Annotated in this window: 46 protein-coding genes, 1 tRNA gene and 1 riboswitch; of the genes, 33 read left to right on the forward strand and 14 right to left on the reverse strand. The window is 63.7% G+C overall.

The window, feature by feature from the left end:
* Positions 1-82: 82 nt before the first annotated feature.
* The 7 genes from BN1120_RS02385 to cbl all read left to right on the forward strand — a co-directional run bounded on the left by BN1120_RS02385 (position 83) and on the right by cbl (position 6,297).
* A tRNA-Asp gene (locus BN1120_RS02385) sits at positions 83-159 on the forward strand.
* Positions 160-519: 360 nt separating this feature from the next.
* The gene (locus BN1120_RS02390) at positions 520-1,521 is read left to right on the forward strand and encodes a sulfate ABC transporter substrate-binding protein (RefSeq protein ID WP_042014565.1); all 1,002 of its coding nucleotides are present in this window, start codon (positions 520-522) and stop codon (positions 1,519-1,521) included.
* Between the two features lie 39 nt (positions 1,522-1,560).
* The gene (locus tag BN1120_RS02395; RefSeq protein ID WP_039039453.1) at positions 1,561-2,136 is read left to right on the forward strand and encodes an RBBP9/YdeN family alpha/beta hydrolase; all 576 of its coding nucleotides are present in this window, start codon (positions 1,561-1,563) and stop codon (positions 2,134-2,136) included.
* 268 nt (positions 2,137-2,404) lie between these two features.
* A complete protein-coding gene (cysT, locus tag BN1120_RS02400) occupies positions 2,405-3,244 on the forward strand; it encodes a sulfate ABC transporter permease subunit CysT (protein ID WP_042014567.1) in 840 nt (279 codons plus the stop codon).
* Positions 3,241-4,134, forward strand: a complete 894-nt coding sequence (gene cysW, locus BN1120_RS02405) for a sulfate ABC transporter permease subunit CysW (RefSeq protein WP_010672826.1) — start codon at positions 3,241-3,243, stop codon at positions 4,132-4,134. The genes cysT and cysW overlap by 4 nt, the downstream gene beginning before the upstream one ends.
* A gap of 31 nt (positions 4,135-4,165) precedes the next feature.
* Positions 4,166-5,233: a sulfate/molybdate ABC transporter ATP-binding protein gene (locus BN1120_RS02410; protein WP_010672827.1), complete on the forward strand. Its 1,068-nt coding sequence runs from the start codon at positions 4,166-4,168 to the stop codon at positions 5,231-5,233.
* A gap of 116 nt (positions 5,234-5,349) precedes the next feature.
* Positions 5,350-6,297: an HTH-type transcriptional regulator Cbl gene (cbl, locus tag BN1120_RS02415; protein ID WP_010672828.1), complete on the forward strand. Its 948-nt coding sequence runs from the start codon at positions 5,350-5,352 to the stop codon at positions 6,295-6,297.
* 111 nt (positions 6,298-6,408) lie between these two features.
* Here cbl and gbpA read toward each other — a convergent pair whose 3' ends face one another.
* Positions 6,409-7,830, reverse strand: coding sequence for an N-acetylglucosamine-binding protein GbpA (gbpA, locus tag BN1120_RS02420; RefSeq protein ID WP_042014569.1), 1,422 nt, complete (start codon positions 7,828-7,830; stop codon positions 6,409-6,411).
* Positions 7,831-7,890: 60 nt separating this feature from the next.
* Positions 7,891-7,976, reverse strand: a riboswitch (cyclic di-GMP riboswitch).
* Positions 7,977-8,204: 228 nt separating this feature from the next.
* Positions 8,205-9,884 (reverse strand): methyl-accepting chemotaxis protein, encoded by a 1,680-nt coding sequence (locus tag BN1120_RS02425; protein WP_042014570.1) that lies wholly within the window; start codon positions 9,882-9,884, stop codon positions 8,205-8,207.
* Between the two features lie 295 nt (positions 9,885-10,179).
* Here BN1120_RS02425 and BN1120_RS02430 point away from each other — a divergent pair, with 295 nt between their 5' ends.
* The 7 genes from BN1120_RS02430 to BN1120_RS02460 all read left to right on the forward strand — a co-directional run bounded on the left by BN1120_RS02430 (position 10,180) and on the right by BN1120_RS02460 (position 17,057).
* On the forward strand, positions 10,180-12,030 hold the full coding sequence (locus BN1120_RS02430; RefSeq protein WP_042014572.1) for a M3 family metallopeptidase: 1,851 nt from the start codon (positions 10,180-10,182) through the stop codon (positions 12,028-12,030).
* 401 nt (positions 12,031-12,431) lie between these two features.
* Positions 12,432-12,908, forward strand: coding sequence for a L,D-transpeptidase family protein (locus BN1120_RS02435; protein ID WP_029313677.1), 477 nt, complete (start codon positions 12,432-12,434; stop codon positions 12,906-12,908).
* A 121-nt stretch (positions 12,909-13,029) separates the two neighbouring features.
* Positions 13,030-13,743, forward strand: a complete 714-nt coding sequence (locus BN1120_RS02440) for an AzlC family ABC transporter permease (RefSeq protein ID WP_042014575.1) — start codon at positions 13,030-13,032, stop codon at positions 13,741-13,743.
* Between the two features lie 2 nt (positions 13,744-13,745).
* The gene (locus BN1120_RS02445) at positions 13,746-14,081 is read left to right on the forward strand and encodes an AzlD domain-containing protein (protein ID WP_042014576.1); all 336 of its coding nucleotides are present in this window, start codon (positions 13,746-13,748) and stop codon (positions 14,079-14,081) included.
* Positions 14,082-14,203: 122 nt separating this feature from the next.
* A complete protein-coding gene (locus tag BN1120_RS02450) occupies positions 14,204-15,730 on the forward strand; it encodes a YjjI family glycine radical enzyme (RefSeq protein WP_042014578.1) in 1,527 nt (508 codons plus the stop codon).
* Between the two features lie 37 nt (positions 15,731-15,767).
* Positions 15,768-16,616, forward strand: coding sequence for a YjjW family glycine radical enzyme activase (locus BN1120_RS02455; RefSeq protein ID WP_042014609.1), 849 nt, complete (start codon positions 15,768-15,770; stop codon positions 16,614-16,616).
* A 117-nt stretch (positions 16,617-16,733) separates the two neighbouring features.
* Positions 16,734-17,057, forward strand: coding sequence for a DUF1820 family protein (locus BN1120_RS02460; protein ID WP_039039461.1), 324 nt, complete (start codon positions 16,734-16,736; stop codon positions 17,055-17,057).
* 16 nt (positions 17,058-17,073) lie between these two features.
* Here BN1120_RS02460 and BN1120_RS02465 read toward each other — a convergent pair whose 3' ends face one another.
* Together BN1120_RS02465 and BN1120_RS02470 are read right to left on the reverse strand one after the other, a co-directional pair.
* Positions 17,074-18,006 (reverse strand): LysR family transcriptional regulator, encoded by a 933-nt coding sequence (locus tag BN1120_RS02465; protein ID WP_042014579.1) that lies wholly within the window; start codon positions 18,004-18,006, stop codon positions 17,074-17,076.
* 58 nt (positions 18,007-18,064) lie between these two features.
* Complete coding sequence (locus tag BN1120_RS02470; protein WP_042014581.1) at positions 18,065-19,261, reverse strand: amino acid aminotransferase; 1,197 nt, start codon at positions 19,259-19,261, stop codon at positions 18,065-18,067.
* Between the two features lie 393 nt (positions 19,262-19,654).
* Between BN1120_RS02470 and bcsG the strand changes: the two genes are divergently transcribed.
* Genes bcsG through bcsC form a run of 7 tightly spaced genes read left to right on the forward strand, consistent with a single transcriptional unit; the run spans position 19,655 to position 31,523 of the window.
* Positions 19,655-21,301 (forward strand): cellulose biosynthesis protein BcsG, encoded by a 1,647-nt coding sequence (bcsG, locus tag BN1120_RS02475; protein ID WP_042014583.1) that lies wholly within the window; start codon positions 19,655-19,657, stop codon positions 21,299-21,301.
* A gap of 14 nt (positions 21,302-21,315) precedes the next feature.
* Positions 21,316-21,540, forward strand: a complete 225-nt coding sequence (bcsR, locus tag BN1120_RS02480) for a cellulose biosynthesis protein BcsR (protein WP_042014611.1) — start codon at positions 21,316-21,318, stop codon at positions 21,538-21,540.
* Positions 21,537-22,199: a cellulose biosynthesis protein BcsQ gene (bcsQ, locus tag BN1120_RS02485; protein ID WP_010672843.1), complete on the forward strand. Its 663-nt coding sequence runs from the start codon at positions 21,537-21,539 to the stop codon at positions 22,197-22,199. Before bcsR ends, bcsQ begins: the two co-directional genes overlap by 4 nt.
* Positions 22,196-24,763, forward strand: a complete 2,568-nt coding sequence (gene bcsA / locus BN1120_RS02490; protein ID WP_042014584.1) for a UDP-forming cellulose synthase catalytic subunit — start codon at positions 22,196-22,198, stop codon at positions 24,761-24,763. Before bcsQ ends, bcsA begins: the two co-directional genes overlap by 4 nt.
* Positions 24,760-26,985, forward strand: coding sequence for a cellulose biosynthesis cyclic di-GMP-binding regulatory protein BcsB (bcsB, locus tag BN1120_RS02495; protein ID WP_080767855.1), 2,226 nt, complete (start codon positions 24,760-24,762; stop codon positions 26,983-26,985). Before bcsA ends, bcsB begins: the two co-directional genes overlap by 4 nt.
* A gap of 3 nt (positions 26,986-26,988) precedes the next feature.
* Positions 26,989-28,098 carry a cellulose synthase complex periplasmic endoglucanase BcsZ gene (gene bcsZ, locus BN1120_RS02500; RefSeq protein WP_231959400.1) on the forward strand — a complete coding sequence of 370 codons (1,110 nt, stop codon included), beginning with the start codon at positions 26,989-26,991 and terminating at the stop codon, positions 28,096-28,098.
* Positions 28,083-31,523 (forward strand): cellulose synthase complex outer membrane protein BcsC, encoded by a 3,441-nt coding sequence (gene bcsC / locus BN1120_RS02505; protein WP_080767856.1) that lies wholly within the window; start codon positions 28,083-28,085, stop codon positions 31,521-31,523. The genes bcsZ and bcsC overlap by 16 nt, the downstream gene beginning before the upstream one ends.
* A 28-nt stretch (positions 31,524-31,551) precedes the next feature.
* On the opposite strand, the gene BN1120_RS02510 is transcribed toward bcsC, so the two are convergent.
* A complete protein-coding gene (locus BN1120_RS02510) occupies positions 31,552-31,827 on the reverse strand; it encodes a metal/formaldehyde-sensitive transcriptional repressor (RefSeq protein ID WP_041214512.1) in 276 nt (91 codons plus the stop codon).
* Positions 31,828-31,898: 71 nt separating this feature from the next.
* On the opposite strand from BN1120_RS02510, the gene dmeF reads away from it, so the two are divergent.
* Complete coding sequence (gene dmeF, locus BN1120_RS02515; RefSeq protein ID WP_042014588.1) at positions 31,899-32,828, forward strand: CDF family Co(II)/Ni(II) efflux transporter DmeF; 930 nt, start codon at positions 31,899-31,901, stop codon at positions 32,826-32,828.
* A 15-nt stretch (positions 32,829-32,843) separates the two neighbouring features.
* On the opposite strand, the gene BN1120_RS02520 is transcribed toward dmeF, so the two are convergent.
* The gene (locus BN1120_RS02520) at positions 32,844-33,245 is read right to left on the reverse strand and encodes a hypothetical protein (protein WP_042014589.1); all 402 of its coding nucleotides are present in this window, start codon (positions 33,243-33,245) and stop codon (positions 32,844-32,846) included.
* A 261-nt stretch (positions 33,246-33,506) separates the two neighbouring features.
* Between BN1120_RS02520 and pulA the strand changes: the two genes are divergently transcribed.
* A complete protein-coding gene (gene pulA, locus BN1120_RS02525; protein ID WP_111736087.1) occupies positions 33,507-37,559 on the forward strand; it encodes a pullulanase-type alpha-1,6-glucosidase in 4,053 nt (1,350 codons plus the stop codon).
* Between the two features lie 194 nt (positions 37,560-37,753).
* Here pulA and BN1120_RS02530 read toward each other — a convergent pair whose 3' ends face one another.
* Positions 37,754-40,183, reverse strand: coding sequence for a zinc/cadmium/mercury/lead-transporting ATPase (locus BN1120_RS02530; protein WP_042014592.1), 2,430 nt, complete (start codon positions 40,181-40,183; stop codon positions 37,754-37,756).
* Between the two features lie 254 nt (positions 40,184-40,437).
* Between BN1120_RS02530 and tpx the strand changes: the two genes are divergently transcribed.
* Positions 40,438-40,938 (forward strand): thiol peroxidase, encoded by a 501-nt coding sequence (tpx, locus tag BN1120_RS02535; RefSeq protein ID WP_010672853.1) that lies wholly within the window; start codon positions 40,438-40,440, stop codon positions 40,936-40,938.
* Between the two features lie 146 nt (positions 40,939-41,084).
* Positions 41,085-42,305 carry a DEAD/DEAH box helicase gene (locus BN1120_RS02540; protein WP_042014594.1) on the forward strand — a complete coding sequence of 407 codons (1,221 nt, stop codon included), beginning with the start codon at positions 41,085-41,087 and terminating at the stop codon, positions 42,303-42,305.
* Positions 42,306-42,401: 96 nt separating this feature from the next.
* Here BN1120_RS02540 and BN1120_RS02545 read toward each other — a convergent pair whose 3' ends face one another.
* The 3 genes from BN1120_RS02545 to BN1120_RS02555 all read right to left on the reverse strand — a co-directional run bounded on the left by BN1120_RS02545 (position 42,402) and on the right by BN1120_RS02555 (position 46,128).
* Positions 42,402-43,961 carry a methyl-accepting chemotaxis protein gene (locus BN1120_RS02545; RefSeq protein ID WP_042014595.1) on the reverse strand — a complete coding sequence of 520 codons (1,560 nt, stop codon included), beginning with the start codon at positions 43,959-43,961 and terminating at the stop codon, positions 42,402-42,404.
* Between the two features lie 152 nt (positions 43,962-44,113).
* Entirely contained in the window at positions 44,114-44,413 is a 300-nt protein-coding gene (locus BN1120_RS02550) for a hypothetical protein (protein ID WP_010672856.1), read from the reverse strand.
* A 110-nt stretch (positions 44,414-44,523) separates the two neighbouring features.
* A complete protein-coding gene (locus tag BN1120_RS02555) occupies positions 44,524-46,128 on the reverse strand; it encodes a peptide ABC transporter substrate-binding protein (RefSeq protein WP_042014596.1) in 1,605 nt (534 codons plus the stop codon).
* Between the two features lie 174 nt (positions 46,129-46,302).
* Between BN1120_RS02555 and BN1120_RS02560 the strand changes: the two genes are divergently transcribed.
* Complete coding sequence (locus BN1120_RS02560; protein ID WP_042014597.1) at positions 46,303-47,010, forward strand: ParB-like protein; 708 nt, start codon at positions 46,303-46,305, stop codon at positions 47,008-47,010.
* An 85-nt stretch (positions 47,011-47,095) separates the two neighbouring features.
* Positions 47,096-47,524: a DUF2753 family protein gene (locus tag BN1120_RS02565; protein ID WP_010672859.1), complete on the forward strand. Its 429-nt coding sequence runs from the start codon at positions 47,096-47,098 to the stop codon at positions 47,522-47,524.
* Positions 47,525-47,526: 2 nt separating this feature from the next.
* Here the strand turns inward: BN1120_RS02565 and BN1120_RS02570 are convergent, their stop codons facing one another.
* Positions 47,527-48,276 (reverse strand): enoyl-CoA hydratase-related protein, encoded by a 750-nt coding sequence (locus BN1120_RS02570; protein WP_042014598.1) that lies wholly within the window; start codon positions 48,274-48,276, stop codon positions 47,527-47,529.
* 88 nt (positions 48,277-48,364) lie between these two features.
* On the opposite strand from BN1120_RS02570, the gene BN1120_RS02575 reads away from it, so the two are divergent.
* From BN1120_RS02575 to BN1120_RS02585, 3 genes are all read left to right on the forward strand, one after another.
* Positions 48,365-48,805 (forward strand): copper chaperone PCu(A)C, encoded by a 441-nt coding sequence (locus BN1120_RS02575; protein WP_039039478.1) that lies wholly within the window; start codon positions 48,365-48,367, stop codon positions 48,803-48,805.
* 92 nt (positions 48,806-48,897) lie between these two features.
* Positions 48,898-49,527: a TIGR04219 family outer membrane beta-barrel protein gene (locus BN1120_RS02580; RefSeq protein WP_010672862.1), complete on the forward strand. Its 630-nt coding sequence runs from the start codon at positions 48,898-48,900 to the stop codon at positions 49,525-49,527.
* Between the two features lie 18 nt (positions 49,528-49,545).
* On the forward strand, positions 49,546-50,226 hold the full coding sequence (locus tag BN1120_RS02585; protein ID WP_010672863.1) for an SDR family oxidoreductase: 681 nt from the start codon (positions 49,546-49,548) through the stop codon (positions 50,224-50,226).
* Between the two features lie 195 nt (positions 50,227-50,421).
* On the opposite strand, the gene BN1120_RS02590 is transcribed toward BN1120_RS02585, so the two are convergent.
* The 3 genes from BN1120_RS02590 to BN1120_RS02600 all read right to left on the reverse strand — a co-directional run bounded on the left by BN1120_RS02590 (position 50,422) and on the right by BN1120_RS02600 (position 55,117).
* Complete coding sequence (locus BN1120_RS02590; protein WP_010672864.1) at positions 50,422-51,051, reverse strand: 3'-5' exonuclease; 630 nt, start codon at positions 51,049-51,051, stop codon at positions 50,422-50,424.
* Between the two features lie 195 nt (positions 51,052-51,246).
* Positions 51,247-52,971, reverse strand: a complete 1,725-nt coding sequence (locus BN1120_RS02595; RefSeq protein ID WP_042014599.1) for a proline--tRNA ligase — start codon at positions 52,969-52,971, stop codon at positions 51,247-51,249.
* Positions 52,972-53,107: 136 nt separating this feature from the next.
* Positions 53,108-55,117 (reverse strand): methyl-accepting chemotaxis protein, encoded by a 2,010-nt coding sequence (locus BN1120_RS02600; RefSeq protein WP_042014601.1) that lies wholly within the window; start codon positions 55,115-55,117, stop codon positions 53,108-53,110.
* Between the two features lie 232 nt (positions 55,118-55,349).
* Between BN1120_RS02600 and ruvA the strand changes: the two genes are divergently transcribed.
* Genes ruvA through BN1120_RS21170 form a run of 3 tightly spaced genes read left to right on the forward strand, consistent with a single transcriptional unit; the run spans position 55,350 to position 57,236 of the window.
* Positions 55,350-55,964, forward strand: coding sequence for a Holliday junction branch migration protein RuvA (gene ruvA / locus BN1120_RS02605; RefSeq protein ID WP_010672867.1), 615 nt, complete (start codon positions 55,350-55,352; stop codon positions 55,962-55,964).
* Positions 55,965-55,972: 8 nt separating this feature from the next.
* Positions 55,973-56,983 (forward strand): Holliday junction branch migration DNA helicase RuvB, encoded by a 1,011-nt coding sequence (ruvB, locus tag BN1120_RS02610; RefSeq protein ID WP_041211014.1) that lies wholly within the window; start codon positions 55,973-55,975, stop codon positions 56,981-56,983.
* A 10-nt stretch (positions 56,984-56,993) separates the two neighbouring features.
* Complete coding sequence (locus BN1120_RS21170; RefSeq protein ID WP_145983766.1) at positions 56,994-57,236, forward strand: hypothetical protein; 243 nt, start codon at positions 56,994-56,996, stop codon at positions 57,234-57,236.
* Positions 57,237-57,431: the final 195 nt, after the last annotated feature.

The raw sequence follows: 57,431 nt of genomic DNA on the forward strand, positions 1-57,431 counted from the left end.
GATGTGAAGAATCACATGACTGGCTGCGAGGATGACACCTCATAAGAAGCGGCAAATGATTTAGCGAAAGCTAACCGAATGCGGAGCGGTAGTTCAGTCGGTTAGAATACCGGCCTGTCACGCCGGGGGTCGCGGGTTCGAGTCCCGTCCGCTCCGCCACTAAATTGAAAGGCCTTCCCTGACGGGAAGGCCTTTTTGCTTTCTGGCGTCTGGATAAGAGCTCTGGGAACAAGAGGCAACCGACGGGTCTGCCGCCTGTTACTGACAACACGCCTCTTCCCCCCTGTGGTGCCTACGTGCCTGGCATTGTCCCTTTACCCAGGGCTTACCCTTCGCTCTGGTTTGCCTTTGCTCCTCCATCTTTTCCCAACCTGGCCAATCGGCCGGGCTTTGTCGTGTCTGGAGAGGACCATCGGGAGCTCATATGCGGATAAGAGATAAGCAAAGCGCTTTTTCTTTCTTCATGGAATATGCATAAGCGGGCATGCTGTACTCAACCCAACGATATGGAGTATCACCATGAAACTGCGAATGACCGCTCTCACCGCTCTCTCCCTGCTGGCTCTCGGTCAGGTCCAAGCCGCCGAGGTGCGGCTGCTGAATGTCTCCTATGACCCGACGCGGGAGCTGTTCCAGGAGTACAACAGTGCCTTTGCCAAGGAGTGGAAGGCCAAAACCGGCGACGATGTGGTGGTGAGCCAGTCACACGGTGGCTCAGGCAAACAGGCTCGTGCCGTGGTGGACGGACTGGAGGCTGACGTGGTCTCCCTGGCGCTGGCCTATGACGTGGATGCGGTGGCCAAGGCAGGTCTCACCGCCAGCGACTGGGAAGGGCGTTTGGCCAACAATGCCTCTCCCTATACCTCCACCATCGTCTTCCTGGTGCGCAAGGGGAATCCCAAGCAGATCAAGGATTGGGGCGACCTGGTGCGCAAGGATGTCGCCATCATCACCCCCAACCCAAAGACCTCCGGCGGTGCGCGCTGGAATTATCTGGCTGCCTGGGGCTATGCCCTGAAGAAAAGCGGCACTGAAGAGGGCGCCAAACAGTTTGTCAGCGATCTGTTCAAGAATGTGAAGGTGCTGGACTCCGGGGCACGTGGCGCCACCACCAGCTTCATCGAACGCGGGCTCGGGGATGTGTTGCTGGCCTGGGAAAATGAAGCGTTGCTGGTGCTCAATCAGCCGGGCACCAGCGACAAGTTCGAACTGGTGGTGCCCTCGGTCTCCATCCTGGCCGAGCCGCCGGTAGCCGTGGTGGACAAGGTAGCCAAGAAGCATGGTACCGAGGCCGTCTCCAAGGCTTACCTCGAGTATCTCTACTCTGACGAAGGGCAGCGCATCATCGCCAAATACCACTATCGTCCGAGCAATCCGGCGATCCTGAAGGAGACAGCGGCCCAGTTCCCCAACCTGACGCTCTTCACTGTCAAGGATCTGGAAGGAGATTGGGACAAGGCACAGAAGAAGCACTTCGCCCAGGGCGGATCGTTTGACCAGATTTACCAACCGGGCCGCTAAGAGACGCAGGCCCCTGTGACAACAGATAGGAGTACCACGATGAACAAGATCCTTCTGGTTCCCGGTCTGCACAACAGTGGGCCGGATCACTGGCAGAGCCGCTGGCACCAGCAATTTCCCCAGTGGCAGAGAATGATGGGTCTGCCCTGGGACAAGCCGGATCTCACGGTCTGGAGCGCCAAGCTGGCGAGCAAGCTCAGGAGCCGGCGCAGCCGGGTCCATCTGGTCGCCCACTCCTTCGGCGCTCTGACGGCCATCGCTGCCGCCAGACTGCAACCAGACAAGGTCTCCTCCATCTTCATCGTTGCCCCTGCCGATCCTGCCCGTTTCGGTATCCCGGATGAGGTGTTGGCGGGGTCCATCAAGGTCTCTGCCCAGTTGATCGCCAGCCGCAATGACCCCTGGATGAGTTTCGAGCGGGCAGAGTTCTGGAGCCGGCAGTGGCAGGTGCCCTTGTTCGATGCGGGGGAGGTGGGCCATATCAATGCCCAGTCCGGCCATGGGGAGTGGCACCAGGGGCTCGCTTTGCTCGGCACCCTATACCGCCGTGCCGAAATGGTGGTGGAGCCTGCTCCTGCCGAGTGGGGCAAGCAGGCTGCACTCAGTTTTCGATGAGGGCGCCTCGGATTGTCTCGGCACGATTTCCAGACAGGCTGGCAACTTGGCCAGCGTGACTGACTTTGCATGTTCCGGTTTTACCGCTCCGTCTTTTAGGTCTTTTATTTATATAAAAGACCTTTTTTTATGCTTATCGCTCTAAAAGCCTTGTTCCACCATTGTTAGATAAAAAAGTGCTTAGCAAAGGCGTTATTGGTGTTTGTTGTCCCTGGCCGCCGTGAGCAAAATCGTCACATCCAAAGTATTTATAACAAACGGATGTGTTATGCGATTAAGTTCTTATTCCGTCCTGCCAGGCCTGGGGACAACGCTGGGCTTCAGTCTGCTCTATCTGGGCATACTGGTGCTGCTGCCGCTCTCGGCACTGGTGCTGTTTGCGGTGAACAACCTGAGCGCCGCCGAGTTCTGGCAGGTGATCGGCTCCCCCCGGGTGCTCGCCTCCTTTCGCCTGAGCTTTGGCGCCGCCTTCATTGCCGCCCTGCTCAACAGTCTGTTCGGTCTGATACTGGCCTGGGTACTGGTGCGCTATACCTTCCCCGGCCGCAGACTGGTGGATACACTGATCGACCTGCCCTTTGCCATGCCGACTGCCGTCTCCGGCATCGCCCTGTGCGCCATCTTTGCCCCCAACGGCTGGATTGGCCAATGGGTCGCTCCGCTGGGCATCGAGCTTGCCTACAACCCCATAGGGGTAGTCATTGCCCTGACCTTTATCGGGCTGCCCTTTGTGGTGCGGACCCTGCAGCCGGTGCTGCGGGAAGCGGAGAGCGAGCAAGAGGAGGCGGCCGCGAGCCTGGGTGCCAACCGCTGGCAGACCTTCATCCGGGTACTGTGGCCGACCCTGGTACCTGCGCTGCTCACCGGTTTTGCCCTGGCGTTTGCTCGCGGCGTGGGGGAGTACGGCTCTGTCATCTTCATTGCCGGCAACCTCCCCATGGTGTCCGAGATTGCCCCCCTGATGATCATGAGTCACCTGGAGGAGTATGACTACGCCGGTGCATCGGCCATTGCGTCCGTCATGTTGCTCATTTCCTTTGTGCTGCTGTTGCTCATCAACAAGTTGCAAGCCTGGAGCTGGGCTCGCATCGGAGGAAGCCGTATATGAACGCCTCTACTGCACATCTCGATCAGGCCCAGGAGTCCGCTCCGGCCACCCCGGCGCGTCATCCCCCGGTGACCCATGAACCGGTCTGGGTCAAATGGCTGCTGGTCACCGTCGGTCTGGGCTGGTTTGCCGCCTTGCTGCTGTTGCCGCTGGCCACCGTCTTCATCCAGGCGCTGAGCCCGGGTCTGGCCTTCTTCTGGCACGCCATCAGCGAGCCGGATGCCCTGAGCGCCCTGGGGCTGACCGCCCTGGTGACGCTCTGCTCGGTGCCCCTGAACCTGCTGTTCGGGCTGGCCGCCGCCTGGGCCATCGCCCGGTTCCGCTTCCCTGGCCGGCAACTGCTTATCACCCTCATCGATCTGCCGTTCTCGGTCTCGCCGGTCATCGCGGGCTTGATGTTCGTGCTGCTGTTCGGCAGTCGCGGCTGGTTCGGCGAGTGGCTCAGCGAGCACGACATCAAGATCATTTTCGCTACCCCGGGGATCATCCTGGCGACCACCTTCATCACTGTGCCCTTCGTGGTACGCGAGCTGCTGCCCCAGATGGAGGCGCGGGGCCCGGAGGAAGAGGAGGCCGCCATCATGCTGGGGGCGAGCGGGTTGCAGATGTTCTGGCGGGTGACCCTGCCCGGCATTCGCTGGAGCCTGATGTATGGCCTGCTGCTCTGTACCGCCCGGGCGGTGGGGGAGTTTGGCGCTGTCTCCGTGGTTTCCGGCCACATTCGCGGCCAGACCAACACGCTGCCGCTGCACATCGAGATCCTTTACAACGAGTACCAGACCGGTGCCGCCTTCGCGGTGGCCAGCCTGCTGGCGCTGTTCGGGATCTTCACCCTGCTGGGTGAGACCCTGCTGGCCAGGCTGCGCGGCCAACCGACCCAGTCCCATTGATCCCGAATTAACGGTTATAGGAGAGGCATTCATGAGCATTCAGGTTCAAGGGCTCAACAAGCATTTCAATCAGTACGCGGCGCTGGCCGACATCAACCTCGATTTTCACGACGGTGAGCTGGTCGCCCTGCTCGGCCCCTCCGGCTGCGGCAAGACCACCTTGCTGCGGATCATCGCCGGGCTGGAGCAGGCGGACAGTGGCAGCGTCATCATCCGCGGCGAGGATGCCTCGGATCTCCATGTGCGCGAGCGCAACGTTGGCTTCGTGTTCCAGCACTACGCCCTGTTTCGCCACATGACGGTATTCGAGAACGTGGCCTTTGGCCTGAGGGTCAAGCCGCGCAGCGAACGCCCGGACGAGGCGGCCATCCGCACCCGGGTCAAGGAGCTGCTGGATCTGGTGCAGCTCAGCCACGTCGCGGCACGCTACCCGACCCAGCTCTCCGGTGGTCAGCGCCAGCGGGTCGCCCTGGCCCGGGCCCTGGCGGTGCAGCCCAAGGTGCTGCTGCTGGACGAGCCTTTCGGCGCCCTCGATGCCCAGGTGCGCAAGGAGCTGCGCCGCTGGCTGCGTGAGCTTCACGACGAGCTGCATGTCACCAGTCTGTTCGTGACCCACGATCAGGAAGAGGCCCTGGAGGTGGCGGATCGGGTGGTGCTGATGAACGCCGGCAAGGTAGAGCAGATTGGCACCCCTGCCGAAGTGTATGATCAGCCCGCCAGTGCCTTCGTGCACAGCTTCCTTGGCAGCGTAAACCTGTTTCGTGGCAGGGTGGCCGGGCAGGGGCTCGGCATCGGTGAACAGCAACTGGGTGGCCCCATCCCCTCCCATCTGGCAGAAGGGAGTGCGGCCATTGCCTATGTGCGCCCCCACGAGCTGGAGATCCTGCCCTCGGATGCCCCCGGTGGCATTCGCGCCACCATTACCCGCCTGCTGCCCATGGGGCCGCGCATCCGGGTGGAATTGCGTGGCGATGGGGAGACGGGAGGCGCCCACTACGAGGCCGAACTGAGCAAGGAGGCCGCCCGGGCTTTTGCTCCCGGCCAGGGGGTACGCCTGGTGGCCAGGCAGGCACAGCTCTATCCCGACTACCAGATCTGAGGGCAAGCCGCGAGGTGCGGCCCTCTTTCAGGCTTGCTGCCGGGCTATGATCCCGGCAATCCATAACAAGAGGACGGTGGCACGAGCCACCGCCACTCAGCGCAGGAGGCGATGAGGTGAACTTTCAGCAATTGCGAATCATTCGGGAGGCGGCACGACGGGATTACAATCTGACCGACGTGGCCAATGCCCTCTTTACTTCCCAGTCCGGGGTCAGCCGCCACATTCGCGAGTTGGAGGAGGAGCTGGGGCTCGCCCTTTTCATTCGCTATGGCAAGCGTCTGCTCGGTATGACCGAGCCGGGCAAGGAGTTGCTGGTGATCGCCGAGCGTATCCTGGGGGATGCCGACAACATCCGCAAACTGGCGAGCACCTTTGCCAATCGCGACTCGGGCCGGCTGCTCATCGCGACCACTCATACCCAGGCCCGTTATGCCCTGCCGAGGGTAGTGAAGGCGTTTCGGGAGCAATTTCCCCTGGTACAGCTGGAGCTGCGTCAGGGGAGCCCGGAGGAGATAGTGCGGTTGGTGCAGACCGGCGAGGTGGACATCGGCATCAGCAGCGAGCAGCTCGACAAGAGCGAAGGGGTGGTGGCCTTTCCCTACTACCGCTGGCACCACAATATCGTCGTGCCGGAGCAGCACCCCCTCACCGCCGAGCGGGAGCTGACCCTGGCCGCTCTGGCCCACTGGCCCATCGTCACCTATCAGGCCGGCCTCACCGGTCGGGCACGGGTGGATGATGCCTTTGCCGAGGCGGGCATAGTGCCGCAGATCCTGCTGACCGCCCAGGACTCCGACGTCATCAAGACCTATGTCGAGTTGGAGATGGGGGTGGGCATACTGGCGGACATGGCGTTCGATTCCCAGCGGGACAAGGGACTGGTGCAACTGGACGGCAGTCGGTTGTTTGCGCCGCACACCGCCTGGATCGGCCTCAAGCAGGGGCAGTTCCAGCACAACTTTGCCTGGCAGTTCATCCAGCTCTGCAACCCCGAGCTGGCGCTGGCGGAGATCCAGGCCCGCGCCATGAGCAACGAGCCCCTGCTCGATTACCAGATTTGAACCGAGGGGTGGATGAAAAACGGGGAGCCATGGGCTCCCCGTTTGTTTGATGTTGACCTGATCTGGCACGGGAAACGCCGAGCGGGTTCTCGCCAGGTCGGAGACGTCCCATCACTGCGCTGTCCAGGCCTCCTGCCAGTGGGAGCCTACGCCCGGTTCATACTGGGTGGCCGTGCTCGCCCACTGGCTGCACCAGCCGCTGTAGGGGAAGGGTTTGCACTGATAGACCTTGCCGTTTTTCGGCTGCAGCACCCGGGTTCCGGCGGTGTAGGACTTGAGGCCGTCCGGGAAGGTGAACTGGTAATCGCCCCCGCTTGCCGGATCCTTGAACATGAGGTCCAGGGTCTGCTGCACCGCGTCACCACCGGCCTTGGGTTTGCCCTCGATCACCAGCTGATGGTGGCCCGCACTCAAGCCGGTCAGCGCCATGGAGAAACTCTGGCTGCCGTCCTTGATGTCGGCACTGCTCTGTCCCCTGGCGACACCGCCGTGGTCATAGAGGGTGTTGGTGATGGCGAGATCCCCCTGGGCCGTGACGGTGAAAGTCAGGGTGAGCTTGCCGTTGTCGAGGGGGTAGTCGCTCGCCAGACCGCTCACGCTGATCCCGTTCTCAACCGGGGGCTGCTGTTGCTCAAGCTGGATCTCGACCCGTTGCAGGTTGCTGCCAGCCTTGAGGTAGACCGGGTTCTGGCCATAGACGGGGTTGAACTGGCCGTCTGTACCTTGCTGGCCTGCACGGATCTGGCTCTGCTCGGCGTTGATCTTGCTCGCCAGGGCGTGGGCCCAGTTGTTCTTCTGGCCCTGCCCGGCGCTGGCGATAATCAGCTCGGTCTGGAGATCGGTGCGCTCGCCATTGGCATCGAACACCCGGGTTCTGGCTTTGTCACCCGCCACCAGGTCGATGGAGGGGTAGATGGTCCCTCCCTGGCTCCAGGTCAGCGGTGGCTGGGTGCCATCCTTGAACCGGGCGTCGATCAGGTTGTAGAAGCTGTTGGCGGTATCTCCTACCTCCCACACCCCGAGAATGACCTGATAACCTGTACGCGGGGGCAGGGTGCACTGATGGGTCACCTGTTTGGGGGGCTGCACCATGTTGCCCTCGATGACGCAGAAGGGATTGAGATCGAACGCATCCCGGGTGAGGGGCTGGTTCGGGTTCCAGTCCTGCTTGGTGAGGTAGTAGCGCCAGTTGCGGGTCACGTGGTTGGCAGTGAAGGTCCAGCTGATGGCGAAGGGACCGGCCTGCACCTCACGCTTGGTCCAGCGATCGAGGGTCTGGGTGTTGAGCTCGCCGAATTGGGGGTGACCGGCCGAGGCTATCTGGCCGTCGGCGGGGCCGCCATCGGGGAAGCCGGAGGGGGCTTCCAGGCTCTGGGGTTCCCACTGGATGGCGCCACACTGGCTGTTGCCCCCTGTCTTGCACAGGTAGTTGCGCCCTTCGGGCTGGCTGATGTAGCCGTGAGCGAGTACGCCGCCACTGGCCAGCAGCGCCAGCGCTGCCGCGAGATGGGTGAGTCGGATATTTGCTGCCATACATTCCTCTGTTCGGTGATGTGGGCAGTCACGTTGGCAGGGGAGTTCCCCGAAACACGGTGCTGCAACCCCGCTATCCTGGACAGCTTGTCTTTAGACCGGAGGCTTTGCGTCCTGGCCTTTCAACCAGTTTGCCAAATGACTACAGAAAGGATCATGGTGCCGCCTGTGGCGACCACTCATCATGACTATATTTTGTTAAAAAATTAAGTGTAAAAATTGACAGTGCCATCTCATCGGAGCAGCGCATCAGCGGCAGATCGCTCCCTCGGGATCTGCGCGCTGGTTCAGTGCGAGAGGGTGGCCCGGGAGAGGCTCCCGTGGCCATGACAGGAAGGGGCACCTGCAAGCCTGGCAGGGGCTCACGGGGCCACTCAGTGGCGGGGTTGCATGCCTGCTCGGGAAGAGGACGCCTGGGTCGGTCGCATCATCCTGTCCTGGGCTTGGGCGTTGTCCAGCTTGAACACCGCCAGTCGCTCGTCGAGGCTTCGGGAGAGACCGGCCAGCAGTTCGCTCTCCTGGGCCAGCTGGGAGGCCGCCTGGGACATCTCTAGCGCCGAGTCGTTGATGCCGCTGACGTTGCGGTTCATGTCTTCCGCCACCATGCTCTGCTGCTCCGCCGCCGTGGCGATCTGGGTCGCCATGTCACTCACGTGCTGGATGTGATTGACGATGAGGGAGAGATCCTGCCCCGCCTTCTCGGACTGGTTGACGCTGCTCTCCGCCAGCTTGCGGCTGGCGTCCATGGCGTTGGCGGCGGTGACAGCCCGTTGCTGCAACTGGGTGATGGTACTCTGGATCTCCTCGGTGGAGTGGCGGGTGCGACTGGCCAGCTGGCGCACCTCGTCGGCCACCACGGCGAAGCCACGGCCCTGCTCGCCGGCCCGGGCCGCCTCGATGGCGGCGTTGAGGGCCAGCAGGTTGGTCTGCTCCGAGATGGCGCTGATGACTGCAGTCACCTCGCTTATCTGCATCACTCCCTCCTTGAGCTGGTTGACCTGCGAGGTGGCCTGATCCACCTCGGTGGCCAGCGCCTGGATGCCGTGCACGCTGGCATGGACATCCTGGTTGCCGAGCCCGGCCTCGCTGGTGGCATCCTGGGTGTCGCGGGCCGTATTCTCTGCGTGACCCGCCACGTCGGCGATGGTGGCGCTCATCTCGTTCATGGCGGTGGCGAGCTGGGCGAGCTGATCCCGCTGACTGTTGACCGCCTGGTTGGTCTGTTCGGCGGAGGCGGCGATGCGCAGGGCGGCATCCGCCACGTTGCGGGCCCCCTGGCTCGCCTCCAGCAGGGCGCGGCGGATGGCATCCAGCCCCTGGTTGGTGGAGCTGGCGACGGCGCCGAGCTCATCCCTGCCCAGCACCGGGATGCTGACCACCAGATCGCCGGCCGCGACCCGGGCCATGGCCTTGTTGATCTCGGCCAGGGGATTGACGATGGAGCGGCTGATGGCGATTCCCAGCAGCCCCATCAACAGGATCACCAGCAAGGTGGCGCCACCCATCCACTCATATTGGGACCACATGGTGGCCTCAATGTCCTGCAACAACACACCGGAGCCCAGGATCCAGCCCCAGGGCTGGTAGCCCGTCACCAGCGACATCTTCTGGGCCGCCTCGCCGGACGGGGAGACCCACTGATACTCCAGCCTGCCCTGGTGGCCGCCCTTGCCGAGATCCACCATGTGCTGCCAGTGGGACTCGGCAGGGTTGTTGCCCATCTGCTGGCCGACCAGCTCGGGTTTGGCGGGATGCACCACCACCCGACGATCTTCATCCAGCACGAACAGGTAGTTGTCCCCGTCAAAGCGCATGCTGTCGAGCATGGCCTTGGCCTGTGCCTTGGCCTGCTCCGGGGGGAGGGTGGCGGCCAGGGCCTGGATCCGGCTCATGGCCAGGTCCAGCACCGCCTGCAGCCTGGCTTCCCGTTCACTCATCAGATTGCGGTGCAGGGCACTGGCCGAGATGAGCAGCAGTGCGATGAAGCCGACCAGGGCCAGTGAGAGCAGCAGCATCAGTTTGCGACTCACGGCAATATCACCGAGCTTGAACATAGTCTTATCCTTACTTTCCCATGCGGGTCTGATTGTGGCCGTTCTAGCGGCCGGACCTGATTATTGTTGTTTTTAACATTCCATTAACTTTCAATGGGTTGCGATGAAAAACAGCCAATTGAGCAGTTTGACAACCAGTATAGCCAGCAGACAGAAACCCTCGCTTTTGATAGCGTGATGGCGCGCATCCCGGCGCACAATTTGTCTGCTCCATTTGCAAGAAGTGTGAATGGGTTGGCATTTCACCAAAAAGGAGTGGGCGCCCCCGTGGTTGCCCCATAACAAGAGGGAAGTTATGAGTTCCATTGCCAGGAATTATCTCAACCAGCTCAATGCCGATTACCTGCAGGTGCACAGACGCAAGGAGGACCTGTTCTGGTCCACCTACATGGGCACCAGCGACGATCAGGCAGGCTTCACCGCGGCCGAACAGGCCTACAAGGCGTTCTGTGCCGATCCTGCCCGCCTGCCCGTGCTGCGGGAGATGCATGCCCAGGCCGAAGAGGCGGATCTCAGGCGCGGCCTGGGGGGCTGGATCGCCTTCTTCGAGTGCAACGTCATCGAAGATCCCGCTGCCTCCGCCCTGATGGACGAGCTGGTGGCCGCCGAGGCGGATCTCTTCGCCCGTCGCAAGGGGCTGAAGCTGACCTTGCTGGATGAGCAGGGCCGCCAGGTGCCCGGCAGTCTGCCCGCCGCCAGCACGGCGCTGGCCGCCAGCAGCGACGAGGCGGTGCGCCAGAGCGCGCTCGCCATGTTCCACACCCTGGAGCAGTGGGTGGTCGACAACGGCTATCTTGACATCGTCGCGCTGCGCAACCGCTTCGCCCGTGCCATGGGCTATCGCGACTACTTCGATTACAAGGTGCACAAGAACGAGCAGATGAGCCCGGAGCAGCTGTTTGCCATTCTTGACGACTTCATCGCCCGTACCGATGCCCGCTTGCACCAGAGTCTGGCGGAGCTGAAAGCGGCCAAGGGGGAAGCAGCCCTGCTGCCCCAGAACCTGCGCTACAGCGTGAGCGGTGACGTGACCCGCCAGCTCGACCCTTACGTGCCCTTCTCCCGGGCGCTGAAGGATTGGGTCGAGAGCTTCCGCCGCCTTGGCATCCAGTATCGCGGTGCCACCCTCACCCTGGATCTGCTGACCCGGGAGGGAAAATACGAGAACGGCTTCTGCCACGGCCCGGTGCCGAGCTTCTGGCAGGAGGGGGAGTGGGTGCCGGCGGTGGTCAACTTCACCAGCCTGGCCAATCCGGCTCAGGTGGGCAGCGGCTGGAGCGGGCTCAACACCCTGTTCCACGAGGGCGGCCACGCGGCGCACTTTGCCAACGTCACCGGCAACGCCCCCTGCTTCTCCCAGGAGTTCCCGCCCACCTCCATGGCCTATGCCGAGACCCAGTCCATGTTCTGCGACAGCCTGCTGGACGATGCGGACTGGCTCAAGCGCTATGCCAGAAACGCGGCGGGAGAACCCATCCCCGATGCGCTTATCCAGGCCATGATTGAAGCGCGCCAGCCATTTCGCGCCTTCAACGAGCGCCAGATTGCGCTGGTGGCCTACTTCGAGCGGGATCTCTACGCCATGGCAGAGAGCGAGCGCACCCCGGCCGCCGTGCTGGCCCTGGCCCGCAAGTGGGAGCGCAAGATCCTGGGGGTGGAGAGCCCGCGCCCGCTGCTGGCCATCCCGCACCTTCTGAACCAGGAGTCGGCCTGCGCCTATCACGGCTATCTGCTGGCGCTGATGGCAGTGGAGCAGACCCGCGCCTACTTCTTGAAACGCGACGGCTACCTCACCGACAACCCGCGCATCGGACCGGATCTGGCCGCCCACTACTGGGGACCGGGCAACGGCATGACCCATGACGAGACGCTGCAGAGCCTCACCGGCGAGGGTTTCAGTGCGGTGCCGCTGGCAGAGGCGTGCAACCGGAGTGCCGCCGAGGCGTGGCAACAGGCACAGACGTGCATGGCGGCGGCGCGGCAGCGCCCACCGGCAGGGGAGGGGACGCCCCTCGACGCCCATATCCGGGTGGTGCACGGGGCCGAGCTCATCGCCGACAACAGCGAGTCCGAGGCGCGCATGCTGGCAGAGTTCGAGGCCTGGATCCGGCGCCTTGAGGCCGCCGAACCAGTGACCCTGACCTGAGCCCGGTATCGCACCGTCAAAAGAGCCCCATAAGGGGCTCTTTTTTGTGCGTTGAGATGGGCTGACCCCATGGTGCCAGCCGGGGATTGGCGGGTGGACAGGCTTGAGTGTCCCTGGCGGCGGCGCTGCCCGCTGGTTTTTCTTCCTGCGCCATCTTCCAGGCCTTGATGACCTGCGTTGAGGTGCCTGGTTGCAGGCAAGAGACGACGCCCAGCCCTTGGCAGGGCCTCTGCATGGCGGGTTGACGGCCATTTCCCCCTGCTGGCCACAGATATGTTTTTCCCGATATATTGAGTATTCACGGCGATCCCATATCATGGCGCTCGCTCGCCACCAGAGAGTGGCGACATTCAGATGATTTGCTAACAAGAGAGCCCAGAAGGCTCGCAGAGGGATGGATAGTGAGAGCCGTATTGCTGTGTTTGCTGGGGCTGTGGCCCGCGTTGAGTTTTGCCACTCTGTCCGCCGATATGGTGGTGGTGAAGAAGTCGAGTTACAGCCTGACCCTGATGAAGGATGGCAAGGAAGTGAAGCGCTACTGGATTGCCCTGGGCCCGGCTCCCAAAGGACACAAGCAGCGTGAGGGGGATCAGCGTACCCCGGAAGGTCGCTATACCCTGGACTACAAGAAGAGCAACTCCGGTTTCTACAAGGCCATTCACATCAACTACCCGAATCTGGACGACATCAAGCGCGCCAACGAGCTGGGTGTGAACCCGGGCGGCATGATCATGATCCACGGCCAGCGCAACAGCCTGGGGGATCGCAGGGTGCAGCCGTCCAACTGGACCAATGGCTGCATTGCGGTGCTGAACCACGAGATGGACGAGATCTGGAACGCCATCGAGCCAGGCACCCCCATCATCATCGAGCCCTGATCCCGCCTGCCAACGCCCGCTCTCATGCGGGCGTTGCATTTGTCGCAGACCATGACGTGACACAGCCTCCTGCGCCGTGCTAGTTTTTCCGGTTCGCATTGGCTGTGACAAGGATGATCCCATGATGTTGGAAACCCGCCTCCCTGCGCCCGAGCGCACGGGGGCGCTCTGGTGGCGTGCCACCCTGGATATGCTCCCGCTCTCCATTTCCGTCATCCCTTGGGGAATACTGTGTGGCGCCCTGGCGCTTCAGGCGGGTATGAGCCCGCTCCAGGCACAGCTGATGTCGCTGCTGGTCTATGCGGGGGCGGCCCAGCTCTCGGCCACCACCCTGTTCGGGGCGGGGACGCCGCTGCTGCCCATCATGGGCTCCACCATAGTGATCACCTCCCAGCATCTGCTCTATGGCTTCACCTTCCGCCGAGACGTGCTGCCGCTCTCCCTGCGCTGGCGGGCCAGTCTCGCCTTCTTCCTGACCGACGAGATGTTTGCGGTGGCGCTGAAAGAGAGGGAGCGCAGCGGCGCCTTCAATCCCGCCTATGCGCTCATCGCGGGCTTTGTCTTCTATCTGTTCTGGAACCTGGCGACCCTGCTCGGCATCGCCGCCGGCCAGTACATTGACGGGCTGGACAAGATGGGGCTGGATTTTGCCATCGCCGCCACCTTTATCGCCATGACGCTCCCCGCCATGAAGAACCTGCCCATGGTGGCGGCCACCCTGGTGAGCGGCGGGACGGCGCTCGTCACCAAGCCGCTGCTGGCGGAGATCCACATCATCGTCTCGGCCCTGGCCGGCATGGTGGTGGGCTATGTGCTGCACCGGATGAGGAGGTGATCATGGGCTGGCTGATGATAGGGCTGCTGGCCCTGATCACTTTCTTCAACCGTTTTGCCTTCTTCTCGCGGTTGACCCGCTATCAGCCGGGGGCCGAGATGGGGGCTTTCCTCAGCTTCTCGGCCCAGTCGGTGCTGACCGCCATCTGGCTGCCCATCGTCTTCAGCTATGAGCCCGGCCACGGGCTGGACTGGGATCCGGACTACCTGGCCGCCACCCTGCTGGTGACGGTGTTGACCTTGCTGCGCCTGCCTACCCTGGTGGTGGTGGTCGTCGGCATGGGGGCCTTCTTCCTGCTGCGCTGGCTGGGGGGCGTGGCCCTGTTCTGGCCCTGGTGAAGGGCGTGCCGTGATCCGGCATGGCGGATGTCTTGATGGGATATCCGCCTTGTTGGGAATGTCACTTCAAAAAAGGCCTCTCAAGTGTGAGGATTTTGGCTCCACCCGCCACGGAGTGAACCATGTCCTTCACCGAAACCTGCCAGCGCATCGTGCGCGACCCTCTGCTCTCACCGGCCCAGAAGAATCGGGCCCTGGCGCTCGCCGCCGAAAACGCGTTGCCTTACCCCGAGTTGCCTGCCGCCGTGCAGGATGCAATGGCACAAGGGATGCTGTGCGACATGTTCGAGGGGCACGCCCCCTACAAGCCGCGCTATGTGCTGCCGGACTACGAGAAGTTCCTGACCCAGGGCTCAGCCTGGCTGGAGCTGGCAGCGCCGCGGGATTTCGATGAAGCGCTCGATGCCCTGCGCATCCTCTATCACCACGTTCCTTCCGTCACCGGCATGCCGGTCTGGCTGGGACGGCTCGATCACCTGCTGCTCCCCTTTGTCGACGAGCTGGATGACGAGACTCTCTACCGCAAGCTGAAAGGGTTCTGGATCTATCTGGACCGGGTGCTGCCGGACGCCTTCATGCACGTCAACATCGGCCCCGATGACAACCGGATCTGCCGCCTGATCCTGCGCATCGACAACGAGCTCAAGCAGGTGGCCCCCAACCTCACCTTCTTCCACGATCCGGAGCAGACTCCCGACGATCTGCTGCTGCTGGCGGTGAAGAATATCGCCGAGTGCAGCAAGCCGCACATCGCCAACTACCCGATCCATCGCGATACCTTCGACCAGCGTGGTTTTGGCATCGTCAGCTGCTACAACTCCCTGCCGCAGGCCGGTGGTGCCAACACCCTGGTGCGCATCTCCCTCAAGCGGGTCGCCGAGCAGGCACAGGGGATCGATGACTTCCTCGGTTGTCTGCTGCCCCACTACTGCCGCCTCACGTCCCAGCTGATCGCGGTGCGCGCCGCCTTCCTGCACGAGGAGTCCGGTTTCTTCGATAGCTTCCTGATCAAGGAGGGGCTGCTGGATGAGGAGCGCTTCGTCCCCATGTTCGGCATCTACGGCATGGCGGAAGCGGTCAACATCCTGATGGATAAAGAGAATCTGCCGGGCCGCTACGGTCACGACGAAGAGGCGAACCAGCTTGGCTATCGCATCTCGGCCCAGCTTTCGGAATATGTTACTGCGACGCCGCAGGCCCATGCCTGGGGTGGGCACGCTCTGCTGCACTCACAGGGCGGCCTCAGCATCGATGTGGCGGTGACCCCGGGGGTACGCATTCCCTACGGGCAGGAGCCGGATCCGGCCAGCCATGTGCTGGCGCTGGCGCCGCACCACGGCTACTACCACTCGGGGATCAGCGAGATCCTGACTCTGGAGCCCACCATCCGCCAGAATCCGCAGGCGCTGCTGCAGCTCTGCAAGGGGGCGCTCGCCATCGGCATGCGCGAGTTCACCGCCAACGTGGCCGACAGCGATCTGGTTCGGGTGACCGGCTACATGATCCGCAAGAGCGACGTGGCCCGCTTCGCGGCAGAAGGCTCGCGGCTGCAGACCACCAGCCTCGGCGCCGAGGCGAGCGAGCTGACCGGGATCCGCCAGCGGGCACCGCGGGTGGTGGCTATCGAGACCCTCTTGAATGAGCACTGAGAACGGCAGGCAGAAGGGGGCCGAGCTCAGGGCGACGGTGAGCCGCTGGCTGCCCTTCTCCTGCGTGGACGGCCCCGGCAACCGGCTGGTGCTGTTTTTACAGGGCTGCAACTTCCGCTGCCCCGGCTGCCACAACCCCCACGCCATGGGGTTGTGCGATCACTGCGGTGACTGCGTGCCCGGTTGCCCGGGCGGAGCCCTGGCGATGCAGGAGGGGCGGGTGAGCTGGCAAGCCGAGCTCTGTACCCACTGCGACCGTTGCCTCGATGTCTGCCCTCGCCACGCCAGCCCCAAGACGCGCCAGATGTCGGTGGCAGAGGTGCTGGCCCTGCTGCGTCGCTATGGCCCGCTGCTCACCGGCGTCACCGTCTCTGGCGGGGAAGCTACCATCCAGCTGCCCTTCGTGATCGCCCTGTTCACGGCCATCAAGGCTGCGCCGGATCTGGCCCGTCTCACCTGCCTGCTCGACAGCAATGGATCCCTGGGGGAAACGGGTTGGCAGCGGCTGCTGCCGGTGCTGGACGGCGCCATGATAGACCTCAAGGGGTGGCGCGAGCCTGTGCATCTGGCCCTGACCGGGCGGGGCCGCGAGCGGGTGCTGGCGTCGCTGCAACTGCTGGCGCAGGCGGGCAAGCTGGCGGAGGTGCGGCTGTTGCTGGTGCCGGGGCGGAGCGATTTTCTCGATGCCACCGGCGCGCTGCAGGAGGCGTTGACGACCTTCTTGCTGTCGCTGGGACCCGTACCCATCCGCCTCAACGGTTTTCGCCACCACGGGGTGCGAGGGGAGGCGCTGTCATGGCCAGAAGCCGGGTCGGCTGACCTGACAGTGCTTGCCAACGCATTGAAGGACAAGGGGTTTGGGGCCGTGATGCTGCCTGCGATCTGAGCTCTGCGGCACGTCGGGATGCTGAGACCCGATATGACGCAACTGTGAACTCTGTCTATAGGGGCTGTCCGAGGGGACGGCTAGAATGGGTAAACCGTCCATCACCAACAGATACCCATGAGTGAATCCAACGCCCTTTATCGAGTGCAGTTCATTTGTCACAGCGAGCGTTACGAAGTCTATGTAAGAGAGGTGAATCAGGGCCAGCTGTTCGGCTTCATCGAGATCGCCCACTTCGTGTGGGACACCCACACGGCGCTCATCGTCGACCCCAGCCACGAGAAGCTGAAGAGCGAATTTGCCGACGTCACCCGCACCCTTATTCCCATGCACCACGTGCTGCGGGTCGATCAGGTGCGCAAGCAGGGGGCCGCCCGCATCACCGAACTGGGCAACAACGTCACCTCTTTCCCAGGCCCCATCTACACCAAGAAGCCCTGAGTCCTGCCGCCAGGCATCATTGTGGGGCGTCCAGCTCCCGGGCCAGTTGCAGGATGCGCTGACGGAACCAGCGCAGGGCGGGATCTTCCCCCAGGGGGCCATACCACACCAGGCTGTGGGTCACGGCGCCGTAATCGAAGGGAACGGGGCGGCTCACCAGCCCCTGGGTACAAGCCCGGGTAGCCCAGCCCTTCACGGCCGTGAGAATGAGATCGCTCTGGCGCAGCAGGGCGGCGGCACTGCCAAAATCGGGCAGGGTGGCCCCCAGTCTGCGCCGTACCTGGCGCTGGGCCAGACTCTGCTCGAAGAAGGGGTCGGCCAGCTCCTGATCGCGAATGGCGATATGGCGCCAGCTCAGGTAGGCATCGAGATCCCAGGGGCGCGTCAACGCCGGATGATCCGCGCGCATCAGGCAGACCAGCTCGTCCTCCCGCAAGGTTTCCCAGACGAGGCCGGGCTGATTGACCCCGGGCTGGCTCTGATCGTGGGGCAGGATCACGAAGTCGAGCTTGCCCGCCGCCAGAGCAGCCAGTCCCTGCTCGTCCTTGTTACGCACGACGGGCATCAGCCCCGGCACCTCCTGCATCAACTGACCCAGTACGGCTCCCATGGGCCAGATCATGCTGCTCTCCCGCATCGCCAGGTTCAGCTCCCCCTGCCAGTTGGCAGGGGCAAATCCTTCCTGGCTGGTGAGGCCGTTGAGCTCCCCCAGCAGGCGGCGCAGCGTCGGGCCGAGGCGCTCGGCAAACGGGGTCAGCAGCAACTGGTTGCCCTGGCGGTAGAGCAGTTGATCCCCCAGCAGTTCGCGCAACTGGTTGAGGGTCTTGCTGACGGTGGAGGGGGTGGTGCAGAGGCGCTCGGCGCTGCGGGTGACACTGCGGGTGTCGAGCAGCAGATGCAGGGTCACCAGGTGGCGACCGCCGAGGCGGGAGAGGGCAATGAGATCCATCACGGTTCCACGGGCAAGGGGACAAACGAAAAGCCCCGCCTGAGCGGGGCTTGCGGGCTTAGCCCTGGAGCACAGCGGCCATGGCGTCGGCCACGTAGTCGACGTTGCGGCTGTTGAGGCCCGCCACGCACATGCGGCCGGAGCGCACCAGATAGACGGCGAACTCTTCGCGCAGTCTGTCCACCTGCTCCGGCGTGAAGCCGGTGTAGCTGAACATGCCGCGCTGGTTGATGAAGTAGCCAAAATCGCGGCCCGGCACCTTGGCACTCAGCACCTCGAACAGCTTCTGGCGCATGGCCTTGATGCGGGTGCGCATCTCGGTCACCTCACCGACCCACATGGCGTGCAGTTCGGGCTGGCTCATCACCGCCGCGGTGATCTGGCCACCGTGAGTGGGGGGGCTTGAGTAGTTGCGGCGCACGGTGGCCTTCATCTGGCCCAGCACCCGGCTCGCCTCTTCGGCATCCTGGCAGATGACCGACAGGCCGCCGCAGCGCTCGCCGTAGAAGGAGAGGTTCTTGGAGAAGGAGTTGCTGACGAAGAAGCTGACACCGGCGGCCACCATGGCGCGGATGGCATAGGCATCCTCTTCCAGCCCGTCACCGAAGCCCTGATAGGCGATGTCCATGAAGGGGATCAGGTTCTTCTCGACCACCAGGGAGATCACCTGGTCCCACTGGGCACGGGAGAGATCCACCCCGGTCGGGTTGTGGCAGCAGGGGTGCAGCAGCACGATGCTTTTCGCAGGCAGGCTGCTCAGGCAGTCGATCATGGCGTCGAACTGCACGCCGCCGGTGGCCGCATCGTAATAGGGGTAGTCGTGCACCTTGATGCCGGCCCCCTCGAACATCGCCTTGTGGTTGTCCCAGGTGGGATTGCTGACCCACACCTCGGAGGTCGGGAAGTAGCGCTTGAGCAGATCGGCACCGATCTTCAGGGCGCCGGAGCCACCGATGGTCTGGATGGTGGCGATGCGGCCCGCCTTGACCGCTTCGTGCTCGGCGCCAAACAGCAGGTGCTGCACCGCGGTGCGGTAGTTGGCGGCGCCTTCCATCGGCTGGTAGGGGCGCGGGGCCGGGGCGGCGGCGCGCTGCGCTTCGGCCTGCTGCACCGACGGCAGTAGCGGAATGCGGCCCTGCTCGTCGTAATAGAGGCCAATCCCCAGGTTCACCTTCTGCTCGCGGGTATCTTTGTGGAAGGTCTCGACTAGCGTCAGTATGGGGTCGCCAGCATAGGCATCGACGTGTTCAAACATGGGGGGTCCTTGAAGTTGACTGTCCAATTCGGCCGGCCATCAGCCGGGCCGATATGATGGCGCAATCCAGAGGTGGCCTCAAGTTGTTCGAGATGGCGACAGGGCTGACAAAGTCTGTCGCAGTGGTGAATGCGGGGCCCTTGCCAGGATCCTGCATCCCGTCTGCACGTTCCCCCCATTTTGTCAGAGAAGGCTGCCTTATCGGCATCGTTTGGATAATATATGGATGCATACGGCCCCTCTCATTCCCCTCCCACCCATCCGGGGGAGCCAGGTTCGGCGCCGCCTGAGACAAAAGAAATAGTTGCATAATAGTCAGGCTATTCTTTTGACAACCATTGCAGTGTGCCCGGCCCCTTCGGGGGGCCCACGATAACAGGTGACTCATCGCCGATGACCCGACATGTTTCTGATGCCGATTCCCCCTGGCTGGACTGGCACGGCCTGGGTGGCTGGAATGTCTATTTTCTTGCCAAGTTCGCCCTGCTCTGGGGGGGATATCTCAACTTCCACCCCCTGATCAACCTGGTGTTTGCCGCCTTCCTGATCTTTCCTCTGCCAAGGGCCGGGTGGCGCCGTGCGCGGCACTGGCTGGCGTTGCCGGTGGGGGCGGGGATCTTCTATCACGATACCTGGTTGCCGGGGATAGAGAGCATTCGTGCCCAGGGCAGCCAGGTCTTCTCCTTCACCCTGGATTACTGGGCTGAGCTACTCGGGCGTTTCATCAATTGGGAGATGGTCGGCGCGGGGTTCGTGCTGCTGACGCTCTATCTGTTCATCGCCCAGTGGTTGCGCTTCACCCCCTGGATCCTGCTGGCGCTGCTCTGGCTCTGGGTCTCTCCCCAGGTGAGCAATCCCTTCGCGAGCAGCAAGGGGGCGAGCGAGCACGCCCTGAACACGCCCCGGGAGGAGACCCGCCCCTCAGTGCTGCCCATGGAGGAGCAGCTTGACCAGAGTGCCCCGCCGACCAACGAGAACCTCAACGCCTATCTCGATGACTTCTATCGGGAGGAGCAGGAGAGGCTGGTGCACTTCCCGGAGAGCCTGCCAGCCCAGGCGACCCCCTTCGATGTGCTCATCATCAATGTCTGCTCCCTGGCCTGGCGTGACGTGGAGGCGAGCGGCCTGACCGGGCACCCGGTCTGGTCCCACTTCGACATTCGCTTCAACCGCTTCAACTCCGCCACCTCCTACAGCGGCCCGAGCTCCATTCGCCTGCTGCGGGCCAGTTGCGGGCAGACCAGCCACCAGGGGCTCTATGTGACGGCGCCGAAGCAGTGTCTGCTGTTCGAGAACCTGGCCCAGCTCGGCTTTGCCAAACAGGTGGCCATGGATCACTCGGGGGATTTTGGCAACTACCTGACCGGCCTGCAGCAGTATGCCGGGCTGGATGTGACCCCCATGGACAAGAAGGGGCTGGCCCATGACCTCGCCTCCTTCGATGGCGAACCCATCTATCGCGGGGATGCCCTGTTCGGCCGCTGGCTGAACGAGCGGACACAGAGTCAGGCGGCACGCAACGTCACCTTCTTCAACCTCATCGCCCTGCACGATGGCAACCGCTATGTGGCGAGCCGCCAGATAGCGCCCTACAAGGCGAGGCTCAAGACCCTGCTGGATCAGCTGGACGACTTCATGACGACGCTGGAGCAATCCGGCCGCAAGGTGGCCGTGGTGATGGTGCCTGAGCACGGCGCCGCTCTCACCGGCGACAAGATGCAGATGGCCGGGCTGCGGGACATTCCCAGCCCGAGCATCACCCAGGTGCCGGTGGGGGTTGCCCTGCTTGGTACCAAGGCGCCCCACGAGGCGACCCGCAACGTGGACACCCCCAGCAGTTTCCTGGCGGTATCAGAACTGGTCTCCAGGCTGGTGGGGAAGGATGTGTTCGGGAGCGAGACCATCGATTGGGATGCCCTGCTGGGCGACCTGCCGCAGACCCCGTCGGTGTCCGAGAACCAGGGCTCGGTGGTGATCGAATATCAGGGCAAGTACCACATCAAGCTGGGGCAGGGGGACTGGGTCCCCTATCCCCAATGAGACCGGAGGTGACGATGCGCAGCGAACGGCAATCAGACATGCAGACCCCCTTCGGCGTCCCGGTGGAGGGTTCGGTGATCAATGACGTGGCCATGGTCCAGCAGGCCTTTGGTGTCAGCCTCTCCTACCAGGATATTGCCGCCAGGGAGCGGCTCGCCGCCTTGTGCGCACGCTTCCCCCTGCTGGCGGAGGTGGCAGTGAAAGGGCCCGAGGGGACTGGCGAGGGGAGGTCTGCATGAAGGTGATCGCCCTGCAGGGGATCCGGGGAGGTGTGGGGACCACCGCCATCGTGGCGGGGCTTGCCCAGGCTGCCCATGAGCAGGGGGCAAGGGTGCTGGCGGTGGATCTCTGCCCGGACAACCAGCTTGGCATCCACCTTGGCCTGCCCCATGACGATCCAGGAGGCTGGAGCCGGCTGACCCAGCCGGCGCGGGAGTGGCGAGGTGCGCTTCACCGCCGGGAGGAGGGACTGGATCTGCTCTCCCATGGCGGGGGGGAGGGGGCGTCAGCCGAGTGGCTGGCGGGGATCGATGGTTATGATCTGGTGCTGCTGGATCTGCCCCTGGGCATGGCCCCCGTCATCCCCTGCAGGCGCTTGCTGGTGGTCAATGCGGATGCCAACTGCCATGTGCGGCTTCACCGCCACCCCTGGGCGGCCGATGAGCGTCTGCTGGTGACCCAGTTCTCCAGCCAGCGGGCCCTGCAGCAGGGGTTGCTGGATCTCTGGCTGGCAGGGGGGCTCCCTCTGCTCAATCTTCATCTGCACAGGGACGAAGCCATGGCGGAGGCCATGGCCGCCAAGCTGCCGGTCGGCCGCTATGCGCCCACCAGTCTGGTTGCCCACGAGCTGGCCGCCCTGGCGACCTGGTGTCTGGCAGAGGGGGAGGCCCCCCGATGAGAGTGCGGCTGCTGACGCCGGCTGCGGGCCTCTGGTGCTCGCAGCGCTATGGCGCACTGCGCGAGCGGGGGGCTTCCCGCCCGGGGGCGGCCGCATTGACACTGGGCTGGCTGCTGGCCTGGGCTCTCTTCCCCCTCGAGCGTCATGGCTGGCAATGGGTGCTGGGCCATGCCCGGGGACTCTATCCCCAGCTGACGCACCCCCGAGTGGGGGATCCCCTGCGCGTTCTGTTGCAGAGCCTCTGGATAATAGTGCGTCGCCCACAACCCATCCCTCTGCGCTGGCCTGCCTCCTGGCAGCGGCTCTGGCACCGGGGCACCCAGACTCTCGGGGCCTTCCTGGCCCGCCAGGAGGAGAAAGGGCTGGCCGCCGCCAGGGCCACGCCCCGCGAGGCACGCTGGAAGAGCGTGCTGCTCTGCGTGGTGGCCGGGAGCCTCTCCCTGCTCTGCGTCACCCAGCCGTTCACCCTGCAGGCGCAGCTGGTGTTCGTCCTCCTGCTGGCGGCCATGGCCTTTATCCTGCGCGCCGTGCCGGGCCGTTATCCCATGCTGATGATGATGGTGCTCTCCCTCACCATCTCCTGCCGCTACATCTGGTGGCGCTACACCTCGACCCTCGACTGGTTCGACCCCGTCAGCCTGACCTGCGGCCTGCTGCTGCTGGCCGCCGAGACCTATGCCTGGCTGGTGCTGCTGCTCGGCTACTGGCAGACCGCATGGCCCCTGCACCGCCCCCCGGCACAACTGCCGGCGGATCCGGCCCAGTGGCCCAGCGTGGATCTGATGATCCCCACCTACAACGAGGATCTCGCCATCGTGAAGGGGACTGTCTACGCCGCCATGGGGCTCGACTGGCCCGCCGACAAGCTGACCATCTGGCTACTTGACGACGGGGGGCGGGCGGCGTTTCGCGACTTCGCCGAGGAGGCCGGGATCCGCTATGTGGCCCGGTCGACCCATGAGCACGCCAAGGCGGGCAACATCAATCACGCCCTCAAGATGGCCACCGGGGATCTGGTCGCCATCTTCGACTGTGACCACCTGCCGACCCGCTCCTTCCTGCAGATGACGGTGGGCTGGTTCTACCGGGATCCCCGTCTGGGCGTGGTCCAGACCCCCCACCACTTCTTCTCCGCCGATCCGTTCGAGCACAACCTGCAACGGTTTCGCAAGATGCCGAACGAGGGGGCACTCTTCTACGGCCTGGTGCAGGATGGCAACGACATGTGGGATGCGAGCTTCTTCTGCGGCTCTTGCGCCGTCATCAAGCGCACCGCCCTTGACGAGATCGGCGGCATCGCGGTGGAGACGGTCACCGAGGATGCCCATACCTCCCTGCGGCTGCACCGCCTCGGCTACACCTCGGCCTATATCCGGATCCCGCTGGCGGCGGGGCTGGCCACCGAAAGCCTCTCTGCCCACATCGGTCAGCGCATCCGGTGGGCGCGCGGCATGGTGCAGATCCTGCGTCTGGACAACCCCCTCTTCGGCAAGGGGCTCAAGCTGGGGCAGCGGCTGTGCTACTTCAATGCCATGCTGCATTTCCTCTCGGGCATACCGAGGCTCATCTTCCTGACGGCGCCGCTCGCCTTCCTGATCCTGCACGCCTACATCATCTATGCCCCGGCGGCGGCCATCGCCCTCTACATGTTGCCGCACATCTTCCACAGCGCCCTGACCAACTCCCGGTTGCAGGGTAAGGTGCGCCACTCCTTCTGGGGCGAGGTCTATGAGACGGTGCTGGCCTGGTACATCGCCAGGCCGACCACGGTGGCGCTCTTTGCACCCCACAAGGGGACGTTCAACGTGACCGCCAAGGGGGGGATGACGGAGGAGGTGTTCCTCGATCTGTCGGTCTCCCGCCCCTATCTGCTGCTGATCTTGCTCAATCTGTGCGGGCTGGGGTTCGGCCTCTGGCGCATCGGCACCGGCCCTGCCGACGAGGTGCCGACCCTGATCCTCAGCATGATCTGGACCCTCTACAACATGACCATACTGGGCGGCGCCCTGGCGGTGGCCTTCGAGTCGCGGCAGGTCCGTGCCAACCCCAGGGTGGAGATGGTGATGCCGGCGGCCATCAGGCTGGCGAACGGTCACCTCTACCCCTGTACCGTCAGGGATTACTCCAACGGGGGGGTCGGGGTGCTGCTCGAGGCGCCCCTGCCCCTGGCCGACAAGGAGAGGGTCTGGTTGCTGCTGCGCCATGACCAGCGGGAGCAGGCGTTCGCCGCCAAGGTGCAGCGGGTGTTCGGCTGCAAGCTGGGACTGGAGCTGGAGCCCATGGCGCAGGCACAGCATGTCGAGTTCATCCAGTGCACCTTCGCCCGGGCCGATACCTGGTCCCTGTGGCAGCAGCGTCTGGGCAAGGATCGCCCCCTCCACAGCCTGATCGACATTACCCTGCTCGGCTGGGGGGCTTACTGGCGTCTGGCCCGTACCTCACCCATCGGCTTTGTTTGTATCCTCCTCGAGAAGCTGGCTCGCTGGCTCCTCTCCTTCGTTCCCCGTCGCGTCTCCCCAGATTTCCGGGCCGGGACTCCGACCTCACAGACAGTGAAAGGATGATGAAACCACAACGCTACCTTATTCCTCTCCTGCTGATGGCGCAGGGTGCGACCGCCGCCGAGGCCGTCGGCCCCCTGCCGCCCGTTCCCGCTCCGGTGCGCACCCAGGGGATGAGCTTCGAACAGATGGCGTCATCGCCAGGCACCCTCTCCCTGCGCGGCAATGCGCCAGACGGACTGGCCGACTTCACCGTGCGGCGGGACGAGGTGGTGACCCGGGCCACCCTGGATCTGAACTTCACGCCATCGCCCTCCCTGCTGCCGCTCATCTCCCAGGTCAAGGTCTATCTCAATGACGAGCTGATGGGGGTGACGGCCCTCAACCAGGATCAGATGGGGACGATGACCCATGCCAGCATCGAGCTGGATCCCCGCTATGCCAAGGATTTCAACCGCCTCAAGGTGAGCTTCGTCGGCCACTATCAGAAAGTGTGCGAGAACCCGGCGAGCGACACCCTCTGGCTCAACGTCAACCGGGACAGCAAGCTGACCCTGCAGTTGCAGACCCTGCCGGTGCGCAACGAGCTCTCCTTCTTCCCCATGCCGTTCCTCGACGTGCGGGACAATGGCAAGCTGACTCTGCCCATGGTGTTCACGGGCTCAGTACCCCCGGAGCAGCAGCAGGCGGCGGCGGTGCTGGCCTCCTGGTTCGGCACCAAGGCCCAGTGGCGGGGCCAGCATTTCCCGGTGCTCATCAACCAGTTGCCGGATCGCAACGCCGTGATCTTTGCCACCAATGACGCGCGCCCCGATTTCCTGGTGGACTATCCCGAGGTGAAGGGGCCCACCATCGACATGATCAGCTCCCCCGACAACCCCTATGTGAAGCTGCTGCTGATCCTGGGGCGGGATCAGCAGGATCTGCTGACGGCGGTGCAGGGGCTGGCGCGAGGCGATGTCATGCTGCGTGGCCAGAGCGTCATGGTGGACGAGGTGAAGCCGCTCTTGCCGCGTCAACCCTACGATGCCCCGAACTGGGTGCGACTGGATCGCAAGATGCGTTTTGATGAGCTCACGGAGTACCCGGGTCAGTTGCAGGCAACGGGACGCACGCTGTGGCCCATGAGCCTGACGCTGCGCCTGCCGCCGGATCTCTATCTGCTGGGGGAGAACGGCATCAGGACGGAGCTGAAGTATCACCACACCTCGCCCACCCTGCGCGACGGTTCCCGGCTGGATGTGGGGGTCAACGGCCAGCTCATGAAGTCGTTCACGCTCGAGCCCGGCGAGATCAAGAGTGAGCGGTTGCTGACTCTGCCGCTCTGGTTTGCCGACGACGGCGACACCATGGCGCTGCGCATGCCCGGGCTCAAGACCACCCAGGCCAACAGCCTGAGCTTCTCGTTCGAGTATGCCCAGCAATACATGGGAGGAACGGAGGATGGCCGTTGCGACCTGGTGATGCCGCCTGCCCATCAGGTGCGCATCGACGAGGGCTCCACCATCGACTTCACCGGTTATCGTCACTTCATCGAGATGCCCGACCTCAAGGCGTTCGCCTATGCCGGCTTCCCGTTCAGCCGGATGGCGGATCTCGCCGACACCCAGATTGTCATGCCGGCCAGACCCCATCCCGGGCAGATCACCACCTTGCTCGATGCCGTCGGTGCCATCGGGGCCGAGACCGGGTATCCGGCGCTCTCCCTGCAGGTTCTGGACGACTGGGAGCGAGCGCGCACCGCGGATCGGGATACCCTGCTCATCGGCACCCTGCCGGAGGAGTTTCGAGGGGATCTGGCTCCCGACGCCCTGCTGCAATCCACGCGCAGCTGGGTCAACGAGCCAACCCGCCAGCACAAGGGGGATCTGCTGCACACCATGGCCGATCGCCAGCCCCAGGCCCGGGTGGGCATGACGGGCAACCGGGCCATCGCCGTCATCCTGGGGCTGCAATCGCCGACCCATGATCAGCGCAGCCTGGTCGCACTGCTGGCGGATGGACCGGCGGGGGTCACATTGCTCAATGATGCCCTGCAGACCCGGACCCTGCGCGATCAGGTGGCAGGCTCGGTGGCCATCATCCGGGAATCCGGGGTGAAGAGCCTGGTGGTGGGGGATCGCTACGAGGTGGGCTACCTGCCGTGGTGGGAGCGTCTCTGGCAACTGTTTGCCCGTTATCCGGTGCGTCTTGCCGGGCTGACCCTGCTCTGCATGCTGGTACTGGGCTGGGGTCTGCGGGTGCTGCTTGCCAGTGCCAGTCGCCGCCGTCTGAAGGAAGATTAAGAGATGACTCAGATGAAAAATGTCTGTGGTGCCCTGCTCCTCTGGGCCCTTTGTTCCCTCCCGGCGCAGGCCGTCTGCCACTGGCCGGAGTGGGATCACTTTCGCCAGCACTACATCAGCGAAGAGGGCAGGGTCATCGACCCTGCCGAGGGGCGCCGCATCACCACCTCGGAAGGCCAGAGCTATGCCCTCTTCTTCGCCCTGGTCAACGATGACAGGGAGACCTTTGCCCGCCTGCTCGACTGGACGGAGCGGCAGCTCGCCCGCGGGGATCTGACCGGCTTCCTGCCATCCTGGCTCTGGGGCAGGCAGCAGGACGGCAGTTGGGGCGTGCTGGATGCGAACAGCGCGTCCGATTCGGATCTCTGGATAGCCTACAGCCTGCTGGAGGCGGGTCGCCTGTGGGAGAACCACAGCTACTCTGCCCTCGGCACCCTGTTGCTGCGCCGTATCGCCCGGGAGGAGGTCGCCACGCTGCCGGGTCTCGGCCCCGTGTTGCTGCCCGGGGCGAAAGGCTATGAGGGGGAGGGACGCTGGACCCTCAACCCCAGCTATCTGCCTCCACAACTGCTGGCCAGATTCGCCTCCTTCAAGGGGCCCTGGGGGGAGATGCGGACCCTCTTGCCCAAATTGTTGCAGGAGAGTGCGCCCCGTGGCTTTGCCCCGGACTGGGTGGACTGGCAGGCCGACAAGGGATGGCAGGTGACGACGGACAAGGGCGACACCGGTGGCTATGACGCCATCCGCGTCTATCTCTGGCTCGGCATGTTGAGCGAGGAGGATCCCGCCAGGGCTTCCCTGGTGGCCCACTTTGCCCCCATGCTGGCGCAGCTGACCGAATCGGGTCATCTTCCCGAGCGGGTCTCCAGCCAAAGTGGACAGGTTCAGGGCAAGGGGCCGAGCGGCTTTGCCGCCGCCCTCCTGCCCTTGTCACGGGGCTTGCCGGCGCAGGTCACCTTGCGCAAGCAGGTCTCCGATCACGGGCTGGATGCGGATGCCTACTACGGCAGCGTGCTGACCCTGTTCGGTGCAGGCTGGGATCAGGGGCGTTATCGCTTTGCCGCCGACGGTACCCTGCAGCCGGATTGGAGCGAGTCATGTCAGGCAGAGTGACCCTGGGGTGCCTGCTCGCCTGCCTGATGAGCGGAGCCCTGGCGCAAGGGACGGTACAGCCGGTGGCCTGGCTGCTGGAGCAGGTCAGGATTGGCGAGGCTCGTGGGCGGGAAGATCTCGTCAGCAACAGCCTCTATTCCCTCTCCCTGATGGAGCCCGATCATCCGGAGCTGCTGGCAGCCCAGGCCCGTCAGGCCCTGCGCCAGGGCAAGGTCAAGGAGGCCGGGGCACTGCTGGCCCGCCTTGGCAAGCAAGACCCCGACTCTGCGCTCTATCGTCAGGGCATGGCCAACCTGGCCCTGAACGAACCGGCCAGGCGCCAGCAACTGCAACAAGCCAGGCTGCTGACCAGCGCCGGCAGGCTGGAGGAGGCCGAGCGTCTCTATCGCTCCCTGTTCTCCGGTGATTTGCCCCCCAATCTCGACGTGGCGGTGGATTATGCCCTGTTGCAGACACGGATCTCGGCCATGAAGGCAAAGGGGCTGGCGGCCCTGGAGGCACTCAACCGGCAATATCCGGGTGAGCCCAGAGTGCGGGGCGGGCTGGCTCGCCTCTATCTGGCGGAGGGTCGGCGCCAGGGGGCGCAGAACCTGTTGCGCGAGATGGCGCGAGATCCCTATCAGCGGGACGAGGCCGCCGAGATCTGGCTCGCGGACATCGAATCCTTACCCATCGGTCCCGGGAGCATCGCTGCCTTGCAGGAGTACATGGTGCTCTTTGGCGAAGGGGATACCACCAAGGCGGAACAGCTGCTCGCTACCCAGGAGGAGAAGTGGGCCTCGCCCGCCTATCGCGCACGCCAGTCGGCGCTCGCAAGCACGGCGGGAGGTGGTGCCTCCATCTCCCGCTTGCAGCGTGCCCTGGCTGCCAACCCGGGGGATCCTGAACTCATGGGCGCCCTGGGGCAGGCCTACTCCCGCAACGATCAGCGAGCGCTGGCCATCGCCCAGTTTGAACGGGTGCTGGCACACCCCGAGGTGACCGACAAGGACAAATGGCGCAGCCTGCTGGCCACCAACCGCTACTGGCTGCTGGTGAGCCAGGGGCGCAGCGCCCTGGAACGGGAGCAGTGGGATGAGGCGGCGACCCTGTATCGCCGTGCCATCGCCCAGGATGGGCGTGAACCCGAAGCCTGGCTGGGGCTTGGAGACAGCGAGCGTGGCCGTCATCGCGATGCCGACGCGGAGTCCGCCTACCGCAAGGCGCTCGCCATGGGGAGCGCGCGGGAGCGGGCACTGGCCCGCCTGTTCGATCTCTACAAGGAGCAGGATCCGGCACGTGCCCTGGCCCTGCTGGAGCAGCAGGGCACCCCAGGGATGCAAGCCGAAGGGCGGCGGCTCAAGGCCGGGCTGTTGCAGGAGGAGGCCGATCAGCTCGATCGGGCCGGCAAGGTGGCGGCGGCGCTGCGCCTTCGCGAGCAGGCACTCGCGCTGACCCCGGAAGAGGTGTGGCTGGCCTATCGAGTAGCCGATACCCGGGCCCGCCTCGGGGAAGCCGGTAGCGGGGAGCGGCTCTTGCGGGAACGGCTGGCGGCGCACCCGCAGGATGCCACCCTGCGCTACGCCACCGCCCTCTATCTCTCGGGGCAGGACAAGATGGTGGAGGCGAGAGGGGTGCTGGCCGCCATCCCTAGGTCCGGCTGGACACAGGACATGGATGCGCTGGATCAGCGCCTCGCCCGTGACGAGGTGCTCGCCAGGGCGAGGGCGCGTCACGAGGCCGGGGATGATGAGGGGGCCGAACGCCTGCTTCAGCCGTTGCAGCCGGATGAAGAGGCGAGCCTGATGCTGGCGGAGTGGGCCACGGATCGGGGGGCCTATGCACTGGCGGAGCAGCGCTATCAGGAGGTGCTTGCCCGCACGCCGCAACAGCCCGAGGCCAGGCTTGGCATGGCCGAACTGGCCCAGGCCAGGGGCGATCTGGCAAAGGCCCGTCACTGGCTGCCCGCCTGGCCGGTCAACCCGCTGCCCCCGGAGGGGGCCAACTACTACCGCCGGGTAGCCAATCTCTATCAGGCGCTGGGAGAGGGCGAGACAGCCCGCGCCATCTTCACCGACTACGAACCCCTGGTGGCGATGCAACCGGCCTCCCAGCAGACGGCGCTGTTCTGGCGCGATGCCGCCCGCCAGCGCGTTGCCGAGCATGATGTGGAGGAGGCCCTGGTGCGGGATCGCAAGGGGCTGGTGGCCGCAGGTCTGGCCCCCCGCGAGGATCTGGAGGGGGGCGAGCTGACCCGGCTGGCCCGCAGTCAGGATGGGGAGGGGTGGCTGGCATCCGGCCTGCGCAGCGATCTCGACAGGCATTACCGGCAGAGCCAGACCACCTTCTCCCTCGACAGCGATTACTGGGGCTCCAGCGGTACCGGGGGCTACTCGGATTTGCGGGCGCTGACCCAGATGGCGCAACTGGATACGCCGCTGGCCGGTGGTACCGCCTTCGGCCGCCTTGAACTGGTCGACATGGATGCCGGAGATCTGCCGGACTCCCCTTACCGGGCGCAGTTCGGTACCTGTGCGGCCAGGGACTGTCGCGGGGACGCGCACCAGCAGAGCCGGGGGACCACCCTGGCGGCAGGCTGGCAGCGGGGGGCCTGGGCGTTCGATCTGGGGACCACGCCCCTCGGTTTCGAGGTGGTGGACTGGGTTGGTGGCGCCACCTTGACCGGTGACTGGCACACGCTGGGGTGGGGGATGACCCTCTCGCGTCGGCCCGTCAGCAGCTCGCTGCTCTCCTATGGGGGAACGGTGGATCCGGGCACGGGCATCAGCTGGGGTGGGGTGCGGGCGAACGGGGTCCGCCTCGATCTCAGCCGGGATCTGGGAGGGGCCGTCGGGTTCTGGGGCAGCGCCCAGCAGCACCTGCTGACCGGCAAGAACGTGCCCGACAACTGGCGCACCCGACTCATGGGAGGGGGCTATTACAAGTTCGTCAACGAGACCCATCGCCGTGCCAGCGTGGGGCTCAGCACCATGCTGTGGCACTACCAGCAGGATCTGGGGGGCTATACCCTGGGGCAGGGGGGGTATTACAGCCCGCAGGGGTACTTCTCGCTCTCGGTGCCGGTGAGCTACCGGCAGCGAACCCCGGACTGGTCGTGGGAGCTGGGGGGATCGGGATCCTGGTCCTACGCCCGTACCGACGACAGTCGCCGCTACCCGCTGGAAGGCTTGTTGCCAAGCGGTTTGCCAGACAGAAATGCGCCTGTGAAAGGGGGCAGTAGCAGTGGATTCGGCTACACCCTGAATGGCGTGGTGGAACACAGGCTGACGGAGCACTGGCGCATCGGTGGCCGGGTGGACATCCAGCAGGCGGATGACTATGCCCCCAGCCATGTCACCCTGTTCCTGCGCTACACCTTCAAGCCCTGGCAAGGGGATCTCGATATGCCGCCAAGGCCTCTCACTCCCTACGCGGACTTCGACTGACAGGGGCGCCCGTCATCACCGGGCGCCCTTATTTCAGATAGGAACGCAGTACCCTCACCACCTGATCCAGATCCTCCAGCCGCTCGGCATGGGTCGCCTCCTCGGCGCCAAGATGCTCGCGCATGTGCCCCTCCAGTACCTCCAGCATCAGGCCGTTGACGGCGCCGCGGATGGCGGCGATCTGCTGCAGAATGGCAGCGCAGTCTGTTTCCTGTTCCAGGGCGCTCTCCAGGGCGCCGGTCTGCCCCTTGATGCGCCTGACCCGTGCCAGCAGCTTCTTCTTGTCGTGAACCGTGTGTGACATCCAGGATCCTCTCGATCAATAAAACTATACTGGGGTATAGTATATGGTATCCTCGTTTTCAGGAGAAATCCATGTCATCCCACTGCCACCACCCCGTCGTCCACGAAGGGAATCCCCTGGCCGAACAGAAGACCCGCTGGGCCGTGCTGCTCACCGTCGTCATGATGGTGGCGGAGATCGGTGGGGGCTGGTTCTACAACTCCATGGCGCTGCTGGCCGACGGCTGGCACATGAGCTCCCATGCCCTGGCCCTCGGCCTCTCGGTGCTGGCCTATCGCGCTGCCCGCCACTTCGCGCGGGATCACAGGTTCAGCTTCGGTACCTGGAAGATAGAGGTGCTGGGGGGCTTCAGCAGCGCCCTGCTGCTGGTGGGGGTGGCGGGATTGATGCTGTTCGAGTCGGTGGCCAGGTTGCTGGACCCCAGCCCCATCCATTATCAGCAGGCGATCGGCATTGCCCTGCTGGGCCTGCTGGTGAATCTGGCCTGTGCCTGGCTGCTCAGGGACGATCACGGCCATCACCATGGTCACGACCACCATCACGGTCATCACGACCACTCGCACGATCACCACCACGGCCATCAGGATCTCAACCTGCGCGCCGCCTACCTCCACGTGCTGGCGGACGCGGCCACCTCGGTGCTGGCGATTCTGGCGCTGGTGGGAGGCATGTTGTGGGGGGCGGACTGGCTGGATCCCCTGATGGGCATCGCCGGGGCCGTGCTGGTGGCGGTGTGGGCCAGGGGGCTGCTGCGTGATACCGGGCGCGTCTTGCTGGATGCGGAGATGGATGCGCCCCTGGTGGACGAGATCCGCGAGGTGATCGCCGAGCTGCCTGACGCCGAGATCCGCGATCTGCACGTCTGGCGGGTGGGGCAGACGCAGTATGCCGCCGCGATGTCGTTGCAGATGGCGACCCCGGTCCCGGCACAGGCGATCCGCGAGCGCCTCGCCATCCACGAGGAGCTGGTGCACCTGACCATCGAAGTGTCTGCCGACTGATACCCCTGGCGGGTGTCAGCGGGGAGGCTCGCTCCCCTGATCCTGCCAGAGCGAGCCCAGCATCAGCCTCAGCAGCAGTCCCGGCGGGTCGTCGAGCAGGCGGCCCGGCTCCAGCAGCAGGTGGCCGTCGGCACGAAAGCCCAGGCTGGCGTGGACCTTGCCTTCCTCGCCACACACCTGGAGGAGGCCGTTCAGGGAGCCCCCCTCACCGGGTTGACAGCGCAGCCGCAGCTCCCGTGGTTCCCCCAGCAGGGTGAAGGCGCGGGCGAGGGGAGGGCTCTCTTCATAATCCGGCCAGTTGAAGAAGTGATAGCGTTCGGCGAGCACGCCGGCCTGCTGGCAGAACTGATCGAACAACTGGGCAATGCCCTGATACTCCTGGTCTAGCCGCCTGGCCTGCTCCTCAATCCGTTTCATCACCCAGCCCCCTCTATCCATTTGATTGGACATTGATTTCGTCACTCGCTCCCCTCTTCACGCTGGTATGGGCCGAAAGCGGTGCCAGGTCTGTGAGCGCGATCTAACTTTCGTTATGAAAACGTTATCTTGTTGATGCGGATTGGTTTTTTTTGCCCATCCGCTCACATTTACGGCAATTCCCGCTGATTAATATGGCACCGCTCGGCAATGACCGGGTACTCGGATATCGAGACTAACTACAGCGGGAATTATAAAAAAATGGATATGAAAAAGACCAAAGTGGCGCTGGTAACAGCCTCACTGCTCGCGCTTTTGTCAGGCTGTAACGACAACAGTTCTTCTGCTCCTGCCCCTCAGGATGAGCCCGTCGCTCGTCTTCCCAACGTCCAGCCCCCGGCCGAATTGCTGACGGCCGGCCCTGACGAAGCGGTCATCGCCCTGGTGGATACCCAGACCAGCGCGGCGCGCGGTGTCACCGGCCCGTTCGCCAGCCACAGCCTGCACCTGTGGAACAACGACGCCTGCAACTCGACCTCGGAGGGCGGCCTCAACACCGGTTGGGATGACAAGAGCAAGACGCCGTCCGCGGCGGACAGTTTTGGTCCGGCCTGGGTCGTACCGCTCTCCAAGATGGAAGGCTGCATCAACTTCATCGCCCGCAACGGCGATCTCGCGAACCTGACCGGCAGCGACATGAAGGTGGTCTTCAGCGATCACCCGGATCGCACCGTGGCCATCGTCGCCGGCAAGAACGAGATCTTCGGCAGCCGGGCGGAAGCCTTCACCGCCGCTTTCGGCGTGGCGGGGGCCAGTGCCCACCTCATCGACGACAACACCCTGATTTGGCAAGGGGGCAAGGACAAGCCCTATGTGCGCCTCTACTACACAGAGTCAGGCACCATCACCGCAAACAGCGAGGGTGTATTCGATTTCCCCTACCTCAAGCTGACTCCGACCAGCCTGACCGAAGAGCAGCAGGCCAAATACCCGCACCTCAAGGATGCCGCCGCCTTCGCCCTGCCTGCGGGGAAAGATCTCAAGCCTCTGCTCAAGGGTGAGCTGGTCGCCATCGGGACCGATGCGGACGGTATCCTGCAGGGGGCGACCCTGGTGCAGAGTGCCGGTGCCCTCGATGCCCTTTACAGCGAAGCGGCCACCAAGCTGGCCTACGGCGCCGTGGTGGAGGGGGGCAATGTCACCTTCCGGCTCTGGGCGCCGACCGCCAAGTCGGTCAAGCTGGCGCTGTTCGACGAGCAGCACAAGTCGCTTGGCGAGCGCGCCATGACCCTGGACGAGGCCAGCGGCAGTTGGAGCGTGCAGGGGGGCAGCGATCTTGTCGGCAAATACTACCGCTACGACATCCAGGTCTATCACCCGGTCAGCCGCAAGCTGGAATCCTATCAGGTGACCGACCCCTACTCCCTGAGCCTGGCGATGAACTCCGAGTTCAGCCAGGTGGTGGATCTCGACGATCCGGCCCTCAAGCCGGAAGGCTGGGACAGCCTCAAGGCGCCCCACAGCCAGAAGAACCCCGCCGACATCACCATCTATGAGGCCCACGTCCGGGATCTGACCGGCAACGACGAGTCGACGCCGGTGGAGCACCGCGGCAAGTTCCTCGGGCTGACCGACAGCGACAGCGTGCCCGTCACCCACCTGAAATCCCTGGCCAAGAGCGGCGTCAGCCACCTGCACCTGCTGCCGGTGTTCGACATCGCTACCGTCAACGAGGACCCGGCCAAGGTGGCCAACATCGGCGATGACTTCAGCAAGCTGTGCGAGGTCAATCCCGAGGTCAAGAACTCCAGGTTTGCCAGCCACTGTGGTGGCGGCGAGACCATCGAAGCCGTGCTCGGTGATCTGCAAGCCAGCGACAGCAAGGAGAACCCCGTGGTGCAGGAGCTGTACGGCTATCTGCGCGGGGTGGACTCCTTCAACTGGGGCTATGACCCCTACCACTACACCACCCCGGAAGGCTCCTACGCCACCAATGCGGAGGGGACGACCCGGATCAAGGAGTTCCGCGAGATGGTGCAGGCCATCAAGCAGAACATCGGCATGAACGTGGTGATGGACGTGGTCTACAACCACACCAACGAAGCGGGTCTCGGGTCCAAATCCGTGCTCGACAAGATTGTGCCCTGGTACTACCAGCGCCTCAATCCGGAGACCGGTTCGGTGGAAAACTCCACCTGCTGCTCCAACACGGCGCCGGAACACGCCATGTTCGCCAAGCTGATGGATGACTCTCTGGTCACCTGGGCACGGGACTACAAGATCGATGCCTTCCGCTTCGACCTCATGGGCCATCACCCGAAAGATCAGATGGTGCAGGCCCTGGCCGAGGTGAAGAAGGTCAATCCGGACATGTATTTCTACGGCGAGGGGTGGAACTTCGGCGAGGTACAGGATGACAAGCGCTTCGTGCAGGCGACCCAGAAGCATCTGGCCGGTACCGGCATCGGCTCCTTCTCCGACCGGCTGCGTGATGCGGTGCGCGGGGGCAGCCCGTTCGACGGCGGCGAAGCCATTCGCAAGACCCAGGGCTTTGGCAACGGTGCCCTGGTGGATGCCAACGAGCTGGACGGCGTCGATCTCGCCACCGCTCTGCATCAGTCCGATCTGGTGCGCCTCGGCATGGCGGGCAACCTCAAGGAGTTTGTGCTGACCGACAAGGACGGCATTCCGAAGAAAGGCTCCGACATCGACTACAACGGTCAACCGGCGGGCTATGCCCAGGATCCGACCGAAATCCAGAACTATGTCGACAAGCACGACAACCAGACCCTGTTCGACAACCTGGTGTACAAGGCACCCGCCGGGGCCGACCTGGTGCGGATGCAGGGGGTCTCTCTGGCGACTGCCATGCTGGGTCAGGGCATTCCCTTCACCCACGCGGGTGTCGAACTGCTGCGCTCCAAGTCCATGGAGCGGGACAGCTACGACTCCGGTGACTGGTACAACCGGGTCGATTACACCCTTGGCGACAACAACTTCGACAAGGGCTTGCCGCGCAAGGACAAGGACGAGGCCAACTACGAGCTGATCGAGCAGGTGCTTGGCCAGCACGCCAAGCCGGGTTCGGCCGAGATGCATCAGATGGTGAACTTCTACCAGGAGCTCTCCGAACTGCGTCAATCCTCTCGTCTGCTGCGTCTTGGCAGCGGCGCCGAGGTGATCAAGCGGGTCGACTTCCGCAACACCGGCCCTGAGCAGATCCCGGGTCTCATCGTGATGAGTGTGGATGACGGGGTGGGCGCCGGTGCGGATCTGGATCCGGCCATCGACGGCCTGGTGGTGATGATCAACGCCACCAATCAGCCCCAGAGCATCGGCGATTTCCGTGACGGCAAGGATCAGCCCATCGATCTGACCGGCATGGTCCTGAGCGGTGCCCACCGTGACTCCGACAGCATCGCGAGCGGGGCGGCCAATGACAGCGGTCAGCTGACCCTTGGCGCCTGGTCGGCGGCGGTGTTCGTCAAGCCGCAGAGCGGTGCCCAGGGCGCGGGGCTGCCGGTGAGCAAGAAGACGGATCTGAGCACCTTGCCTCCCTTCGGTGACACCGAGGTGTTCGTGCGCGGTTTCCTGAATCAGTGGGATCCGGTCAACAAGATGAACTTCAGTGGCAACTTCACCTATGAGTTCACCACCGAGGTGACGGCGGATCAGCTGGGGTCGACCCAGGTGAAGATCGCTGGCAACGAGTGGAGCGGCCCCGTCAATTACGGCAAGTGCAGCGATACCGACCAGCTTGCGACCGGCCAGGTCAATACGCTCTGTGCCAATGGCGGGGATCTGCCGTTCAACGTGGAGAAGGCTGGCACCTACAAGTTTGTCTTCACCGCCATGAACAAGGACAAGCCCACCCTGAGCGTCAGCTACACCGAACCGGCGCAGAGCTGCAAGGTGCTGGATACCGTCGCGGGCAATCCGCTCGGCTTCCCGCTCTATGTGCGCGGCAGTCTGAGCGACTGGAACGCCCAGCCGGCCTACCAGCTGAGCTACAAGGGGATGGAAGGCAACCTCGCCATCTATCAGGCCGCCTTCAACTACGCGGGCAGCTTTGACTTCAAGTTTGCCAACGACGATGGCAACTGGAGCAAGCAGTTCTTCGTGAAGGATGCCGGTGGCACCCTGATCGCACTGGAGCCCGAGCAGGTTTACCCGCTCCAGCACGGCGACGGTGGCATGGGCAACAACAGCATCACGCTGGAACAGGGTCTGTGGAGCTTCCTGGTGAAGGTTGACCCGACCCAGACTTCCGGCGAGGTGGGCAGCGTCATCATCCAGGAGTGCAGCGCCAAGTAAGTCTTTCCCATCGAGCCCGGGGCTGGCTCGGCAGCCCCGGGTTGAATTCCGCCTCGCCAAGGGCGGGATAACACCGAGAGAGTAAGCAAAGCGCGACTGCCGACCGGCAGCCGCGCTTTTTCTTTGCTCGTGGGCGAGGCAATAAAAAAGCCGCCCCGTTGGAGCGGCTGTTGGTTGTTCAGTTTACGGCCGGCCTAGCGTTTTCGCAGCAGGCGCAGGGCGTTGGCGGTGACCAGGGCGGTGGCGCCGGTGTCGGCCAGCACCGCAATCCACAGGCCGGTGATGCCGAGCAGGCTGGTGACCAGGAAGATGGCCTTGAGCCCCAGCGCCAGCGCGATGTTCTGGTGGATGTTGGCCAGTGCCGCGCGGGAGAGCCGGATCATGGCGGCGACCCCGCCGAGCTGGTTGTGGGTCAGCGCCGCATCGGCGGTTTCCAGCGCCACGTCGGTGCCGCCTCCCATGGCGATGCCGATACTGGCACGCTTCATGGCCGGTGCGTCGTTGATGCCGTCGCCGATCATCGCGACTTTCTGGCTGAGGCCGAGCTTGGCGATCTCATCGACCTTGCCCTCCGGCAGCAGGCCGGCGCGCCAGCCCATGCCGAGCTCGGTGGCGATCGCCTCGGCGGCGCGGGGGTTGTCGCCGGTCAGCATGATGCTCTTGAGACCAAGCTCGCTCAGCTCTTGCAGCGCCGCAGCCGCTTCCGGCCGGATCTGGTCGCGCAGGGCCAGAAGGGCGGCCGGGGCGGCGTCGGGCTGACCGAGCACCACCACTGTCTTGCCTTGCTGCTCCAGGGTGGCGACCCGGGCCTGCATCGCCGCATCCAGGGTGGCGACCCGGCTCGGTGCCAGCAACTGCCAGAGGGTACCGTCGATGCGACCCTCTACCCCCATGCCGGGCAGGGCGCGCAGATCCTGGGCGGCGGCGAGGTTGAGGCCCCGTTCACTGGCCGCCGTCACCACGGCGTGGGCCAGCGGGTGGTGGGAGCCCTGCTCGATGGCCGCCGCCAGTGCCAGCAGGTCGGCCTCAGGCTGGCCATTGAGGCTCACCAGTTCGGTCAGTTGCGGCTTGCCCAGGGTCAGGGTGCCGGTCTTGTCAAAGGCCAGGGTATCGATGTGGGCGAGGCGCTCCAGCGCGGCCCCCCCCTTGATGATAGCCCCCTGCCGGGTGGCTGCCGCCAGTGCCGAGGTGACCGCCGCCGGGGTGGAGATGACCAGGGCGCAGGGGCAACCGATCAGCAGCAGCGCCAGCCCGCGATAGACCCACTCGTCCCAGCCCTGGCCGAAGGCGAGCGGCGGTACCAGCACCACCAGCAGGGCGACCAGCATCATGGCCGGGGTATACCAGCGACTGAAGCGATCGATGAAGCGCTCGATGGGGGCGCGCTGGGTCTCGGCCTCCTCGATGAGGTGCAGGATGCGGTCGATGGCGTTGTTGCCGGGGTCGGACACCACCTCGAGGCGCAGCACCCGATCCGCCGCCAGACTGCCGGCGGGGACCTTGTCACCCCGGCGGCGCTCCACCGGGATGGATTCGCCGGTCAGGGCGCTCTCGTCAAAGGCGCCGAGGGGGTCGAGCAGGCGGGCATCGGCGGCCAGGCGGGCACCCGGGGCGATTTCGATGATGTCACCGGGGCGCAGCTGGTCGGCAGCGACCTCTTCCCGCACCTCGCCCTCGGCAGTGGTGCGGATGCGCAGCGCCTTGTCGGGCACCAACGCCATCAGGGCGGTGACCCCGGCGCGGGCGCGGCCGGCGGCATAGGCTTCCAGATGTTCCCCCAGCATGAACAGCAGCAGCACCATGGCCGCTTCGGCGGTTTCGCCGAGGAAGAGGGCGCCGATGGCGGCGACCGTCATCAGGGTCTCGATGGCGAAGGGGGAGCCGCTTCTGGTCAGTGCCCACGCCTTGCGGGCGACAGGCCACAGCCCCCAGAGGGTGGCCAGGGTAAAGAACGGCTGACCGATCTGGGCCGGCAGCAGGGCCGCCACCCCCATCAGGCCGGCCAGCGACAGGGGCTGCCAATACTTGGCGAGCAGGTTGCTGACTCTCTGTATCAGCGGGCTGCGGCCCGGTTCGCTGCGAGCCGTGTTCTGAGCGCCTCCTTTGAGCTGGAAGCCGGCGGCCAGCACGGCGGCGGTGACGGGATCGGGGGAGAGGCCGGGGGCCAGATCCACCACCAGCTTCTCGGTGGCAAACAGCACCCGAGCCTGCTGTACGCCCTCCACCCGGCTGACGGCGGTCTCTATCTTGCGGGCACAGCTGGGACAATCCATGCCCAGCACCTGCCAGCTATGGCGGCGGCTGTTCTGCTCGGGGGTCGTCAGCGGCGGCTCGGTCGCGGCGGTCGTGTGGGCGTGCTCGTGCCCCTGTTCATGATGATCGTGATCGTGGCCGTGGGCTGTGTCGGTGGCGCAAGTGCCTCTGGGGGGCTCTTCATCACCCGGGCCGTCTGCGCCACTTTGCCCCTGATGATCGTGGCGGGTCGGGTTGGCGACGCCACTGGCCTGTGCCCCGTTGTCGCAGCAGTGGCTGGTGTGGCTGTGCCGGGCCTGTGGGGTGGCGGCCTTGCTGACGGCCTTGATGGGGGCGGCGGCGTGTTGATGGCTGCAGCAGGATTTGCTCATGATGCGTTCCTCTTGAGGGATCCCGCCCCTGCGGGATCCTGGATGACTGAGCCGAGTGTAAACCTTGGTGTAAAGTCCAAGGTCAAGTCCTCTTCTCCTCTTTGTCCGGGACCATGACAGTGGCCGCTGATCTGCCCCTGGAGCAGGAGGGACGCAAAGGGATGCCAAATCCCTTTCATTAGCGGGTGTTTGTCATCCCGTGGCGGGCCTATACTGGGGACCCTGGATCCCACATCAATCATCAAGGACCTAACATGAGCAATACCGTCACCCTGCAAGGCAACCCCGTCTCCGTCTCCGGCCACTTCCCCGTTGCCGGTGAGCAGGCCAAGCCCTTCTCCCTGGTTGCTGGCGATCTGTCCGATGCGACCCTGGCGACCTTCGCCGGCAAGCGCAAGATCCTGAACATCTTCCCGAGCGTCGACACCCCGACCTGCGCCACTTCCGTGCGCAAGTTCAACGAGCAGGCAAGCGCCCTGAACAACACCGTCGTGCTGTGCATCTCCGCCGACCTGCCGTTCGCCCAGGCCCGTTTCTGCGGCGCCGAGGGTCTGGACAAGGTGGTGAACCTCTCCACCCTGCGTGGTGTCTCCTTCCTGCAGGACTACGGCGTGGCCTTCTCCTCCGGCCCGCTGGTGGGTCTGGCTGCCCGTGCCATCGTGGTACTGGATGAGCACGACAAGGTGCTGCACAGCGAGCTGGTGGCCGAAGTCGCCGACGAGCCAAACTACGCCGCCGCCCTGGCCGTTCTGTAAGTCGCGCCACAGGCTGATTGCCTGACGGCCTGCCCCGTTTACACGGGGCAGGCCGTTTTTATTGCGCTCCCGAACCTTTTACTTATGGGGTGGGTCTGGCTAGACTTCGCCTCCACATCCTCGTTCAGCCTGTATCTGCGATCCCCATGACGTTTGACGAACTCGCCCTTGCCCCCGCCCTGTTGCGCCTGCTGCCCGCAGCGCTGGAAAAACCGACCCCCATTCAGCAGCTAGCCATTCCTGCAGCCTTGTCAGGACGGGATCTGCTTGCCCTGGCCAGGACCGGCAGTGGCAAGACCCTGGCATTCGGCCTGCCGCTGCTGCAAAGGCTGGACGCAGCCAGTGACCGGGTACAGGGATTGGTACTGGTCCCCACCCGGGAGCTGGCAAGCCAGGTGAGCGCCGCCCTGCAGGAGATTGCCGACGGGTTGGGGGTGCGTCTTCTGACCCTGTGTGGCGGGGTGGCCCAGGAGTGGCAGGAGCGGGAACTGGCTCTCGGCCCCCAACTGCTGGTGGCGACCCCCGGACGGTTGCGGGACTTGCTGGCCCAGCAGACGCTGGGGCTGGGTGCCCTGCGCATGCTGGTGCTGGATGAAGCGGATCGCCTGCTGGAGATGGGGTTCTGGCCCGATATCCAGTGGCTGATGAAGGCAATGCCGGAGGCGCGGCAGCAGATGCTCTTCTCCGCCACCTTGCCGATCGAACTGGAGAGCCTGGCCTCGGGCCTGCTGCAGGATCCGGTGCGCATCGAGGCCGAGCCGCTCAACAGCCTGGTGAGCGACATCGAGGAGCGGCTCTATCTGGTCAACAGGAGCAGCAAGGTGCCTGCGCTGATCGCCCTGCTGGAGGCCGGAGAGTGGCCCCAGGTGCTGGTCTTCATCAGTGCCAGGGACGACGCGGACGGGGTGGCCAAGAAACTCGCCAGGGCTGGCATGACGGTGGCGGTCCTGCACGGAAACAAGGATCAGACCACGCGGGAGCAGGCGCTGGCGGATTTCAAGGAGGGCAGGGTGCGGGTGCTGGTGGCCACGGACCTGATGGCGCGCGGCATCCACGTGGAGGCATTGCCGGTGGTGATCAATCTGGATCTGCCGGACCATGCCCCCGTCTACGTGCATCGTATCGGTCGTACCGCCCGTGCCGGGCAGAGCGGTCTGGCCATCTCCCTTACCTGCCACGGGGATGGGGAGGCGCTCGAGGGGATCCGGGCCCTGACCGGTCGGCCCCTGCCCCTGGCGGCGCTGGCAGGTTTCCCGGTGACCGACAAACCCGCCAGCGGGGAGAGCAAACGGGCGCCAAGAGACAAGCAGGCGAACCGTCGCACCCAGGGCAAGCGCAGCATCAAGCAGTTCAAGGGCAAATCCTGAGACGGACTTCCTGCCCCCGGCGGGAGCCTGTCGTCGTGAAGGAGAGGAGAGATCGGCAGCGCGCCCGGGGGCGCGCCAAACTACACGGCAAGGGGGTCAGTCGTGGAACTGGTTGATCAGGCGGGAGAGGTTTTGCAGCCGCTCCACCAGCAGGGTGATGCCATCGAGGGCCTGACGGCTGTTGTCCGCGGTGTGGCTCGCCAGTTGGTGGATCTGGTGGATCCCCTGATCCAGGGTGCTGGTGACATCCGCCTGCTGGCTCACCGCCTGAGCTATCTCGTCGCTGGTGTGGGTCACCCGGGCCAGCATCCGGTTGATCTGGTCGAGCACCTCGGCGGTGGCCCCCATGTGCTGCTGGCAGAGCACTGATGTCTGGGCCCCCTGCTCCATGCCATCGGACAGTTGCCGGGTGCTCTGTTGCAGCGCCCCTATCATGTCGCTTATCTCGCCGGTGGAACTGCGGGTCTTCTGGGCCAGGGCCCGTATCTCGTCGGCCACCACCGCAAAGCCGCGCCCCTGTTCACCGGCCCGTGCCGCCTCGATGGCCGCATTGAGGGAGAGCAGGTTGGTCTGATCCGCAATCTGCCCGATCACCTCCAGAATGCCGTTGATCTTCTGGCTGTCCTGGGTCAGACGCGCCAGCACGCCCTGGCTGGCGTCCAGCTCCTGATGAAGCCTGTCGACCGAATCCCGGGTGGTGGCCAGCGCCTGCTGGCCACTGGCGGACACCTGCTGGACCTCGCCCACCAGCGCATTGGCCTGGTGGGCATTGTCAGCCACATCGCGGATGGACTGGCTCATCTGGGTGATGGCCGCCGCCAGTTGCTCGCTCTGGGCCCGCTGCTGTTGCAGGTGAGTGTCTATGGTCTGGATATGCCCCCTGTCATCCTCCGCCGCCTGCAGGATCTGCTGGTTGGTGTCCGCGCTGCGACCCACCACGGCGCGCAGCTCCGCCTTCTTCATGCGCAGCAGCAGTTCAAGGGCGGCCAGGCTGTCCTGACGCCTGGCATAGAGTACCTGGCAAAGGGCGCTGCCCTGCTCCTCGCCCGCCATGGCCAGCAGCCTGGCCAGCCGCCGTTGCAGATGCCAGCCATGCCCCATCTGGGCCAGCAAGCAGAGCAGGGTGATGACGCCCCACCCCGGCTGGCCGGTGACCAGACTGGCCCCCATGCCGAGCAGGGCGGTGCCAGAGAGCAGCAGACACAGCGGCCCCGGCTCCAGGGTCAGCCGGGTCAGCCAGGGCAGTGCCTTGCCGTCACGGATCCGGGCATAGAGCAGCTCTGCCCAGGCGATGTCGTGATCCTGGGGACGGGTGCGGACAGACTGGTATTCGATGATCTGCTGCTGATCGTTGAGGATCGGCGTGACGTAGGCGTTGACCCAGTAGAACTGACCACTCTTGGCGCGGTTCTTTACCAGCCCCATCCAGCTCTTGCCTTGTTGCAGGCGGCGCCACATGTCGGCGAACGCGGCCTTGGGCATGTCGGGGTGGCGGACCAGATTGTGGGGCTCCCCTTCCATTTCGGTCGCGCTGTAGCCCGCCACATCGCAAAAGTGCTGGTTGGCATAAGTGATGTGACTGGCGGGATCCGTGGTCGAGATCAGTGATATGTGATCGGGGAAACGGATCTCCCCTTCGTGCCGGGTTGTGGTCATGTGCGCATCCTGAATGAGCCAAGTAACTGATAAAATTATTTTTTATTTTTGTGATTGTTACGGCGTCATTGTAGATGCGGACTGTTACACCACCTTGGCTTGGGTCAATAAATCAACACGGGAAAGGCTGAAAAAAGTCGTAGATGGCGGGCTCAGCCGCGGGGAGTGAAGTCGTGGATCTCCCCCGTCCTCGGTTTGAAGCGGGGGTCATTGTCTTCTGCGCTGGCGACCCAGGCCATGGCCTGGCAGAAACTCTCCTGCTTGGCGAAGGCATCCCGGGCCTGATCGATGGCTCGTTCGGCATTGCGCCGCTCCATCTTGCTGGCCTTGCGGTCGCTGAACTGCTTCTGCTGGCTCAACATCCATTCGAGGAAGGCCTGGCGGCATTCGGTTTCATCGGCGGCCTTGGCGGGAAGGGCAACAAACAGGGCAATCAGGAGCAGAGCACGCATGGCAGGATCGGATCACGGGGTTGATGAATGAAAAGAGGCGGCATTTTATGCCGGGAACTTGAACAGGAACAGTGCCAGGAGGGGTCAGATGTCCCGACCCCTCCCCGGACTCAGTGTTTGACGAGGTAGAGCTGACGGCTGTAGGCCACGTCTTCCGGGTTGTTGATGGGATACCCCTTGAGCCAGGGCTTGATGAGCCGGGCATTGGTGTACTGGTAGATGGGGGCGATGGGGGCCTCCTTCTGCAAGATAGCCTCGGCCTCATCGAACAGGCGGGCCCGCTCTGCGGGATCCTGACTGTTGGCCGCCTGCGCCAGCAGCTTGTCGTAAGCCGGGTTGGTGAACCGGGCCATGTTGCCGCTGTGGCCCGATCCCCAGAGCCCGAGGAAGGCGGAGGGGTCGTTGTAATCGGCGACCCAGGAGGAGCGGATCACCTCGAACTGGCCGCTTTGACGGCTGTCGAGATAGGTTTTCCACTCCTGGTTGGTGAGCTCGACCCGGGCCCCCAGCTTCTGTTTCCACAGGTTGGCGATGGCCAGCGCCATCTTCTTGTGAATTTCCGCCGTGTTGTAGAGCAGGGTCAGCCTGAGGGGATTGCTTGGGCCGTAGCCCGCTTCTTTCAGCAGGGCTCTGGCACGCTCGTCCAGCGCTTGCTGACTGCTGGTGGAGAGCAGATTGGGCTTGGGGTCGAAGCCGGCGGTCACGTCCGGGGTGAAGTGGTAGGCCGGTTTCTCCCCGGTGCCCAGCACCTTGTCGGCAATCAGGCCCCTGTCGATGGTATAGGAGAGCGCCTGGCGAACCCGTACATCATTGAGGGGCGGGCGCTGGGTGTTGAAGGCGTAGTAGTAGGTGCCGAGCTGTTCCGGGGTATAGACCTCCCCCGGGATCTGGGCCATCAGGCTCTGGTACTGCTCCTTGGGGAAGGATTCGGTGATGTGCAGATCCCCGGCCAGATAGCGGTGGGTGGCCGCGCTCTCCTGGTTGATGGGCACGAAGGTGACGCGGGTCAGCACCGTGTGGGCGCGATCCCAGTAGTAGGGATTGGGCGTCAGCTCCAGCTTCTCGTTCACCACCCGGTGACTCAACACGAAGGCGCCGTTGCCCACCAGCTTGCCGGGCTGGGTCCACTGGTTGCCATATTGTTCCATGCTGGCCCGGTGCAGGGGCGACAGGCTGGGATGGGTCAACAGGCTCAGGAAATAGGGCACCGGCTGGGAGAGGGTCACCTTCAGGGTATGGTCATCGACGGCCTCCACCCCGAGCGCATCGGGGGCCAGCTTGCCTGCCATTATGTCGTCCACCTTGTCGAAGCGGGCGAGCTGGGCGAACCAGGCGAAAGTGGCGGCTTCCCTGGGGTCAACCAGCTTGCGCCAGCCATAGACGAAGTCGGCGGCGCGCACGGGGTCGCCGTTGGACCAGCGGGCATCCGGCCTCAGGTGGAAGGTGAATGTCTGGTTCCCCTCGTTGTCCCAGCGGGATGCCACCCCGGGCAGCACCTTGCCGTCCGGCCCCTGGGTCAGCAGCCCCTCGTAAAGGTCTCTGAGGACCTGCAGCTCCGGCAGTCCCACCAGCTTGAGAGGGCTCAGGCTCGCCGGTTCATCCTTGAGATGACGGACGACGGCCTGTTCGGCGGCGAGTGGGGTACCGGGCGGCACATCGGCGGCCTGGACGCAGGCACAGCCCAGCAGGGCCAGCAGGGGGCTCCATCCTTTCATGGTGAATCCTTCAAAATGTGTGAAGCGGGGAGAAAACTCGGCGAGAATGCATCGCCGGCAGATGGGAAATCATGATATCCCCTTTGCTGGTCAGACCGCCAGCATGAGTCCCATTGATATCCGATGCGGCTGTCAACGAAGGGGCGCCGTGAGCGCCAGGAAAAGGAGAGAATGATGAGAGCATGGATCTTGTTGGCCTGCGTGCTGAGCCAGGGCGCCTGGGCGTTGTCCCCGTGCGAGAAGAGCAGCCCGGTGGGAAGCTGGTGCGAGGTGAACATAGAGGCGCTGCACCCCACCCAGGGCGGCGTGGGGCAGTTGCAGGTGGATACCACTGCCCGGGAGCTGGCGGACAAGAGCGAGAAGCAGCTCGACAAGCTGATGAAAAAGAAAGAGATCCCCATCGTCATCGCGCCGGATGGGGGTTACTGGCTGGTGGACAGGCACCACCTGACCAAGGCGCTGTGGCAGCAGGGGGTGAAGCAGGTCAGGGTCAAGGTGATTGCACGGTTGCAGGACAGGGCCAACTTCTGGAGCCAGATGCAGAACAACCACTGGGCCTGGCTCAAGGATGAACGGGGTCAACCCCTGACTCCCGAGCAGTTGCCCGGTCATATCGGTGAATTGCCGGATTACCCCTACCGCACCCTGGCGGGGCTGCTGCAGGATGCGGGCTACTTCAGCAAGAAGGATCAGGTCTACTTCGTCGAGTTTGCCTGGGCCAGCTGGCTCGGCCAGCAGATGGCCTGGCAGCCGATCGATGAGGTCAACCTCGCGGATCGCCTCGCCGAAGCCAAACGGCTGGCGTGCAGCAGCAAGGCGGCGGATCTGCCTGGTTACCCCGGCAAGCAGTGTCGCGTCAATCAGCCCAGAACGGCGGGTTGAGGGATCCTGCACAAAGGGTCTGGTTGATATTTGTTCTCGATTGGCCATGATACAGACTCCACTCGTGTAGGCAAAGGAGAGGAACATGGAACATCAGAACTGGCAACGTTACATGCTGGAGGCGGAGAACGCCCTTGGCATGGGGGCTTTGGGCACGGCGATCTGCCTCTATCAGCAGGCCCTGGGGGAAGTGTATGAGCTGGCCTCCGGGGATCTGGACGAACTGGCCAGCATGCGGGTCGCCACCTGTCACCGCATGGCCGACTTCTGGCGTGCCATGGAAGAGCCCGCCTATGAACTGCGCTACCTCAAGCTCGCCTCCGAGCTGGTCACCGCCCTGGTGCCCCAGTGCCCCAACCGGGAGTGCGAATCCCTCATCAGCGAGCTGGGCTGCTGCCGCGCCGCCCTGCTCTCCTTCTTGAAGCGCCACCCCAATCCGGAGATCGCCCGGCTTATCCAGGTGCAGGACAGGGTGCAGGGCTGCGAGTTGATAGGCCGGTTCCGTCTCAACTGAGTTCAGCGCCGTTTTTGCAGCTTGCTGGCGATGCGGCTTTGCGCCTCTTCCCCTTGCAGGGCCTGGGCGAAGGCGCGCGCTTCCAGGTCGATGACGAAATGCACCGCCTGTTTGAGCTCCTGCTTGAGCAGCGCCTTGCTCTTCTGGAGCGCCATCGGCGGCTTGGCCGCCAGTTTCAATCCTTGCTCCCGAGCGAAGGGGAGCAGGTCCGCCGGAGCCAGCACCCGGTTGGCGAGCCCGATACGCAGCGCCTCTTCCCCATCGATGGCCTCTGCCAGCAGCAACAGCTCCGCCGCCTTGAGGTGACCGACGGCGCGTGGCAGCAGCAAGCTGGCGGCAAACTCCGGCACCAGTCCCAGCTCGACGAAAGGCAGCTGCAGCCGGGCGTTGTCAGCCAGATAGACCAGGTCGCAGTGCAGCAGCAGGGTAGTGCCGATGCCGACTGCCGGACCGCCCACGGCGGCGATCACCGGTTTGGGAAAGTCCGCCAGGGTGTGCAGAAATTGTAGGATGGGGTCGTCCGGCTCAAGGGCGTGCTTGCCAACAAAGTCGGCCAGATCGTTGCCGGCGGTGAAGCACTCCGCCTGGCCCTGCAACAGCAGCACATGGACCTCTTCGTCCCGGGCGGCCTGGCGCAGTGCGTCGGTCAGCGCCAGATACGTCTCCGTGTTGAGGGCATTGCGCTTTTCCGGTCGATTGAAGGTCAGGGTGAGCAAGCCGTCCTGCTGTTCGGCCAGAATTGTGAGGGCCATGTCTGAATCCTTGTTGTCGGGGGCTGTCAAAAGCTTGCCACAGGGGTAAGCTTTGTCTCGTTTAACACATCATAAAAGGATTTCAACCATGTTTAAACGTGCGTTTTATTCCACCATGGCACTGCTTCTGGCCGCCCCGGCCCTGGCCAAGGTCGACGCAGTCGATGGTTATGTGCGTCTGCTGCCCCCTGGCTCGCCGAACACGGCGGCGTTCATGGTGCTCAGGAACGATGGGGACAAACCGGTGAAACTGGTGGCGGGAGCGTCTCCTGAGGCGGGCCGTGTCGAGCTGCACACCCATTTGCACGAGAACGGCGTCATGAAGATGCGCCAGGTGGAGAGCATCGAGATCCCGGCCAAGGGGGAGGCCGTGCTCAAGCCCGGTAGCCTGCACATCATGTTGTTCGACATCCATACCCTGGCCCAGGGCACGCCCTTCCCGCTGACCCTGACCCTGGACGATGGTCAGACGCTGTCACTGAGCCTGCCCGTGAAGCCGGTCGAGCCCATGAAAGGGATGAAGCACTGACATTTCTGGACGCTTGTTCAGCTTTTTACTCTAGGTATTCCTTGCCCAGCGGGTAAAATGATGGCCTTTCCAGTCCAAAATGGAGCGAAGTGATGAAGAAGACCCTGATTGCCGGCACTGTGATGGCTCTGCTCAGCCATGGGGCCATGGCCGCCAATGACTGGCGTTTTGCGGCGGGTGCCGATCTGTGGAATGCCCAGGGAAGTGGCCAGGTCAGCAGCGTGGGTGCCGATGGCAGCTACGACGAGAACTACAACTGGAGCGGCTACCTGCAACTGGAGCACGGCATCCTGCTGCTGCCCAACGCCAAGTTCGAAATGTCCGACTTCAGCAGCAGCGGCGGCAGCTTCAACAACGATCTGCTGGCTTACGACCTGAGCCTCTACTATCGCCTGTTCAACAACGATCTGTTCCAGATCGATCTGGGTCTGACCGGTCGTCGCTACGACGGTGATTTCAACACCCAGCACTACTCCTATGACAAGGATGTGCTGATGGCCTACACCGGGGGTGAAGTACGCATCCCGGGGACCGGCTTTGCGGCGTTTGGCGATATGCGGGTGCAGGATGCCGACAACTACGACTACCGTCTGGGCGGCTCCTACAAGTTCTCTTCCGTGCCGCTCAAGATCCGCGCCGGCTGGCGTGAGGCCGAGATGGACTTCGATCGCGTCGATCAGACCATCGACGGCTGGTTCATCGGTGGTGAATTCACCTTCTGATCTCCCAGAGGAGCACACATGGGCCACATCATAGTGACTGGCGCGGGGTCCGGACTGGGCCGCGCCCTGACCATAGGGCTGGTTGAACGCGGCCATCAGGTTTCCATGATGGGTCGCCGTTACCAGAAACTGCAGGAGCAGGAAGAGCTGCTCGGCAAGGCGGTGATCGGCATTGCCGCCGATCTCGCACACCACGAAGAGGTGGATGTCGCCTTTGCCGCTGCGGTGGAGTGGGGCGGCCTGCCCGACATGGTGATCCACTGTGCCGGTGTCGGCGAGTTCGGCCCGGTGGGTGTCTACACCGCCGAGCAGATCCGCCGGGTGGTTGAGAGCAATCTCATCTCCACCATACTGGTGGCCCAGCAGACGGTGCGCCTCATCGGTGACAAGGGCGGGGTGCTGGCGAATGTGCTCTCCTCTGCCGCCCAGACCGGCAAGGCCAACGAGAGCCTCTATTGCGCCTCCAAATGGGGCATGCGCGGCTTTCTCGAATCCTTGCGGGCCGAGCTGAAGAGTGCTCCCCTGCGACTGGTGAACCTCTATCCGAGCGGGATCCGCAGCGAGTTCTGGGAGAATTCGGATCATGTGGACCCGAGCGGCTTCATGACGCCGGAAGACGCGGCAGCCTACATGCTGGATGCGCTGGCCGCGAGAAGCAGCTGCCATGTGACCGATCTCTTTATCGGTCGCAATAGTTGAGATAGTGGGCTCCGGCCCTTGCCGCCCAGAAGAGCAGAAACAAAAAGCGCGCCATTTGGCGCGCTTTTTCATTGATGTGCAGTGCTAAATTATCTGCTTGCCTGCCTCTCTTTACGCCGGGCCATCATGGATGTGAAGGCGGGTAAATTCAGTGCCGACATGGCATGGATGATTGATGATGCATGTCGGCACATATTATTTCCGAGCCGCATATTCCCGCAGGAAGGATGGAATCACCTGTTTTGGCTTCTTGCCAAGGGTCAGCAGCAATTCAAAGTCCGGGTCGATAATGCCATGTCGACACGCCAGCTCTTCCAACAAGGCAAGCCAGAGGTGGGCCGTCACCTCGGCATCCGCCAGGGCACGGTGAAACACCCCGTCATTGGGCAGGCTCCGGTATTGCACCAGGGTACCCAGCTTGTGATCCGGGGCATCGGGAAACAGGCGCCTCGATAGCAGCAGGGAACAGGCGAACTGGCCGCGGTATTGCGCCGGCAATCGCTCTATTTCCGCATCCAGAAAGCGCTTGTCGAAGGAGGCGTTGTGGGCGACCAGATTGTCATCACCGATAAAGTCGACGAAATCCGCCATCACCTCGTTACAGGGGGGAGCCTGTTTCAGCATGGCATTGCTGATCCCGGTATATTGCTCGATGAAGCTGCTCACGTTGAAGCCCGGATTCATCAATGCCGAGAAACGCTCACTGATATGGCCATCCTTGATTCTGACGGCACCGATCTCGATGGCTCTATCCCCTTGTCCGGGTGAAAGCCCTGTGGTCTCGAAGTCGAGCACGACAACGGTATTGGCTGAGGCGATGGACATAACTTCTCGGGCAAGCTGGGTAAAGAGCGCCAGTCTAGGAAATCAGCCGTGCCGTGTACAGGGCAATGCAGTTATCTCATTAGTTCACGCTGGAGACGCATTTTTGTGCATCATGGCTGAGAGCCATATAAAAAGCCCCGAGTGCCGTGGCACTCGGGGCTTTCCTATGAAAAGCGAGAGGCGGTGTCGGCGTTATCAGCGACCCAGCTTGGCCTTGAGCATGGCAACGATCTCGCCGATGGCCACTTCCTGCTTCTCGCCGGAGCGGCGGCACTTGTACTCCACCACGCCGTTGTCGAGACCACGGTCACCGATGACGATGGCGTGGGGCACACCGATCAGCTCCATGTCGGCGAACATCACACCCGGGCGCTCTTTACGGTCGTCGAACAGCACGTCCACCCCGGCGGCTTTGAGCTCGGCGTAGAACTGCTGTGCCTGCAGGGCGACGCGCTCGGATTTGTGCATGTTCATCGGCACGATGGCCACTTCGAACGGGGCGATGGCGTCCGGCCAGATGATGCCGTACTGGTCGTTGTTCTGCTCGATGGCGGCAGCCACCAGACGGGAAACCCCGATACCGTAGCAACCCATCTCCATGGTGACGGACTTGCCGCCTTCGTTCAGCACGCTCGCCTTCATCGCTTCGGAGTACTTGGTGCCCAACTGGAAGATGTGGCCCACTTCGATACCGCGCTTGAGCAGCAGCTTGCCCTGGCCGCACGGGCTGGGGTCGCCTTCTACCACGTTGCGCAGGTCGGCAACCTCAAAAGAGGTGATGTCGCGATCCCAGTTGGCACCGGTCAGGTGGAAACCGGTCTCGTTGGCGCCGCAAACAAAATCGCTCAGATGGGCGGCGCTGCGATCGACGATGATGCGACCGGCAAAGCCGACCGGGCCGATGGAGCCTGCGTCGCAACCGGCGGCAGCCTTGATCTGCTCGTCATTGGCGAAGGTCAGCGGGTTAGCCACGCCAGAAAGCTTCTCGGCCTTGATTTCGTTCAGCTCGTGGTCGCCACGCAGTACCAGGGCGATGACGGCCTGTTTGCCGTGCTCGTCTTCCTCGGCCAGTACCAGCAGGGTCTTGGCGATGGCGGTCGGCGCCACGTTCAGGAAAGCGGCCACTTCATCGATGGTGTGGACAGCCGGGGTGGCCACCTTGGTCAGGGCTTTGGTTGCGGCAGCGCGCTCGCCAGCCGGTGCCAGGGCTTCGGCCATCTCGATGTTGGCGGCGTAATCGGATGTATCGGAGAAGGCGATCAAGTCTTCACCGCTCTCAGCCAGCACCTGGAATTCGTGGGAGCCGGTGCCCCCGATGGAGCCGGTATCGGCCTGCACCGGGCGGAAGTTCAGGCCCATACGAGTGAAGGCGGTGCAGTAGGCCGCGTGCATCTTCTCATAGGTATCGACCAGGGAGGCCTTGTCGATGTGGAAAGAGTAGGCATCCTTCATCAGGAATTCGCGGCCACGCATCACGCCGAAACGGGGGCGCACTTCATCGCGGAACTTGGTCTGGATTTGGTACAGATTCAGCGGCAGTTGCTTGTAGCTGTTCACTTCGTAACGGACCAGCGCGGTGATCACCTCTTCGTGGGTCGGCCCCAGCACGAAGGGGCGGTTGTGACGGTCGGTCAGGCGGCACAGCTCGGGGCCGTAGTCATCCCAGCGGCCGGACTCCTGCCACAGCTCGGCGGGCTGTACCACCGGCATGGATACTTCGACGGCACCCGCATTGTTCATCTCTTCGCGGACGATGTTTTCAATCTTCTTCAGGACCCGCAGGCCGGTCGGCAGCCAGGCGTACATGCCGGAAGCGAGTTTGCGGATCATCCCGGCGCGCAGCATCAGCTGGTGGCTGACAACTTCAGCGTCGGAGGGGGTTTCCTTGAGAGTGGAAAGCAGATATTGGCTGGTACGCATCGCGGTAGACCTTCGCTAGTTCGGGCGGCTTGGCCCTGGAAAATTTCAAGTGCGGAATTTTAACAGGCGAAGTCCCCCGGCCCAAGGGCTAAATTCAGCGGCGCTGGGGTAGGGCGGGGGCCTTGCCCCGCCCGCACTAGACCCGAAATTGCGACAGCAACTGCTGTTGCTGCTGGCTAGCCTGATGGAGGGAGGAGGCCAGTTGCAGGCACTCCTGGGCTTCCTGTTCGCCCGTCTGGGCCTGCAGGCTGATATCCGAAACCTTGCCCGTGGTGTGCCCCAGGGTGTGGGAGAGCTGGCTGGTCGCCTCTGCTACCTGTTGCACCATGTCGGCGAGCTGATCGATGGCCTCTTCTACCTTGAACAGGATCTGTTTGGTGTTATCGGAGTCCGCCATACCCGATTCCACGGTTTTCAGGTTGCGTTGCATCATCAGATAGGCCTGCTCTGTCTGCTGCTGGATGCTGTTGATCACGTCCGTTATCTCGGCGCTGGAGGTGGCGGTACGATTGGCCAGGGTGCGCACCTCGTCGGCCACCACGGCAAAACCGCGCCCCATCTCGCCCGCCCGGGCGGCTTCGATGGCGGCATTGAGTGCCAGCAGGTTGGTCTGCTCCGAGATATTGCTGATGGTGGAGATGATCTGGCCAATCTGCCCTGCCTGCTCCTTGAGGGCATTGATGGCGGTGGCACATTCACCCACCTCCATGACCACCCGCTGCATGCCGGCGGTGGCGGAGGAGACATACTGGCTGCTTTGCGTGGTGAGCTGGCGTACCTCGTTGGCGTTGTGTGCCGCCAGGTTGCAGTTGTCCGAGATGGTGGTGGCCACCTGCACCATCTGCTCGCTGTCGTGGTGCAGCGCCTGGGCATGTGCAGCGGTCTGGCGGCTGCTCTGGCTGATGGCCTGGACCCGGTTGACCGAGGTGTGCACGTGCTGGTTGATGTGCTGGTTGTTGTCCATGGTGGCGCTGATCATCTTCTGCAGCTTCTCGATGAAGCGATCCACGCTGCCGGCCAGGGAGCCAATCTCGTCGTCGCGTGAGAGATTGATGCGGGCATTGAGATCTCCTTCCCCGGCGGCGATGTCCTGCATGCGCTTGTCGACCTGGAGTAGCGGGCGAACAATGGTGCGAACCAGCCAGAAGCCGCAGCAGGTGACGATCAGCAGGCTGAGCAGCAAGCCCCCCAGGATGAGTCCCTTGGTGTAGTCGATGATGGCGTTGAGCTGGTGAACCTGATCCTCGACGGTGGCGTCCCCCTGGGCTTCGACCTCGACCAGAGCCAGCCTGAGCTGGTCGGCACTGTGTTCGTAACGGGTCAGCTGGTTCTGATAAGCGCTCAGGGCTGTGGTCCATTCACGGATCAGGCGGGCATTGTCGGCTTGCAGGGCACGATACTGGGTGGAGAGCATTTGGCCTGCAAACTCCCCGTCACCGGGCACATCGAACTGGCCGGTTGCCAGCATGCCGTCAACCGCGTCCTGATAGAAGCGGGTGGCTTGTGCCAGCTCGGCCTGGATGGCAGGAGTGGGGCCTTCGCTCTGCATCTTCTCCAGCGCATAGAGCTGGCGCAGGAATCCGATGTTGGCCTCCATGCCGCCATCGGCCGCCTGCCAGCGGGTCGCGAGGCCGCCGTTCCAGCTGATGGCCTGATCCGGTGAGCGGGTGAGGCTCTCGACGGCCTCGTCACCGATCACCTCCAGCCTGGTCGAGAGGCGTGACATGCGTTCAGAACTGGCACGCAGCGCCTCATCGGCGCTCGTGAAGGTGCGATAGAGGGTCAGCAGCTGTGCCTGCTCTTGCTGATAGGTCTGCTCATGCTGCTTCAGCGTGGTGATGGCTGCCGCATCGATGAGCCCGCCTTGCTCCACCCGGCGCAAAGCGTCGCTGGCCGCCTCTTTTGCCCGTTGCAGCTCCGGTGCGTCGAGGGGGATCCCCGAGAGCACTTTCTGGATATAGAGCGACTGGTTGCCGAGTTCGATGGAGCCCTCCATGGCACCATCTGCCGTCTGCCATGCGGCACCCAGGACGTAGGAGAGCAGATCAGCCAGCCGCTGGCTGCCATACCAGCCGATCGCCCCCATGCCCAGGGTGCAGCCGAGCAGAATGGTGAGTCCGAGGTTGGATATGGTGACGATTTTCATGATTCAAGCCTTCCCTGGTGCCGAACAAGACCATTTCAGTGTTCAATCAATGACGAAGATGTGCCATCCCCGATGGAAAATAAAGTGATAGACAGTGTTCTGAACGAGGGAAATGGCCGGGTATGAAGAGCGGGTCATCCCATGATCTGCATGGACCTATGCTGGATACTTATCCAGTTATTCTTTATGCTATGACCCAATTTGCGAGAGTCTGCGTGGCGAGGAAAAGAACATGATCGGTCGCTTGAGAGGCGTCATCATCGAGAAGCAACCCCCCGAGGTGTTGCTGGAAGTCGGAGGGGTGGGATATGAGGTTCATATGCCCATGAGCTGCTTCTATGATCTGCCCGAACTCGGGAAGGAGGCCGTCATTCACACCCACTTTGTGGTGCGTGAAGATGCCCAGCTACTCTACGGCTTCAACCACAAGCAGGAACGGGCGCTGTTTCGCGAGCTGATCAAGACCAACGGGGTCGGCCCCAAGCTTGCCCTGGCCATTCTCTCCGGCATGACGGCCACCCAGTTTGTGATGAGCGTCGAGCGCGAGGAGATAAGCTCCCTGGTCAAGTTGCCCGGCGTGGGCAAGAAGACCGCCGAGCGCCTGGTGGTGGAGATGAAAGACCGCCTCAAGGGCTGGGTCAGCCACGATCTCTTCTCCCCGGCCGAAATCACCCTGCCCGCGAAAGAGAGCCCGCTGCGTGCCCCGGATGCGAGCGAGGAGGCGGCCAGTGCACTGGTGGCCCTCGGCTACAAGCCGCAGCAGGCCAGCCAGATCGTCAGCAAGGTGGCTGCCGACGGCATGTCGGTAGAGGAGATCATTCGTGAATCCCTGCGCAGCCTGGTGTGAGGTAGACAATGATTGAAGCGGATCGCCTCATCTCGGCCGGTGCCGCCCGTGAGGACGAGATCATCGATCGGGCCATCCGGCCCAGAAAGCTGGCCGATTACACCGGACAGGATCACGTCTGCGATCAGATGGAGATCTTCATCGAGGCCGCCCGCCAGCGCGGGGAGGCCCTCGATCATCTGCTGATCTTCGGGCCTCCCGGCCTTGGCAAGACCACGCTGGCCAACATCGTCGCCAACGAGATGGGGGTCAACATCAAGACCACCTCGGGCCCCGTGCTGGAGAAGGCCGGCGATCTGGCGGCGCTCCTCACCAACCTGGAACCGAACGATGTGCTCTTCATCGACGAGATCCACCGTCTCAGCCCGGTGGTGGAGGAGGTGCTCTATCCGGCCATGGAGGATTATCAGCTCGACATCATGATAGGGGAGGGGCCAGCGGCCCGCTCCATCAAGCTCGATCTCCCTCCCTTCACCCTGATCGGTGCCACCACCCGGGCCGGCTCCCTCACCAGCCCCCTGCGGGATCGGTTTGGCATCGTGCAGCGCCTCGAGTTTTACAACGTCAAGGACCTGACCGACATCGTCTCTCGCAGCGCCCGCTGCCTCGGGCTCGACATGACGGAAGACGGCGCTCTCGAGGTAGCCCGTCGCTCCCGGGGGACACCGCGGATTGCTAACCGTTTGTTAAGGCGGGTACGGGATTTTGCCCAGGTGAAGTCTGACGGGCGAATTGACGGACCCATTGCGGCCCGAGCCATGGACATGCTGGACGTGGACAACGAAGGTTTCGACTTCATGGATCGCAAGCTATTGTTGGCCGTCATCGACAAGTTTATGGGGGGGCCCGTCGGGCTCGACAACCTGGCCGCCGCCATCGGTGAGGAGAAGGACACCATAGAAGACGTGCTGGAACCTTATCTGATCCAGCAAGGCTATCTGCAACGTACACCCAGAGGGCGGATCGCAACTCAGAGAGCCTACGCACACTTTGGCCTGGAACGACCGGCAGATCAGTAGACGTTGCGATATGAACCAAAAAGCCGCCCTTGAGGTGGCTTTTTGTTTTGCGGGCAAAAAAAAGCCCACGGCACAGGCGGTGGGCAAAGACAATTCAGGATGGATGTTCACAGACAGTGAGCGCGTCTGCAGACCGGTCGGGAAAAAACAGAGGAGCCGTCGCGAGGCTTCAGAGTCGGTTCATTTGATAGAGTTGAACGAAAGAAAGCTTGTAGTAACGGATGGTCTTGGCAACAAACTTTTTCATCATTAATCCCAACAAACAGGTTCGAAATGTTCATCGAATACGTACCGGGAACCCGGAATGACCGGCCTGTATTCAGAGGTATGCCCTCACTGCGAGGCGCATTGTAGGAGCTCTTTCCGGGTGGGACAAACAAGAAAATCTATGGGCTTTTGATTAGATAAACTAATGATTTTGGTGAGGGTGTCAATCCGCATAAACATG

The organism is Aeromonas caviae (assembly GCF_000819785.1).
In the GTDB taxonomy this organism is placed as follows: Bacteria; Pseudomonadota; Gammaproteobacteria; order Enterobacterales; family Aeromonadaceae; genus Aeromonas; species Aeromonas caviae.

Excerpts from the sequence above, each read along its gene's own strand:
- gbpA (WP_042014569.1), bottom strand. The coding sequence starts at position 7,830 with ATGGCAGCAAATATCCGACTCACCCATCTCGCGGCAGCGCTGGCGCTG.
- BN1120_RS02545 (WP_042014595.1), bottom strand. The coding sequence starts at position 43,961 with ATGACCACAACCCGGCACGAAGGGGAGATCCGTTTCCCCGATCACATA.
- BN1120_RS02585 (WP_010672863.1), top strand. The coding sequence starts at position 49,546 with ATGGGCCACATCATAGTGACTGGCGCGGGGTCCGGACTGGGCCGCGCC.
- BN1120_RS02590 (WP_010672864.1), bottom strand. The coding sequence starts at position 51,051 with ATGTCCATCGCCTCAGCCAATACCGTTGTCGTGCTCGACTTCGAGACC.
- ruvA (WP_010672867.1), top strand. The coding sequence starts at position 55,350 with ATGATCGGTCGCTTGAGAGGCGTCATCATCGAGAAGCAACCCCCCGAG.
- BN1120_RS02565 (WP_010672859.1), top strand. The coding sequence starts at position 47,096 with ATGGAACATCAGAACTGGCAACGTTACATGCTGGAGGCGGAGAACGCC.
- BN1120_RS02450 (WP_042014578.1), top strand. The coding sequence starts at position 14,204 with ATGTCCTTCACCGAAACCTGCCAGCGCATCGTGCGCGACCCTCTGCTC.
- BN1120_RS02550 (WP_010672856.1), bottom strand. The coding sequence starts at position 44,413 with ATGCGTGCTCTGCTCCTGATTGCCCTGTTTGTTGCCCTTCCCGCCAAG.
- cysW (WP_010672826.1), top strand. The coding sequence starts at position 3,241 with ATGAACGCCTCTACTGCACATCTCGATCAGGCCCAGGAGTCCGCTCCG.
- BN1120_RS02445 (WP_042014576.1), top strand. The coding sequence starts at position 13,746 with ATGGGCTGGCTGATGATAGGGCTGCTGGCCCTGATCACTTTCTTCAAC.
- bcsA (WP_042014584.1), top strand. The coding sequence starts at position 22,196 with ATGAGAGTGCGGCTGCTGACGCCGGCTGCGGGCCTCTGGTGCTCGCAG.
- BN1120_RS02555 (WP_042014596.1), bottom strand. The coding sequence starts at position 46,128 with ATGAAAGGATGGAGCCCCCTGCTGGCCCTGCTGGGCTGTGCCTGCGTC.
- BN1120_RS02580 (WP_010672862.1), top strand. The coding sequence starts at position 48,898 with ATGAAGAAGACCCTGATTGCCGGCACTGTGATGGCTCTGCTCAGCCAT.
- BN1120_RS02530 (WP_042014592.1), bottom strand. The coding sequence starts at position 40,183 with ATGAGCAAATCCTGCTGCAGCCATCAACACGCCGCCGCCCCCATCAAG.
- BN1120_RS02430 (WP_042014572.1), top strand. The coding sequence starts at position 10,180 with ATGAGTTCCATTGCCAGGAATTATCTCAACCAGCTCAATGCCGATTAC.
- BN1120_RS02440 (WP_042014575.1), top strand. The coding sequence starts at position 13,030 with ATGATGTTGGAAACCCGCCTCCCTGCGCCCGAGCGCACGGGGGCGCTC.
- BN1120_RS21170 (WP_145983766.1), top strand. The coding sequence starts at position 56,994 with ATGAACCAAAAAGCCGCCCTTGAGGTGGCTTTTTGTTTTGCGGGCAAA.
- BN1120_RS02395 (WP_039039453.1), top strand. The coding sequence starts at position 1,561 with ATGAACAAGATCCTTCTGGTTCCCGGTCTGCACAACAGTGGGCCGGAT.
- BN1120_RS02595 (WP_042014599.1), bottom strand. The coding sequence starts at position 52,971 with ATGCGTACCAGCCAATATCTGCTTTCCACTCTCAAGGAAACCCCCTCC.
- cysT (WP_042014567.1), top strand. The coding sequence starts at position 2,405 with ATGCGATTAAGTTCTTATTCCGTCCTGCCAGGCCTGGGGACAACGCTG.
- tpx (WP_010672853.1), top strand. The coding sequence starts at position 40,438 with ATGAGCAATACCGTCACCCTGCAAGGCAACCCCGTCTCCGTCTCCGGC.
- pulA (WP_111736087.1), top strand. The coding sequence starts at position 33,507 with ATGGATATGAAAAAGACCAAAGTGGCGCTGGTAACAGCCTCACTGCTC.
- bcsZ (WP_231959400.1), top strand. The coding sequence starts at position 26,989 with ATGACTCAGATGAAAAATGTCTGTGGTGCCCTGCTCCTCTGGGCCCTT.
- bcsC (WP_080767856.1), top strand. The coding sequence starts at position 28,083 with ATGTCAGGCAGAGTGACCCTGGGGTGCCTGCTCGCCTGCCTGATGAGC.
- BN1120_RS02510 (WP_041214512.1), bottom strand. The coding sequence starts at position 31,827 with ATGTCACACACGGTTCACGACAAGAAGAAGCTGCTGGCACGGGTCAGG.
- bcsB (WP_080767855.1), top strand. The coding sequence starts at position 24,760 with ATGATGAAACCACAACGCTACCTTATTCCTCTCCTGCTGATGGCGCAG.
- dmeF (WP_042014588.1), top strand. The coding sequence starts at position 31,899 with ATGTCATCCCACTGCCACCACCCCGTCGTCCACGAAGGGAATCCCCTG.
- BN1120_RS02520 (WP_042014589.1), bottom strand. The coding sequence starts at position 33,245 with ATGAAACGGATTGAGGAGCAGGCCAGGCGGCTAGACCAGGAGTATCAG.
- BN1120_RS02460 (WP_039039461.1), top strand. The coding sequence starts at position 16,734 with ATGAGTGAATCCAACGCCCTTTATCGAGTGCAGTTCATTTGTCACAGC.
- BN1120_RS02575 (WP_039039478.1), top strand. The coding sequence starts at position 48,365 with ATGTTTAAACGTGCGTTTTATTCCACCATGGCACTGCTTCTGGCCGCC.
- BN1120_RS02390 (WP_042014565.1), top strand. The coding sequence starts at position 520 with ATGAAACTGCGAATGACCGCTCTCACCGCTCTCTCCCTGCTGGCTCTC.
- BN1120_RS02570 (WP_042014598.1), bottom strand. The coding sequence starts at position 48,276 with ATGGCCCTCACAATTCTGGCCGAACAGCAGGACGGCTTGCTCACCCTG.
- bcsR (WP_042014611.1), top strand. The coding sequence starts at position 21,316 with ATGCGCAGCGAACGGCAATCAGACATGCAGACCCCCTTCGGCGTCCCG.
- bcsQ (WP_010672843.1), top strand. The coding sequence starts at position 21,537 with ATGAAGGTGATCGCCCTGCAGGGGATCCGGGGAGGTGTGGGGACCACC.
- BN1120_RS02465 (WP_042014579.1), bottom strand. The coding sequence starts at position 18,006 with ATGGATCTCATTGCCCTCTCCCGCCTCGGCGGTCGCCACCTGGTGACC.
- bcsG (WP_042014583.1), top strand. The coding sequence starts at position 19,655 with ATGACCCGACATGTTTCTGATGCCGATTCCCCCTGGCTGGACTGGCAC.
- BN1120_RS02540 (WP_042014594.1), top strand. The coding sequence starts at position 41,085 with ATGACGTTTGACGAACTCGCCCTTGCCCCCGCCCTGTTGCGCCTGCTG.
- BN1120_RS02470 (WP_042014581.1), bottom strand. The coding sequence starts at position 19,261 with ATGTTTGAACACGTCGATGCCTATGCTGGCGACCCCATACTGACGCTA.
- ruvB (WP_041211014.1), top strand. The coding sequence starts at position 55,973 with ATGATTGAAGCGGATCGCCTCATCTCGGCCGGTGCCGCCCGTGAGGAC.
- BN1120_RS02560 (WP_042014597.1), top strand. The coding sequence starts at position 46,303 with ATGAGAGCATGGATCTTGTTGGCCTGCGTGCTGAGCCAGGGCGCCTGG.
- BN1120_RS02410 (WP_010672827.1), top strand. The coding sequence starts at position 4,166 with ATGAGCATTCAGGTTCAAGGGCTCAACAAGCATTTCAATCAGTACGCG.
- BN1120_RS02425 (WP_042014570.1), bottom strand. The coding sequence starts at position 9,884 with ATGTTCAAGCTCGGTGATATTGCCGTGAGTCGCAAACTGATGCTGCTG.
- BN1120_RS02600 (WP_042014601.1), bottom strand. The coding sequence starts at position 55,117 with ATGAAAATCGTCACCATATCCAACCTCGGACTCACCATTCTGCTCGGC.